Raw genomic sequence first — 57,040 nt, forward strand, 5'->3', positions numbered from 1 at the left:
CTGGATCGCCGCCTGCTGCGCGGGGCTGGGGGCCTGCTGCGTCATCTGCTGCGTGGGCTGCTGGGCCATGGCGGCGGAAAGGGGGGCCAGCGCAAGGGCGCATGTGGTGGCCAAAAGCGCCTTGCGCACGAAGGAAGGTATCATGGCTGGTTGCTCCATTCGCCCTGTCTCATCAGGGGTTCGCGGGTGCCGTCATGGTTGATGGCGTCCACATCGATCTTGCTGGACCCGATCATCCAGTCAATATGGATAAAGCTGGTATTGGCCCCCTGCTGCGCCAGGTGGGCTTCGGTCAGGTTGTCGGTATCCAGCATGCACTTGGCATAGGACTGGCCAAGGGCGATGTGGCTGGCCGCATTTTCATCAAACAGCGTGTTGCGGAACAGGATGCCGCTTTCGGAAATGGGGGATGACGCGGGCACCAGCGCCACTTCGCCCAGCCTGCGCGCGCCGTCATCGGTATCCAGTATGCGTTCAAGCACATCCTGCCCGGTGCGGGCATGGGCTTCGACAATGCGGCCGTCCTCGAACCGTACGGCGATATCGTCAATCAGCGTGCCCTGGTGGAACAGCGGCTTGGTCGCGCGCACCGTCCCGCTGACCCTGCGGGCGTGGGGGGTGGTGAACACTTCCTCGGTCGGGATGTTGGGATTGCATATGATGCCGTTGCCCGCGGGTTCCGCGCCCCCGGCCCATGCATGGCCATCGGCCAGCCCCACGGTCAGGTCCGTGTCCGGCCCGCTGAAATGCAGGGCCGCGAAACGCCGGTCGTTCAGCCATGCCGCGCGCTTGTGCAGGTGGGCGTTATGGGCTTTCCATTCGGCCACCGGGTCATCCACCGTAACGCGGGACGCCTGGAAAATCGCATCCCACAACCGGCTGACCGCCGCATCCACCGACAGGTCGGGAAAGACCTGCTGCGCCCATGCGGGCGTGGCGAAGGCCACGATGTTCCAGTTGATGGCGAAACGGGTGATCAGTTCCATGGCCGGACGCCCCGCGCGCGACGCGGCACGGCCCACGCGGGAGACGCGCTCGGCGTTTTCATTGGCCAGCAGCACGGGGTTGGCCCCGGTGATCGCCATGCGTGCCGCCCCCTTGCGGTAGGCATTGGCCATGCCGTCGTGCAGCCAGTCGGCGGCGGTGTCCAGCGTATCATCGGCGGCGTGGTGGAAGCGGGCAAGGGTCGCCACGTCATCGGCATAGAACGGCGTCACCAGCGATGCCCCGGCCCTGTAGGCATGTTCGGTTATGCGGCGGACCAGCGGCACGGCATCCAGCGGTGCCGTGATCAGAAGCTGCTGCCCATGCGCGATATTGACGCCAACCCGGACGGCGACTTCAGCCAGGCGGTCCAGAAGATGTTCATGCTGGGGGGAAAGAACCATGCGTCATCATATCCTGTTAATGTTGGCCGGTGCGCCGCCTGCATGCGACAGGGCGCAGGCACGATAGACGACACACCCCATTCACGTAAGATGGTAACTGCCGCGGCAGGGGGAAGGCATGGGTTCAATGAAACAGGCGTTACCGGGTTCCCGCCCATTATGTGCGTTATCCGCCGCGCGCGCGGCGCCGCAGCGCGTCCTGTGCGATGGCCGCGCGCTGGTGGTGTGGATGGTGGAGGACGACCGCCCCGCCGTGCTGGATGACCGCTGCCCCCACGGCAATGCCCGGCTTTCCGCCGGTTACGTGCTGTATGGCCGCATTGTCTGCCCGCTGCATATGTGGACCTTTGGCCCCGATGGGCGCGCACAGGCCCCCGGTGGCCGGATGGAGGCGGCGGGACCGATGCCGCGATCATACGAATGCTGGGTCAGCGGGGATCAGGTCTGGGCGCGGATCGTGGCGTAGGGGTCGCCGCATCGCGGCTGATCCATTCCTGTATGACCGACAGGATATAGGCCTGCTGCTGCGTATCCAGTGGCTGGCCCGCGGGCATGGCGTGCCATTTGGCGACACAGCCCCGGCAGCAGGTGCCGGTGGCATGCTGGGCAATGAAGACCGGGTGCCCCCGCCACGGGGTCTGGCGGCCGTCCCTGTCCGGATGGGCGGGCGCGAGTCGGGTGGCGATGAAGTCCGCCGCGTGCGCCATGACTTCCGGCAGGCCCCGCGTCGCCAGGTAATCGCGTTCCTTCGCCCCAAGGTGGAAACGCGCGCGAAAGCGCGAATAGGCCAGCCGGTCCCACAGTTCCCGTGGCGCGGCGGGCAGGGATTGCAGGTCTGGCGTGGCCGGGCGGGGACTTTGCGGCGGGGCGGGGGACGGTGGCGCGGCGGCCGCGAACAGGTCGGGCTGTCGTGCCTGCGTGCTGTCCCGGCCTGCCCGCCTGCGTGTCATGGCCGTGGCCTTCAGGCCGGCTGGACCAGGATATGGCGCTTGCGGCCCGATGACAGCTTGAGCGAGCCGTCGATCAGGTCACTGTCGGACACGACCTGCGCTTCATCCCTGACCACCACGTCATTCACCCGCGCCCCACCGCCACGGATCAGGCGACGGGCCTCGCCGTTGCTGGCGGCAAAACCGGCTTCCACAAACAGGCGGAAAGCGGGTACGCCCTCGCTCAGCAGGGCTGCGGGCAGGTGGATGGTGGGCAGGGCGCTTGCGGTCACGGCCCCTTCCTCAAACGTGCGGCGCGCGGCCTCGGCCGCTTCCTGCGCTGCGGCGCGGCCGTGGCACAGGGCCGTGGCCTCGGTGGCGAGGACTTTTTTCGCTTCGTTGATTTCAGCACCGCCAAGGGCGGCCAGACGGTCGCATTCCGCGATCGGCAGGTCCGTGAACAGCTTGAGGAAGCGACCGACATCCGCATCCTCCACATTGCGCCAGAACTGCCAGTAGTCGAATACCGGCAGGCGTGCAGCCGACAGCCAGACCGCGCCCTGCGCCGTCTTGCCCATCTTTGCGCCGGAACTTGTGGTCAGCAGCGGCGTTGTCAGGCCGAATACCTGCGCGCCATTCATCCGGCGCACCAGGTCGATGCCCGATACGATGTTGCCCCACTGGTCCGATCCCCCCATCTGAAGGGTCACGCCATGACGGCTGTTGAGTTCACGGAAATCGTAGGACTGGAGGATGGAGTAATTGAACTCCAGGAACGTCAGGCCCTGCTCACGCTCCAGCCGCGAGCGGACCGAGTCGAAGGACAGCATGCGGTTGACGGAAAAATGGATGCCCACATCACGCAGCAGGTCGATATAGGACAGCCGGTCCAGCCAGTCGGCATTGTTGGCCAGCAACGGGTCGTTTGGTCCCGTGCCCAGCGGCAGGAACTGCCGCAGGCAGGCTTCCACCCCGCGCATGTTGGTGGCGATGGTGTCCACCGTCATGAGCTTGCGCGCTTCCTCGCGGAAGGACGGATCACCGATCTTCGCCGTGCCGCCGCCCACCAGCGCCACCGGGCGGTGGCCATGGCGGTGCATCAGGCGCAGCATCATGATCTGGATCAGGCTGCCCACGTGCAGGCTGTCCGCCGTGGGGTCGAACCCGATATAGCCCCCCACCGGACCGGCCAGCATGGCCGCATCAAGCGCGTCCATGTCGGTGCACTGGAAAATGAAGCCGCGTGCTTCGGCTTCCCGGAGGAATTCACTCTTGGGCATGATCTGTTCCGCGCTGTGATAGGCATCGCTGGCCGGGCCGCCCCGGCGCGGACCAGCCTCTAGCATGTTCACGGCCCATCATGGAACAGCCCGGCCCGGGCGGGGGGGGGTATGGGCGTCAGTCGGCGGCCAGCGCCAGCGCCTTGCGGTTCATGACCGTGCTGACGTGGTCTTCCAGCGCCTCGGCCACCTGGTCGGCATGGTTGGCGAAGACGTGGTCGGCGCCCTTGAATATGCGGTAGTCCACGGTCACGCCCTTCTGGGTGTTCAGCTTGTCCACCAGCTTGCGCACGGCGGGTTCGGGCACGAGTTCGTCGTTTTCCCCCGCGATCATAAGGCCGCCGCACGGGCACGGCGCAAGGAAGCCGAAATCATAGTGGTTGGCGGGCGGCGCGACACTGATCCAGCCGGTGATTTCCGGGCGGCGCATGAGCAGCTGCATGCCCACGAACGCACCGAACGAATACCCCGCGATCCACAGGCCGCTGGCGTTCGGGTTGACCATCTGCATCCAGTCAAGGGCTGCGGCAGCATCCGAAATTTCGCCAATGCCCCCGTCATAGCGCCCCTGCGAGCGGCCAACCCCGCGCGAATTGTAGCGCATGACCGAGAAACCCATTTTCTCGAACGCGCGGTACATCGCATAGGTGATGCGGTTGTTCATGGTCCCGCCATGCAGCGGATGGGGATGAAGCACCAGCGCAAGCGGCGCGTTGGGCGCGCTTGAATGATGGTATCGACCTTCCAGGCGGCCATCAGGGCCGGCAAACATGACCTCAGGCATAGGTATCCCGCATTTGCATTTCCCCGCGCATTCCAGGCATTGCAGCGGGAAAGGTTGCTGTTACAGCCTGCCCGACCGGCGATGCCCCGTCAGGTCGGCAGGCAGAGAAAAATGCTGTCCTTCGGTGTCATCCATGCCGGAAGCAGGAATACGCCGTGTATTCAACCGGTGGTGGCGGCACGAAAGACAGAATTGATCCGGTCTGGTCAGCCAGGCCGAAAGTATACCAACCCGCCAGATAATGGGCCTGTTGCCTACCGGACATAAAGTGCGTCTTTGGCAGGCGTGCCCTGCGCGGGGGGCAGATATGGTAATGCGTCGTAATCCATCCGGCGGGGGAAAGGTTTTTTCCGTCTCGGGCCGGATGTGTCGTGTCGGTTCGCTCTCCTTGCCATGGCCCGGATGACGGGCGGGCGACATTGAGGCAGCGGTATGGAAAAGGTGCGGACACCCACCATAACACGTTGCAATAAATATTATGTTGCGCTGCCTTATAGCGGTGTGGATTCACAAAATGCCAGATAAATCGTAATCCACCTCGCAAAACGACGTGGCGTAACCATATGGCTGGACAGCATGAACACCCGACGCGACAGTTTTACCTACCTTGACGCCAACGCGTCCGAACCGCTCCGGGCCGAGGCGCTGGCGGCCATGGTTTCGGCGGCTGGCGTGGTGGGCAATCCGTCATCCGTCCACCGCGCGGGACGCGCCGCGCGCGCCGTGCTGGAAACCGCGCGGGAGGATCTGGCCACCCTGTTTGGCGTGTCGGCTGAAAACTGTGTCCTGACATCGGGCGGGACGGAGGCGAACGTGCTGGCCATTACCGGGCAGGCACGGGGCCGGCGCGTGCTGGCGGGGGCTACCGAACACGATGCCGTGCGTGGTGCGGCACAGGGGCAGGTGGTGCCTGTCCGCCCCGATGGCGTGCTGGACCATGGGGCGCTGGAACGCATGCTGGCGGCCGGTGGGGGCACGCCCGCGCTGGTCTGTGTCATGCTGGCCAATAACGAAACCGGCGTCATCAACCCTGTGCGGGACATCGTGGCGCTGTGCCATGCCCATGGCGCGCTGGTGCATGTGGACGCGGTGCAGGCGGCGGGCCGCATTCCCTTCACCATAGGGGAACTGGGCGCGGACAGCGTTGCGATCTCGGGCCATAAATTCGGCGGCCCGAAGGGGGCGGGCGCATTGCTGCTGGCGGGCGCGCGCTTCCATGCCATCACCCCGCTTCTGGCCGGGGGCGGGCAGGAACAGGGACGGCGCGGCGGAACCCCGGCGCTGCCAGCCATCGCGGGCATGGCCGCGGCCGCCACGGTGGCGGTGGCAGGCATGGCGCAGCAGGCCGACAGGCTTGGCGCATGGCGTGACCGGATCGAGGCGGCGGCGGTGGCCGCCGGCGCGCGGGTGTGCGGTGGCACGGCCCCGCGTCTGGCGAATACGACCAGCCTCGTGCTGCCCGGGCGGCGGGCGCAGACGCAATTGATCGCGCTGGACATGGCGGGATACTGCGTCTCGGCCGGGTCGGCATGTTCATCGGGCAAGGTCACGCGCTCGCACGTGCTGGACGCCATGGGGTTCGGGGATGACGCGGGCTGCGCCATCCGCGTGTCCCTGCCATGGTCGGTGACGCAGGCGCAGGTGGATGGCTTCATTGCGGCCTATACCGCCATGGCCGGGCGGTTGCCCGCATTGCAGGCGGGGGCGGCATGAACGCGCTTTCCGACCTGATCTACCTTGACTATCAGGCCACCACGCCGTGCGATCCGCGCGTGGTGGCGGAGATGATGCCATGGTTTACCGAAAGCTTCGCCAATCCCCACAGCCTTGACCACGCGGCGGGGCGTGCAGCCCATGACGCGGTGGAGCAGGCCCGTGCCGAAGTGGCCGCGATACTGGGGGCGGAGGCGCGCGAAATCGTGCTGACATCCGGCGCGACGGAGGCCAACAACATCGCCATCAAGGGCGCGGTGCGCCACCTGCTGGGGCGCGGGGACGCGCGCAGGCGTGTCATCACGATTGCGACCGAGCATAAATGCGTGCTGGAATCGGTGCGTGACCTTGCGCGCGAAGGCTGCGAGCCGGTGATCCTGCCGGTCCGGCCCGATGGCACGCTGGACCCTGCCGTTCTGGCCGAGGCACTGTCCGTGCCGACCCTGCTGGTCAGCATCATGGCCGCCAATAACGAAACCGGGGTGGTGCAGGACATCGCGGCCCTTGCGCCGATTGTCCGTAAAGCGGGCGCGCTGCTGCACAGCGACCTGGCGCAGGCGGTGGGCAAGGTGGATGTGGACGTGCGGGCGTGGGATCTCGACCTTGCATCCGTGTCCGGGCACAAGCTGTACGGGCCGAAGGGGGTGGGGGCGCTGTTCGTGCGCCGCAGGCCGCGCGTGCGGCTGACCCCGCTGTTTTCCGGCGGCGGGCAGGAACGCGGCCTGCGCTCGGGCACGCTGCCCGCGCCACTGGTGATCGGATTCGGGGCGGCATGCCGCATCGCGCGCGCCGAAGGGCGGGCCGAGCGCGCGCGGGTCGCGGCGCTGCGGGACCGGCTGCTGGCGGCGTTAAGGGCGGGATGCGATGGCGTGCATGTCCATGGCGCCATGGCGGAAGGGGGGCGGCTGGCGGGCAACCTCAACCTGCGCTTTGACGGCGTGCGCGCGCTGGACCTGATGGCGGCCGCGCCACGGCTGTGCCTGTCCACCGGATCGGCCTGTTCCTCGGCCGAGGTGACGCCATCCTACGTGCTGACGGCCATGGGGCTGGACGGGGATCAGGCCGCCGGAGGCTTGCGTCTGGCCGTCGGACGCTATACCTCAGCCGCCGATGTGGATCGCGCGGCGGCGATCCTGTGCCAGGCTGTGGCACGCTGCCGCGCGGAGGGCAGTTCTTCGCCATGATAACGGGCGAATGGTAACAGGCAGGATGACAAAGATGGCGCATATAACATTCATCGAGCGTGACGGCACCCGCCGCGAGGTCGCGGCCCCGCTGGGTCTGTCGGTTCTGGAAATCGCCCACAAGAACGGGATCGACCTTGAGGGCGCATGCGAAGGCTCGCTGGCCTGCGCCACCTGCCATGTGGTGGTGGACCCCGAATGGGCGCCCAAGCTGACGCCACCGACCGAGGATGAGGAAGACATGCTCGACCTGGCCTTCGGTCTGGAAAAGACATCGCGCCTGGGCTGCCAGATCGTGATGACCGAGGCGCTTGACGGCCTTGTGGTGCGCCTGCCGCGCACGTCCTGACCGGCGGCCTGTCACACACCGCGCGTCATGGGACGCGCAACATGATGTTTGACGTGCGATGCCCGGGGGCGGATAGTCCTGCGGGCATTGCCTGTCATAGGGAAGTGGAACCAAGCCATGCGCATTCTTGTGGCCATGTCCGGCGGGGTGGACAGTTCCGTCGTCGCCGCCCGCCTGGTGGACGAGGGGCACGAGGTGATCGGCGCGACCCTCCAGCTTTATGATTCACGCGAAAGCACGAAAAAGGGCGCATGCTGCGCGGGGCGTGACATTCATGACGCCCGTCGCGTGGCCGACCGGCTGGGCATCCCCCATTACGTCATTGATGCCGAACGCCGCTTCCATGACAGCGTGATCGGCACGTTCGCCGATGCCTATGCGGCGGGCGAGACGCCGGTGCCGTGCGTTGCGTGCAACCAGGGCGTGAAGTTTACCGACCTTCTGGGCATGGCGCGTGACCTTGGGGTGGACGCCATGGCCACCGGCCATTACGTCCGCCGCGTGGACGGGCCGGATGGGGTGGAAATGCACCGCCCCGTTGACGCCGGGCGTGACCAGTCATGGTTCCTGTTCGCCACGACCCGCGACCAGCTTGATTTCCTGCGCTTCCCGCTGGGCGACATGCCCGACAAGGCCGCCGTCCGGGCGGAAGCCGAACGCTTTGGCCTGGCGGTGGCAGCCAAGCCTGACAGCCAGGACCTCTGTTTCGTGACCGATGGCTCGTACGCGGGTCTGGTGGAAAAGCTGCGCCCCGATGTGACGGGGGCCGGCGAAATCGTGGACCAGTCCGGCCATGTGGTGGGCCGGCATGAAGGTGTCACCCGCTACACCGTGGGGCAGAGCAAGCGGCTGGGCAACGCCGCCATGCGCGATGGCGCGCGCCAGATGGTGGTGGGAATCGAACCCGCCAGTCGGCGCGTGGTGATCGGCCCGCGCGCCCACGCCGTGGCCCGCACGCTGATGCTGCGCGACATGAACTGGCTTATCCCCCCGCCGGGGCCTGATGGCCTGCGTTGCGCGGTGCAGATCCGCGCGCGTGAGGCCGCCCGGCCCGCCACGGTATGGCAGGCGGATGGCAATGGCGCGCGGGTGGAACTGGATGACGGTGCCGTGCCCGCGCCAGGGCAGGCCTGCGTGATGTATGATGGCACACGGGTGCTGGGCGGTGGTTTCATCCGCCGGGCGGAAGCTGTACAGGCCGGAAGCGAAGGGAAGGCGGCGTCATGAGTGATGGGATTCTGGTCATTGGCACGCGGCGGTATTCGTCATGGTCGCTGCGCGGGTGGCTGGCGGTGCGCCTGGCCGGGCTGGATGTGCGCGAACAGATGATCCCGCTGGCCGATAACGGGGAAACCCCGGCCATCCGCACCATTTCGCCCAATGGCAAGGTGCCCTATCTGGAACATGACGGCGTTGCGGTGTGGGAAAGCATCGCGATCTGTGAATACTGCGCCGAACAGGCCCCCGGCCTGTGGCCCGGCGATGTGCGCCAGCGTGCCTATGCCCGCAGCATCTCGGCCGAAATGCATGCAGGCTTCCGCGCCGTGCGGCAGGCCATGCCGATGAATATCGGGCGCGACAACCGCCCGCTGGCGGCAGGCACCACGCCGGATATTGATGCGGACATCGCCCGGATCGACGCCATCTGGACCGAGGCCCGGCTGGATTTTGGCAAGGACGGTCCCTTCCTGTTCGGCGCGACGTTCGGCATGGCGGACGCCATGTTCGCGCCCATCGTCTCGCGCTTCCTGTCCTATGGCATCAGCCCGTCGCCGGAATCGCGGGCCTACATGACCGCCGTGCGCGCCCATCCGCTGGTGGATGATTGGTACCAGAAGGCCCTGCAGGAACCAAAGGAATGGCAGCAGGCCCGTTTTGAGGACATAGCCTGAGGGAAGTCGCCCGTGAGCATGCCATGGCGCGTGGCGGTGGTGCTGCCCGCGCGTGAGGGATTTTCCCCCCGCGCCGTGGGGGCGATCGGGTTGCAGGTGGCCGCTCTCGCGGGGCGGCAGGATGTGATCGTAGGGCCGCCGCTGGACGGGCCATCCCTGCTGCCGGACCATGAATACCGTGCCGTGCAGCCCGGCCTGTGGCCACCGGGGCGGCGCAGCCTGCGTTATGCCGCAGCCATCGCGCGCGCGGTGGCCGGGACGGGCGCCGCCGTGGTGGAAGTCCATAACCGCCCCGATACCGCCGATTATGTTGCCCGTCACCGTCCCGGCCAGCGCGTGCTGCTGGTGCTGCATAACGACCCGCAGGGCATGCGCGGGGCGGAAACGCCTGGCCAGCGCCGTGACCTGCTGCGGTTGATGGACGTGGCCTGCGTCTCGGGCTGGGTGCGGCAACGCTTCCTTGATGGCCTGCCGGATTCCTGCGCGCGGCAGGTCGGGCTGTCTCCCAACGGCGTGGCGTTGCCAGCAATGGCGCCGCCCATGGCGCAGCGTGCGCGCCGGGTGCTGTTTGCCGGGCGCGTGGTGGCGGACAAGGGGGCGGACCTGTTTGTCGCGGCCTGCGCGCGGCTTGCGCCGACCCGTCCCGACTGGGATTTCCGCATGATTGGCGCCGATCGCTTCCGCACCGATGCACCAGTGACACCGTTCGTATCCGACCTGCGGCCCAAGGCCACGGCGGCGGGCGTGGACATGGCCGGATACAGGCCGCATGCGGAGGTGCTGGCGGCCATGGCGCAGGCCGCCATCGTGGTCGTGCCCAGCCGCTGGCCCGAACCCTTCGGCATGACGGCGCTGGAAGCCATGGCCGCCGGTGCGGCGCTGATCGCGTCACCTGTGGGCGGGCTGCCCGAAGTGGTGGGCAATGGCGGCCTGCTGTGCGCGCCCGACCCCGCGACGGGGCTGGCCCACGCCATGGCCGGTTTGATGGATGACCTGCCCGCGCGTGAGGACCTTGCCGCGCGTGGCCGGGCGCAGGCCGCGCGTTTTGGCATCGAACACGCCCGCGCCTGCCGGGCGGCGATGCGCGATGCAGCCCTGCGCCGGGGCGGGGCCTGACCCTCTTTTCCGTTTTTCTGCGCTGCCGGGTATGGGACACGCCGCCCCATGGCCCTATATCTGGGCACACAAGGCTTACGCCACGCATGATGCAGGCAATTTGACAAGGACCGGAGGCCACATGTCCGATACCGTTCAGGCGTCGCCCGACGCCGCCGCCCAGAACACCCTTGTGCCGGTTACGGTGCTGACGGGATTCCTGGGCGCGGGCAAGACGACGCTGCTCAACCATATCCTGACGGCGCAGCACGGCCGCAAATACGCCGTGGTGGTGAACGAGTTCGGTGAACTCGGCGTGGACAACGACCTCGTGGTGGATGCCGATGAGGAAGTGTTCGAGATGAACAACGGCTGCATCTGCTGCACCGTGCGCGGCGACCTGATCCGCATCCTTGGCAACCTCATGAAGCGCCGGGCGAAGTTTGACGGCATCATTGTCGAGACCACGGGCCTGGCCGATCCCGCCCCCGTCGCCCAGACCTTCTTTGTGGATGAAGACGTACGCGGCAAGACCCGGCTGGACGCCGTGGTCACGGTGGTTGACGCCTACAACGTCATCCAGACGCTGGATGAAAGCCCGGAGGCGGTGAACCAGATCGCGTTTGCCGATGTCATCATCCTCAACAAGACCGACCTTGTGGATGAAGTGGCGCTGGCCACCATCGAATCGCGCATCCGCGCCATCAACGCCGTCGCCCGCCTCCACCGCGCGCAGCGCGGCGACGTGCCGCTGTCCGATGTGCTGGACCAGGGCGGGTTCGACCTGCAGCGCGCGCTGGAACACGCGCCGCATTTCCTTGAGGACACCAGCCACTCCCACGAGGCGGACGTGACCTCCCTGTCCTATGAGGTGGAGGAACCGCTGGACGCCGCCAAGTTCCAGGCCTGGATCGGCGCGGTGCTGCAGGAACAGGGGGCCGACATCCTGCGCGCCAAGGGCATCCTGAACTATGCCGGCGAGGACCAGCGCTTCGCCTTCCAGGCCGTGCACATGATGGCTGATGGCGGTTTCATCGGCCCGTGGAAGGCAGGCGAGCCGCGTGTCTCGCGCCTGGTCTTCATTGGCCGTAACCTCAACCGTCCGCAGCTTCGCCGCGGTTTTGAAAGCTGCCGTGCGAAATGAGCGATACCGTGAACGATACCATGCCCGCCACCGGACTGCTGGAACGGCGCGGGGCCATGCGCCAGATGGAAGGCCAGATCACCGGCTGCGCCATCTCGCGCGACAGCCAGCAGGTCGCCTTCGCCACGGGTGAGGGCGACATCATGGTGGCGGACCGGGCCGACTGGGGCCAGTCTGATGCATGGAACGCCATGACCGTGCATGACGGCGCGATCCTTGCCCTTGCGCCCGATGCCGCGCCCACCGGCTTCCTGACCGGCGGCGACGATAACGCCCTGCGTCGTGTGGCGGCCGATGGCGGCGTCAGCGACCTTGCAAAAGGCCGCCGCTGGATCGAGCACATCACGACATGGAGCAACGGCAAGGGCGGCGTGATCGCCTTTGCATCGGGCAAGCAGGTCGAGCTGCGCGACGCCGACGGGCACACGACCCTGAAGGTGCTGGAGCATCCCTCCACCGTCAGCGGCATCGTGTTCGACGCCAAGGGCAAGCGCATCGCGGCATCGCACTATAATGGCGCGTCGATGTGGTTCGTGCAGGCCAGGGTGGATACCGTGCGCCCGCTGGAATGGAAGGGCAGCCACATCGGCATCGCCATCCACCCGGCGGGCGAGGCGCTGGTGACTTCCATGCAGGAATCGGAACTGCATGGCTGGCGGCTGTCGGACGGGCATAACATGCGCATGAGCGGCTATCCGTCCAAGGTGCAGTCCATGGCCTTTACCCGCAACGGCAAGTGGCTGGTGACCAGCGGGGCGGATACGATCGTGATGTGGCCGTTCTTTGGCGGTGGGCCGATGGGCAAGCCCCCGGCGGAGGCCGGTGGCCTGCCGGGTGTCATGTGCACGCGCGTCGCCTGCCATCCCGTCCATGATATCGTGGCGGCCGGGTTTGCCGATGGGTCGGTGCTGATGGCCGATACATCGGCACAGCGTATCCTGCCGGTCTGCGTGGGCGGGTCGGGTGCGGTGACGGCGCTGGAATTCAGCCCCGATGGCTGCTGCCTTGCCTTCGGTTCGGAAGATGGCCGCGCCTGCGTGGTTGACCTGAGCGCTAAATAAAGCGGGTTAAGTCATAAAAGTTTTTGGGTGCCGCCTTTTTTCAAAAAGGCGGCGTCTCTTTGAAGCTTTTGAAAAAAGCTTCACAAAAAACTTTTTTATGAATCGCAGTCAGATAACAGGGCACTGCATGCGCGTACTCCACATCATGGCGGCCCGGGGCAATGGTGGGGCCGAACTGTATTCCACTGATGTCATGCTCAGCCTGCATGCGGCGGGGCTTACGCAATGCGTGGTCATGCATCCTGCGGCCCCCCGGGGGAAAGAACTGCAAAAGGCAGGGGTGGCGGTGGAGACAGGACCGCTGCGCCTGCCGCTGCGTCCCCTGGTCCGCCATGCGCTGCGGGGCCTGGTTGAACGCATGCAGCCCGACCTGATCCATTGCTGGCTGCGCCGGGCGGCGGAACTGGTGCCCGCGCATACGGGTGTCCCGGTTATTGGCTGGTTTGGCAATTACAAGGACCTGCGTCCGTTTGCGCATTGTGACTGGTTTGTGGGCTGCACGCCCGACATGGCGCAGTCCATGCGCGAACGCGGCGCGCCAGCGAACCGGGTGGCCTACGTGCCCACCTTTCCCTCCGTCACGCCGCAGCCGCCCGTTTCCCGCCGGTCGCTGGATACGCCCGCCGGCGCGCCGGTGCTGCTGGTGCTGTCGCGGCTGCATCCGGCCAAGGGGCTGGAAACGCTGCTGGATGCGCTGGCCCTGCTGCCGCGCTGCCATGTGTGGCTGGCGGGGGAAGGGGACCTGAAGGCAGCCCTTGCGGCCCAGGCGGCCCGTCTGGGCATTGCGGACCGGGTGCATTTCCTTGGCTGGCGGTCCGATCGCGGGGCGCTGCTGGCGGCGGCGGACATATGCGTGCTGCCGTCGCGTTATGAACCCTTTGGCACCGTCATCCTGGATGCGTGGTCGGCGGATGTGCCGCTGGTGGCGTGTGCCGCGGCCGGTCCGCGCGCGCATGTGCGCGATGGCGATAATGGCATGCTGGTACCGATTGATGACGCGCCTGCGCTGTCTGCCGCCATACAGCGCGTGCTGGATGACCCGGTGCTGGCCGCGCAGATCGTGGCGGGCGGCAGGCGGGATTATCAGGCGCGTTTTACCCGCCAGGCCGTAACCGCGCAGTGGCTTGCGCTGTATGAACGCGTGCTGTCAGCGCGCCACAGGTAGCGGCGGCGCGGGCGGCGGGCGGGGCGTTGCCACCGGCGGCTTGGGGGCGGTGGCCATGCCATCGAGGAAGGCTTCGGCCAGTGCGGCATAGAGCGGTTGCGAACAGATCATGCGCGAGACGCCATAGGCAAGGAACGACGTGGCCAGCAGCGCCAGCGTCACCTGCTGGTTGTCGCACATTTCCATCACGATGACCGATGCCGTAAGCGGCGACTGCACCACGGCGGAAAAATAGGCCACCGTGCCCAGCAGCACCACCGCCCCCGGCGTGGTGTGCGGCAGGAACTGCGCGACCCAGCCCCCGAATCCCGCCCCGATGGCGAGTGAGGGCGCAAACAGCCCCCCCGGAATGCCCGAACAGTAGGAAATGATGGTGGCGATGAACTTCAGGATGAAGAAGGACGCGGGGTAATGCGTCTTGCCTTCGATGATTTCATGCGCCTGTTCATAGCCGGTGCCGTAGGTGATCCCGTCCGACGCGATGCCGATCACCGCCAGCAGCAGCCCGCAGGCGGCGGCGAACGCCACCGGCCTGCCACGGGCAAAGCGCCCCAGCCCACCGGGCAGGCCGCGCGTGGCCCGGATGAGGATGGCGGAGAACACGCCTCCACCGATCCCGCCAAGGATGCCGCAGGTCGGCACCGCGATCCAGCTTATGCCGATCGGCACCACCACGTCCGTATGCCCGAAATAGCTGTAGTTTCCCACCAGGGCGATGGCCGTCACACCCGACAGGATCACGCCTGTCAGCATGGTGCCGCTGGTGCGCTGCTCGAAGGAGTGGCTGAGTTCCTCGATCGCGAACACGATGCCGGCCAGCGGCGTATTGAACGCCGCCGACACGCCTGATGCGCCACCGGCCAGGATCAGCCCGCGCCGCATGCTGACGGTGGACAGGTTCAGCCACCGCCCGCAGGCATGCATGATGGCGGCGCCAATCTGCACGCTGGGTCCCTCGCGCCCGATGGAGCCGCCCGCCACCAGCCCCAGCGTGGTCAGCATGATCTTCCCCGCCGCCACCCGCAGCGAGAGCAGCCGGTCGATGATGGCGAAGTTTTCAAGGTGCAGGGTGGCGATGGTCTGCGGGATGCCGCTGCCCTGCGCGCCCCGGAACCACGTGCGTGTCAGCCACGAGGACAGCGCCAGCCCCCCCGGCGTCAGCGCCAGCATGATCCACGGGCTGATACCGATGACATGGTTGCGCAGCGTGGCCGCTGCGTCCGCCGCCATGGCGAATCCCACCGCGACCACGCCAACCACTACCGCCGCCGCCCAGCACGCCAGCTTGCGCCGCCACTGCTCGGTGGTGATGCGGGCGGAACGGCGCAGGTGGCGCATATGCTTCCTGCGGATTTCAGTCAGGTCGGTTCGCATGACCGGTCATGTACTTTCAGCAACGGCACTGACGGTTAAAACCGGGCGGGGACAGTCCGGTTGCGGGACAAGGGCAGCATTTATCGCAACCCGGACGGCCATTGCCGGCACGTCCGGCCTGTGGTTTCCCGGCCCGTGGCCGCCCGGTCAGGCGCAGCGGGCCGGGGCGGGATCAGGGCAGCACCAGCACGCCGGTATGCTTGGCCTTGCGTTCGGGTTCGACGTGGATGTTGATCAGCGCATCACCCACGCCCGCGCGCAGGCCGTCCTCGATATGGTCGCAGATATGATGGGCATCCTCTACGCTCATGCTGCCCGGCACCACAAGGTGGAATTCGATGAATGTCATGGCGCCCACGATACGCGCGCGGATGTCATGGGCCTCGATCGCGCCGGTGGCGGTATGGGAAATGATCGAGCGGATTTCCGCCAGCGTCCCGGAATCGGGGGCTTCGTCCATAAGCCCCGCGATGGAGGTACGCATCATGTCCCACCCCGTGCGCAGCACGTTGACCGCGATCAGCGCGGCCAGCAGCGGGTCCAGCCACAGCCATCCCGTCAGCGGGATCAGGATAAAGCCGCCAATCAGCACGGCGGATGCCCAGACATCGGACAGCACATGGTGCCCGCTGGCCACAAGGGCGGGGGAATTGTGCGCCCGCCCCATGCGCATGAGGTACAGCCCCCACCCCAGGTTGAGCAGCCCTGCCCCGCCATTGAGGGAGATGCCCGTGAGCGAATCCTCGGGCGGGTGCATGTGCGTGAAGCCCACCCATGCCTCATGCGCGATGGTGAAGGCGGTGATGACCACCAGCACCCCTTCCGCCACGGCGGACAGGTATTCGGCCTTGTAATGCCCATAGGTGTGGTTGTGGTCGGGCGGCAGGCTGGCCACCCGCAGCGCCCATAGCCCCGCCACGGCGGAGACCACGTTGATGATCGTCTCGATCGCATCGGAATACAGCGCGATGCTGCCCGTCACCCGCCATGCGGCGTATTTCATGCCCAGCGCGACGATGCTGACGGCGACGCTGCACCAGGCCGCGCGCATCTTGGTGTTGGTATTGGAAAACATGTCGGGCAGGGGTCTCTTGAAACCTAGATGGTATGGGCGTCGGCAAGGACGCAGTGACCCGCGTCGCTCAGTGTTTCGATCTGGAACGTGGGATGGACGATGCCAAAGCGTTCATGCAGTTCACGCGCCGCGCGGTTGAGCAGCCCGTCAGGGGCATGCCCGTTTTCACTGGCGTCGCGCACAAGGTGGACCGTCAGCGCGGTTTCGGTGGTGCTGATCGGCCAGATATGCAGGTCATGCAGGTCGCACACGCCGGGCAGGGTGCGCAGGAAGGCATCCACCTGTTCGGCGTTGATGCCGCGCGGCACGCGGTCCAGCGCCATGTCCAGCGAATCCCGCAAAAGCGACCAGGTCGCCACGATAATGGACAGCGACACGACAAGGCAGATGACGGGATCGATTCGCAGCCATCCCGTCATCAGGATCAGCCCGCCACCTGCCACTACCGCCAGCGACATGAGCGCATCCGACACCATGTGCACGAACGCACCACGCAGGTTCAGGTCCGTCCTGCCGCCGCTTGCGAACAGCATGGCCGTCACCCCGTTGACCGCGATGCCGATGCCCGCGACCACCATGACCGCGACACCGGCGACCGGGTGCGGGTGGATCAGGCGCAGCACGGCTTCCCACATGATGCCGCCGGTCACGACCAGCAGGGCCACCGCATTGCCCAGCGCCGCAAGGATGGATGACCGGCGCAGCCCGTATGTGAAATCGCGGCTGGGGACGCGGCGCGAAAGGATTTCCGCCAGCCATGCGGCCCCCAAGGCGAGCACGTCCGACAGGTTGTGCCCCGCATCCGCCAGCAGCGACAGCGCATGGCTGCGCACGCCCCATGCCGCCTCCCCGGCGACATAGGCAAGGTTGAGCGCGATCCCGATGGCGAATGCCCGGCCATAGGATGCGGGCGTATGGACATGATGGTGGCCGAACAGCCCGCCATGGCCCTGCCCGCAGTCATGGTCCGCGTGGCCATCGCTGCCATGGTCGTGGCCCGCATGACTGTCGGGACCGTGGGCGTCATGGCCATGATCGTGGTTATGGTCATGGCTGTCATGGTCGCCATGGTTATGCTGGCACTCACCCATGGGGCAGCATCCGTTCAGCAGTGGGATTGAAAGCGTGCCGCCTTCCTAGCAGAAGGTTGCGGCACGTCACCAGCACTTAGCGCATTTTGTGCGCGGGGCCGCCGTGATATGGCATCGCCACGGCCCCACTGCCATGGAAACGCGACCCGATGATCCGACTGACCGAACTGCGCCTGCCCATCGACCATGACGACGCCGCCCTGGCGCAGGCCGTGGCCGACCGGCTGGGCGTGCCCGTCGCGGATATTACGGACATGCGCATAGTCCGCCGGGGCCATGACGCGCGCCGCAGGCGCCGTATCGTGCTGGTCTATACGGTGGACTGCGCCGTGCGGGACGAAGCCCGCGTCCTTGCCGCGCATGGCGGCGCGCGCGACATCATGCCCGCCCCCGATACGGCCTATCATTTCGTGGTGGATGATGGCCCGGCCATGGCGCGGGCGGCGGGGTTCGTGCGCCCGGTGGTGATCGGTGCGGGGCCATGCGGGCTGATGGCGGCCCTGGTGCTGGCGCAGATGGGATTGCGCCCTGTGGTGCTGGAACGCGGCAAGGTGGTGCGTGAGCGCACCGTCGATACCTTCGCCCTGTGGCGCAAATCCATCCTGAACCCCGAAAGCAACGTGCAGTTTGGCGAAGGGGGGGCCGGAACGTTCTCGGACGGCAAGCTGTACAGCCAGGTCAGCGACCCCCGGCATTACGGGCGCAAGGTGCTGGCGGAATTCGTGCGCGCGGGCGCGCCGGAGGAAATCCTGTACCTTTCCCGGCCCCATATCGGCACCTTCCGCCTTGTCTCGATGGTGGAGCATATCCGCGCCGAGATCGAGGCGCTGGGCGGTGAATACCGCTTTGGCGCGCATGTGACCGATTTCGTGACCCGTGATGATGGCGCGGGCGGGCGGCGCATGGCCGCCCTGCGGCTGGCGGATGGGGATGAAATCGTGGCGGATCACGTCGTGCTGGCCATAGGCCACAGCGCGCGCGACACCTTTGGGTCCCTGCACGCGGCAGGCGTGGAGATGGTGGCCAAGCCGTTTTCGATCGGCGTGCGGATCGAACACCCGCAATCCGTCATCAACACCGCCCGCTATGGCCAGCCCGAAACCGTGCCGCTGCTGGGGGCGGCGGATTACAGGCTGGTGCACCATGCGGCCAACGGGCGCGGGGTCTATTCGTTCTGCATGTGTCCCGGTGGCACGGTGGTGGCCGCCACGTCGGAGGTCGGGCAGGTGGTGACCAATGGCATGAGCCAGTATTCCCGTGCCGAACGCAACGCCAATGCGGGCATCGTGGTGGGGGTTACGCCGGAACGCGATTATCCCGGCGGCCCGCTGGCCGGTATCGCCTTTCAGCGTGAGTGGGAACGCAAGGCGTTCGAAGCCGGCGGGGGGGCCTATTTCGCCCCGGCGCAGACGGTGGGGGATTTCCTTGAGGGCAGGCCGTCGACCACATTGGGCGATGTCGTGCCGTCCTACAGGCCCGGTGTCACCCCTACCGACCTTGCGCGCTGCCTGCCGGAATTCGCGGTGGCCGCCATGCGGGAGGCATTGCCCGCGTTCGAGCGCAAGATACCGGGCTTTTCCATGCGTGATGCGGTCATGACCGGGGTGGAAACGCGCACGTCCTCCCCCCTGCGCATCCCGCGCGGGGTGGACGGGCAGGGCGTGAACATGCGCGGCCTGTTCCCCGCGGGCGAGGGGGCGGGTTATGCCGGTGGCATCCTGTCGGCCGGGATTGATGGTATCCGCATTGCCGAGGCCGTGGCCCTGTCGCTGGCCGGTCGCCCGGTTGACGGGATCATGCAGCGCGACATGACGCAGGCGACCGACGCGCAGTGAATCAAAACGGATAAAAGTTTTTGGGTGCCGCCTTTTTTCAAAAAGGCGGCGTTCTTTGAAGCTTTTTGAAAAAAGCTTCACCAAAAACTTTTATTATTATCAGCGATTTATAAAAACGAGACCGGGTCGATATCCACGTCGATCCGCGCCCCGCGCTCAGGCTTCACGCGCGATAGCCATTCGCGCATGATCGGTTGCACCGCGATGTTGCGCCGTGCGCGCAGCAGCAGGCGGAAACGGTGCCGCCCGCGCAGGATGGCCAGTGGCGCCGGTGCCGGCCCCAGCACCTGCACGCCATCCATCCGGGGCGCGTTCTGGCCCAGCGCGCGCGCCGTCAGGTCCGCCGCATCGGGTGCTTCCGCGCTGACGATCAGGGCGGCAAGCCGGCCATAAGGGGGCCAGAAGCCGGGGCGACGCTGCTCGGCTTCCTGTTCCATGAAGCTTGCGAAATCGCCCGATACCAGCGCCTGCATGACCGGGTGGTCGGGCACGTAGCTTTGCAGCAGCACGCGGCCCGGGGCCTCGGCACGGCCCGCGCGGCCCGCCACCTGGTGCAACAGTTGCACCGTGCGCTCGGACGCGCGCAGGTCGCCACCGCCCAGGCCCAGGTCGGCATCCACGATTCCCACCAGCGTCAGGTGCGGGAAATGCCAGCCCTTGGCCACGATCTGCGTGCCGATCACAAGGTCGATCTCGCGCCGGGCTATGCGCTCGACGGCGGCGGCGGTGGCGGCGGGGCCATTGAGCGTATCGCTGGCCATGACCAGTATCCGCGCATCGGGGAAGGTGGCGCGCGCTTCTTCGGTTATCCGTTCCACGCCGGGGCCTATGGGGGTCAGGCTGTCGGCATCGGCGCATTTGGGGCAGGTCTGGGGAATGGGTTCGTCATACCCGCAATGGTGGCAGGTCAGGATATGGCGCGCGCGGTGTTCCACCAGCCACGCGGTGCAGTTGGGGCACTGCATGCGGTGGCCACAGGTGCGGCACAGCGTCAGCGGCGCGTAGCCCCGGCGGTTGAGGAACAGCATCGCCTGTTCCCCGCGCCCGATCGCATCATTGATCGCGCCGGTCAGGGTGGGCGACAGGAACAGCCCGCGTTCGGGCGGGTCCGCGCGCATGTCCAGCGTTTCCACATCCGGCATGCTGGCGTTGCCGTGGCGTGCGCCCAGCTTCAGGTGCCGGTACCGGCCCGCGCCGACATTGGCCAGGCTTTCAAGGCTGGGCGTGGCGGAAACCAGCACCACGGGCGCGCGGCTCATGCGCGCGCGGACCACCGCCATGTCGCGGGCGTGGTAGGTCACGCCGTCTTCCTGCTTGAAGGCGGTTTCGTGTTCCTCATCGACAATGATCAGGCCAAGCTGGTCGAACGGCAGGAACAACGCCGACCGCGCGCCAACCACGACCCGCGCCGTGCCATCGGCCACCGCCCGCCACGTCACCCGGCGCAGGCGTGATCCCAGGTCGGAATGCCACAGGGCGGGTTCCGCGCCAAAGCGGCGGGCAAACCGCCCGGTCCACTGGGCCGACAGCGCGATTTCGGGCAGCAGCACCAGCGCCTGCCGCCCCGCTTCGACACAGGCGGCTATGGCTTCCATGTAAATCTCGGTCTTGCCGGACCCGGTCACCCCTTCCAGCAGGGTGATGGAAAACCCGTTCTCCGCCACGCGGGCGCGCAGTTCGGTGGCGACTGTCGCCTGGTCGCCTTCCAGCACCGGGGGGCAATGCGCGGGATCGGGACTGGCAAAGGGCGGCGGCGGGGCGATTTCAACCGCCTGCAATGCGCCGGCCTGCGCCAGCCCGCGGATCACGGCGGCCCCCACGCCCGCGCGGCGGGCCAGTTCCGTCGTGGTCAGGGGGGCGCCACTGGCTGCGATATCCAGCACCCTGTGCCGCGCGGGCGTCAGGCGCAGGCCCGTGGGTGGCGTGGGAACCGGCTCCCAGCCGGAGGCGGGACGCGGCAGCGGGGCCAGCGCGTTGGCCCGCAACGCCATGGCCAGCACCATGCCCGGCGGCGAGAGGGTATAGGCGGCCACCCAGTCCACGAACTGCCGCAACTGCGCGGGCAACGGCGGCAGGTCAAGGCGGCTCGCTACGGGTTTGAGGCGTGCCGTCGGGACGTCCTTCTGGGGTGGGGGGGTGAATTCGGGGGGCAGGCGGGATGTCGCGTCCCAGACCACGCCCGTTTCGGTGCGGCGGCCCAGTGGCACGCTGACGATGTCACCGGGCCGCACATCGGCCAGGCGGGGCGGCAGCAGGTAGTCCAGCGGCCCGGCAAAGGGCAGGGTCAGCATGACCCGCACCCGACCATCAGCAGGGGTAGGCAGCAGGTCCGGTTGTGAAGCATTGCGATGCGGCATGTGTTTTTCTACCGTCAGGCATCGCCCGTGTCTTGTCCATCATTTGCACAGGGCGCACACACCATCATTATGAAAAGCCTGCTTGTGACATATCCTGAAAAACGCAGGAAAGTTTTTGGTGAAGCTTTTTTCAAAAAGCTTCGAAGAACGCCGCCTTTTTGAAAAAAGGCAGCACCCAAAAACTTTTATTATTTTTTATCAACGCGTTATTGCGAGAAAATCTTTATGAAAGGGCGCGGGATATGATGGCAACCGAAGCACGTGACGCCTTCCTGCAATGGATGGAAACCGAACGTCGCGCCGCGCCCCTGACGCTTGCGGCCTATCGGGGGGACCTGGACCGGTTCCTTGCCTTCCTGACCACGCATCTGGGTGCGGAGCCGGACATGGGAGTGCTGGCGGGCCTGTCGCTGGCCGACCTGCGGGCATGGCTGGCCCATGAACATGCCGCCGCCCTGAGCGGCCGCCGCCCCACGACACAGGATCGCGCCGCGCGTACGCGCGCGCGCCGGGTTTCGGCGTTGCGGTCCTTCTACCGTTACCTTGCGCGCCACCACGGTGTCGATAATCCGGCGCCGGGCCTGCTGGCCACGCCGCGCACGCGCCGCCCGCTGCCCCGCCCGCTGCCACAGGCCCAGGCGCTGGAGGTGCCCGAAGGGGTATCGGACATCGCCCATACCCCCATGGCGCGGGTGCGCGACGGGGCGTTGTTCATGCTGCTGTATGGATGTGGCCTGCGTATTTCCGAAGCCCTGACGCTGGATGTGCGTGATCTGGAGCAGGCCCGCGCCCTGGGCGATGGCGTGAAAGGCGATGGCGTGCTGCGCATACGCGGCAAGGGCGGCAAGGAGCGCATGGTGCCCGTGCTGCCACAGGTCATGCAGGCGCTTGCGCGCTGGCTGGGCGCGCACCCGCTGCCGCAGCCCGATGCGCCGCTGTTCGTGGGCGTGCGCGGTGGCCGCCTGCAGGCCGGCATCGCCCAGCGCGCCATGCGCACATGGCGGCACATGGCGGGCCTGCCCGACCATGCCACCCCGCATGCGTTGCGGCATTCCTTCGCCACCCACCTTATGGAAGGCGGCGCCGACCTGCGGGTGATACAGGACCTGCTGGGCCATGCCAGCCTGTCCACCACGCAGCGTTATACGCTGGCGGACGAAGCCCGGCTTATGGATGTCTGGACACGTGCGCATCCCCATGCCACCGATACCCCGCCCGATACTGCACGATGAACAGGATTGCCCATGTCCCAGCGGTTCCCCTATCCCCCGATCGCCCCCTACGATCACGGCTGGCTTGATACGGGGGAGGGACACCGCATTTACTGGGAGCTGTGCGGCAATCCCGAGGGCATCCCGGTGGTTTTCCTGCATGGTGGCCCCGGTGGCGGCTGTTCGGCCTTCCAGCGCCAGATGTTCGACCCCGACCGCTACCGCATCCTGCTGTTCGACCAGCGTGGCTGCGGGCGATCGACGCCGCATGCGTCGCTGGCCAACAACACGACATGGCATCTCGTGGCCGATATCGAACGGCTGCGCGTCATGACCGGCGCGGAAAAATGGATGGTGTTCGGCGGGTCATGGGGGTCCACGCTGGCGCTGGCCTATGCGCAGGCGCATTCTGGGCATGTCAGCGCGCTGGTGCTGCGCGGCATCTTCACCCTGCGCCGGGCGGAACTGCTGTGGTATTATCAGGATGGCGCATCATGGCTGTTTCCCGATCTGTGGGAACAGTTTGTCGCCCCCATTCCGCCCGATGAGCGCGGCGACCTGATGGCGGCCTATCACCGCCAGTTGACCGGCCCGGACGCGGAGGTGCAGATGAAGGCCGCCATAGCGTGGAGCGTGTGGGAAGGGCGCACCATTACCCTGCGTCCCGCGTCCGACACCATCATACAGCATGCCGACCCGCGTTACGCGCTGGCGTTTTCGCGTATCGAAAACCACTATTTCATCAATGCCGGATGGCTGGATGAGGGCCAGTTGATCCGTGACGTGGGACGTATCCGCCATATCCCCGCCGTCATCGTGCAGGGGCGCTATGATGTCACCACGCCCATGCGCACCGCGTGGGACCTGCACCGCGCATGGCCCGAGGCGGATTTCCGGATCATTGATACGGCTGCCCACGCCATGACCGAACCGGGCATCCTGTCCGCCCTGCTGGATGCGACCGACACCATGGCCGGGCGACTGGCATAGTGGCGGGAAGGCGTAACCGGCCTGCGGCATGGGGGCTTGCGGCGTGGGGCATTGCCGCCATGGGCGGGGCCGGGCTGCCGGTGGCGGCCATGGCGGCACAGGATACGGTGCCGCGCCTGTGCAACCATGAACGCGTCGCCCAGGTGCCGCTGCGTGATGATGGCGGCTACCTGTCCATTGTCGTCAGCATCGCGGGCCATGACCTCAGCGCGCTGGTGGATACGGGATCGGATGGCGGCCTGCTGACCCCGGACATGGTGGGCTACCTGCGGCTGCGGCTTGATCCCGACCATGAAACCGTCATCCATGGCACGGGCGGGATGGCGCAGGCGACGCCGAACGCCCTGGTGCCGGACCTGCGGGTGGGCAATGTCGATTTCGGCGCGCGTTCGGTGCCGGTGGGCGAACTGCCGGGCCAGCCGATGATCCACCCACCCGTGGCGGGGCTGCTGGGGGGCGATATCCTGTCGCGCTTCGACCTGGACATGGATGTGCCCGGCGGCATGCTGACATTGTGGAACATCCAGCATGGGTCCATGGCCTGCGCGCCGCCACCGGCATGGGACGGGCCGTATGAAACCGTGCCGCTGCGCAGGCAGGACAACCGTTTCCTGCTGGAAGTGAAACTGGATGGCAGGCCGGTCACGGCCCTGCTGGACAGTGGCGCGCGTTCGCGCATCGTCTCGCCAGAGGTCGCGCGCCGCGCCGGTGTCAGCCAGTCACAGCTTGACCGCGACCCCGGCGGCGTGACCGCCAGCGTGGACGGACACAAGGATATCTACCACTGGCACCGCTTCGACAGCCTGCAGGTCGGTCATGAGCTGGAGCGCAATGTCACGCTGACCGTGGCCCCCTTGCGCGAACATCTGGAAATGCTGCTGGGGTCGGACTGGTTCGCCACCCACCGGGTGTGGATATCCTATGCCACCAACCAGATCTTCATCCGGCCCGCGCCACGGCAGGCCCCCGGTAAGGGATGAATTGAAAAACGGAAGTTCCTGGTGAAGCTTTTTCCAAAAAGCTTCGGGGAACGCCGCCTGTCTGAAAGAAGGTGGTCCCGGAACTTTTATTTTTTGCACGACAGGTTGTTTTCAGGCGGTCTTGAAAAATCAGGCCCGGCATGACCTGCCGGGCCTGGGATAACCGCCGGGATGATCGGGGTGGATCAGCCCTTCAGCTTGGCGTTGCATACGCTGTAATAGCCGCCGCCCTTCTGGATCCAGCGCAGGCCGCCATTGGCGTTGGTGGCCTTGTTGGCGTTGTACTGGTCAAGGCAGGTGTGCATGCGGGCCTTGCCGGCGGCTTCCTTGCTGTATTTTGGGGAAACGGCGTCAGGCAGCGTGGCGCTGGTGGACACGGGGGCCGCAGCCGGGGCGGCAGCCTTGGGGGCGGGGGCAGCCGGTGCCGCGACGGGGCTGGCCGCGGGGGCCGCGGCTTCGGTGGCCTTGGTCTCCGGGGTGGCGGCATCACCGCACTGGGCGGTCTTGAAGTCCTTGTAGCTCTGCCCGTTCAGCGTGCCCGCGGTGCGGGCTGTGGCGAACTTCTGGTGGCATGCCTTGGAGGTTTCGCGGGCGTGCGCTGCACCGGCCGACAGGGTGAGGGCGAGCACGGACGCGGCTGCGATCTTGAAACGGAAGGATGTGGCCATGGAGTGGATCGGTCCTGAAATGACGGTTGTAAAAAAGGTGGGGCTACAGTGCGCTGTCGCCTGTTTCCCGTGTCCGGATGCGGATGACGCTGTCAAGGGGGGAGATGAAGATCTTGCCATCACCGATCTTGCCGGTATGGGCGGCTTCCAGAATCGTTTCCACCGCCTGTTCCACCAGGTCGTCGCTCACGGCGACCTCGATCTTGATCTTGGGTAGGAAGCTTACGTGATATTCCGCCCCGCGATAGATTTCGGTCTGGCCCTTCTGCCGGCCAAAGCCCTTGACTTCCGATACGGTCAGCCCCTGTATCCCCAACGGGGTCAGGGCCTCACGCACATCGTCGAGCTTGAAAGGCTTGATGATGGCTGTGACAAGCTTCATCTCACCATGTCTCCATTTCTGCTGTCCGGCCGGGCTGACCGTGTGTGAAAGGTAAGGTAACGTCCCGTCTATACCCTGATCGGGTGATGCATGTCATCCGCCTTGGCGCTTCCGATGTGTTAAGCGCGCTTGTGCCCGCCCCGTGGAGGGGCGTAAATCCGGCAGGCCTGCCGTCCCTGCCATAAGGCCCAGAACAGGAAACGAAATGACCGCGAACATGCCATCCCATACAGCACCCGGACCGCTTGAGGTCGATGTCTGCATCGTGGGGGCGGGGCCGGTGGGCGCGACACTGGCCTGCCGCCTGGCCGCCGATGGCATGCGGGTCGCGATCATTGACCGCGCGGCCCTGCCGCCGATGGAGCACCCGGCTTTCGATGGGCGCGCCTATGCCATTGCCGCAGGGTCGCGCCGCCTGCTGGAGGAAGCGGGCGTATGGCAGCGCCTGCCCATGGAATCGTGCGATATCCGCGAAATCCGCGTGACTGATGGCCGGCCGGGGCAGCCGCCCTCGCGCCTGTTCCTTGAATTCGGGCGCGGCGACGCCGACCAGCCTTTCGGCGCGATGATCGAGGCGCGCGCCCTGCGCGTGGCGCTGAACGCAAGCCTGCATGCAACGCCCGGCGTGCATGTTTTCGCCCCTGACGAAGGGGTGGTGACGCGCAGCCCCGATGGCGCGGTGATCCGCACCACCAGCGGGCGCGTGATCCACGCACGCCTGGTGGTCGCGGCGGAAGGGCGGCGCAGCCCGCTGCGGGACCAGGCCCGCATCACGGTTACGCGCCTGCCCTACAACCAGTGCGGCATTGTCTGCGCCGTGGCCCATGAGTTCCCGCATGAAGGCCGCGCGCTGGAACATTTCCTGCCCGCAGGCCCGTTTGCGCAGTTGCCCATGGCGGGAACGGCCGAGCATCCCAACCTGTCCGCCCTCGTCTGGACCGAAAGCGAGAAGGTCGCCCACCGTCTGGCCGACCTGCCGCATGACGCCTTCGCCCACGAAATCCGCCGCCGCATGGGCGATGACTGGCTGGGCGCCATCAACCCGGTGGGGCGGCGGTGGGTCTATCCGCTTTCGGCGCAGTACGCGCAGCGTTATATTGATACGCGCCTCGCCCTGGTGGGGGACGCCGCGCATGGCATCCACCCCATCGCGGGGCAGGGGCTGAACCTCGGCTTCCGTGACGTGATCGCCATGGCCGACATCCTTGGTCGCGTGCATGCCGGTGGCGGGGACGTGGGGGCGGCGGACGTGCTGCGCCGGTACCAGGCGCGGTGCCGTCCCGCCAACATGCTCATGCTGGTGGCGACCGATGCGCTGGAACGCCTGTTCGGCAATGACAACCCGGTCCTGCGGCTGGCGCGCGACGTGGGGCTTGCGGCCGTCAACCGCATCACCCCGCTGCGCCGCAGCTTTGCCCGGCACGCCATGGGCCTGTAAAACGGGGATCGCGACGACTAACAGGCCCCAGGGGCCGGAACGGATGGCTTATGTCTGAAAAGCAGCCTGCGGGCACTTCCATGGATACACGCACGCGTCCCGTCATGCCGCCAACGCTGGGGTATGTGGACCCCATCGCGCTGTGGCAGGAAATCGTGAATGGCGCGTGCGGGTGCAATGACCCGCTGGTCAAGGGGCTGCTGGCCACCGGCATCCGCAACCATGCGTCCTTCCGCTGCGCGCTGGCCGCCCTGATCGGGCGCAAGCTGGGGGATCGTTCGGTGGCGGATGACGCGCTGGCCGAACTGGTGAGCGAGGTATTCGACGCCGATCCCGATATCGTCAGCGCGGCGGCGGCCGACCTTGTGGCCATCCGTGAACGCGACCCGGCCACGGCCAATTACGTGACCCCCTTCCTGTTCTTCAAGGGCTATCACGCGGTGCAGAGCTACCGCGTGGCGCACTGGCTGTGGCACAACAACCGCTGTTACCTTGCCCTGCACCTGCAAAGCCGGTGTTCGGAACTGTTTGCCGTCGATATCCATCCTGCTGCGCGGCTGGGGCGGCGTATCCTGCTGGACCATGGCACGGGCATTGTCATAGGCGAGACCTCGGTGCTGGAGGATGACGTGTCCCTGTTGCAGGGCGTGACCCTTGGGGGCACCGGCAAGAATGTGGGCGACCGCCACCCCAAGGTGCGCCGTGGCGTGCTGATCGGGGCGGGGGCCAAGATCCTGGGCAATATCGAGATCGGCGAGGGGGCGAAGGTCGGCGCAGGCTCCATCGTGCTGGAATCCGTGCCCGCCTATACCACCGTGGTGGGCAATCCCGCCCGTATCGTGGGCACGCGGCATTCCAGCCTGCCGGCCTTCACCATGGACCAGATGCTGCCGCCGATCGATTATATCATCTGATGACCGAATTCGTGTTCAGGCCGCATGTCGCGGTGATCGGCGGTGGGCCTGCGGGCCTTGCCGCGGCCGAAATCCTGTCCGGCCACGGGTGCGGCGTCAGCGTGGTGGAACAGATGCCCACCATGGGGCGCAAGCTGCTCATGGCCGGGCGGGGTGGCCTCAACCTGACCCATTCCGAACCGGCGGATGCCTTTGCCGCCCGTTACGGTCATGCAGGCCCGATGATGGAACGCGCCCTGCGCGCCTTTACGCCGCAGGACATGGTGCAGTGGGCCGAAGGGCTGGGCCAGCCCTGCTTTACCGGCAGCAGCGGCCGTGTCTTTCCCCGCGCCATGAAGGCGTCGCCGCTGCTGCGGGCATGGCTGGCGCGGCTTGCCGCGGGCGGCGTGCGACTGCTGACGCGCCACCGCTGGGAAGGCTGGGACACGGAGGGCAGGCTGCGGGTGACAGGTCCCGGCGGCCCGGCATCGTGGCGGGTCAACGCCACGGTGCTGGCGCTGGGTGGCGCAAGCTGGGCGCGGCTGGGATCGGATGGCGCATGGCGGACGCACCTGCTGGGCCACGATGTTGAGGTAACCCCCTTCGCCCCCGCCAATTGTGGTTTCGTGACCGGGTGGGGCGCGGCGTTCACCACCCGTTTCGCGGGCACGCCGCTGCGGGGCATAGCACTTGCGCTGGATGGCGCTGACACTGTGCGGGGCGAGGCCGTGGTGACCGGCACGGGAATCGAAGGCGGCGCGGTCTATGCCCTGTCGGCCGCGATTCGCGACCGGATTGCGCGTGACGGCCATGCGCTGGTCCATATCGACCTGCGGCCCGCGCTGGATGTGGCGGAAATCGCGACCCGCATCGCCCGTGTGCGCGCGCGTGAAAGCCTGTCCAACACCTTGCGCAAGGCGCTGCGGCTGCCGCCCGTGGCCATTGCGCTGCTGCGCGAAGGGGGCGGGGGACCGCCGCCGCGTGACCCCATGGCCCTTGCCCGCCTGGTCAAGGCCGTGCCGGTGGTGCTGCGCGCGCCCGCAGTACTGGACCGCGCCATTTCGGTGGCGGGGGGAATCGCGTGGCCCGCGCTGGACGAACATTTCATGCTGCGTGCGCTGCCCGGCGTTTTCGCCGCCGGTGAAATGCTGGACTGGGAGGCGCCTACCGGCGGGTACCTGCTGCAGGGCTGTGTCGCGACCGGCCGCATGGCGGGGCAGGGCGCATGGGAATGGTTGCGTGACTCGCAGCGCGGGCGGTATCCGTCAGCGCCATGAGTGTTGCGATCACGATTGGTGAACGGCGCGGGGCCATGGCGACGGATGCCCCCGTGACGATGGACCTGGCGGAACTGCTGTCCACCCGCCTGCTGGTGCAGGGCAATTCCGGGTCGGGCAAGTCGCACCTGCTGCGCCGCCTGCTGGAGCAGTCCGCGCGCATGGTGCAGCAGGCGATCATCGACCCCGAAGGCGATTTTGTAAGCCTTGCCGAACGCTACGGCCACCTGGTCATTGACGCCGCCGAACATACCGAGGCAGCCCTGCAGGCGGCGGGGGAGCGGATGCGCATGCATCGGGCCTCCGTCGTGCTGAACCTTGAGGGCGTGGACGCGGAGGTGCAGATGCGCCGCGCCGCCGCCTTCCTCGGCGGCATGTTCGAGGTGCCGCGTGATTACTGGTACCCCGTGCTGGTGGTGGTGGATGAAGCCCAGCTTTTTGCCCCGGCAGCGGCGGGCGAGGTGTCGGATGAGGCGCGCCGGGCCTCGCTTGGCGCCATGACCAACCTCATGTGCCGTGGGCGCAAGCGGGGGCTGGCGGGGGTGATCGCCACCCAGCGCCTGGCCAAGCTGGCGAAGAATGTCGCGGCCGAGGCCTCGAACTTCCTCATGGGCCGCACCTTCCTTGACATCGACATGATGCGGGCCGCCGACCTGCTGGGCATGGAACGGCGGCAGGCCGAAAGTTTCCGTGACCTGGAACGTGGATATTTCGTGGCCCTTGGTCCTGCCGTGTCGCGCAGGCCGCTGGCGGTCAGGATTGGCCCGGTGGAAACCGAAAGCCGTTCGGCCGGTCCCACGCTCATGCCGTTCGAGCCGGTACCCGCGGGGGATGAGATCCGTGAACTGATCCTGACCCCCGTACCTGAACGTGAGGTTCCGGCCCGTCAGCCACGCAGTTTCAGCCCGCCGCCCGATATCCTGTCCCAGCTTGCCGCCCACGCTGAAACCGCGACGGTGGAGGCAGCGGAAGAGGAACCGGACGCGGCCCCCGTGGATGCGGCGGCCCAGCGGCTGCGCTTTATCGAGATCCTGAGCGATATCCTGCGTGACGAGGATGCGGGCTTTCGCCCCGTACATGTGCTGTATCAGGATTTTCTCGTCCGCTGCCGGATCGAGGGCATGGGGCGCGACGCGCTGGACATGCCGCGCTTCCGCCGCCTGCTGGCGGTGGCCAAGGCCGGAGTGGATGCGCAGACGGCGGAAAGCGGGCAGTGGCGGCAGGCCGAACAGATGGCGGGTGTGCTGCCTGATGATGTGCAGGGTATTTTCCTGCTGATCGCGCGTGCGGCCCTGCATGGTGAACCCTGCCCGTCCGACAGCCTGATTGCCCGCACATACGGCACCCATTCGCTGGGGCGCGCCCGGCGGCAGTTGGCCTATCTGGAGGAGCAGAACATGATCGTCCTGCGCAATGACGGGCTGGGCCGCCGTAGCGCCGCCATTATCGGCCCCGGCTGGGAAACCGCCCCCGCCATGCCGGATGGACATGGCGAGAAATAATAAAAGTCTTTGGTGAAGCTTTTTGCAAAAACTTCGAAAGAACGCCGCCTTTTTGAGAAAAAGGCGGCACCCAAAAACTTTTATTGTTTTTTATCAATGCACTGTTATGGGGAAACCTTATCAGCCCAGGCCTTATGCGTATCCTGCGTGTCTAAAACGATGCGTGTGAAAGAGGTATCGGGGGCAATGCACCGATGGCTTTCCCTGTCGCCGTGATCGCCCACGTTTCCGGCAGTCATGCGGGACAATAAAAAACCCTGCCTTCTTGCGAAGGCAGGGTTTTCCGTTTCTGGCGGGCCGAGGCTGCTCAGCGCTTCCACCATCCCGTCCGACGGTGCGTGGTCGGGGCGGCGTCCACGTCGATCGGGGCCGGGGCGGTATCCGCCGTGGTCGCCGTGGCTTCGGTACCCTCGTCGGCCTTCTTGCGGCGGCGACGGGTCGCCATCGTGGCCGTGGCCGTCTTGCGGGTCGTGGCCCGCTTTTTCGGGGCGGGCTTTTCAGCCTTTTCCGGTGCGGCTTCCGCCGTTTCGGCTACGGTTTCCACCGGGGCCGTTTCCGTCGCGGGTTCAGCCGTTTTGCGGCGCGTGGTGCGGCGACGCTTGGGGGCTTCTTCCGTGGCCGTGGTCGGGGCTTCGGCTTCGGTCGGGGCGGGTGTTTCCGCCGCCGGTTCCCCGGCCTTGTCCGCAGTCTTCGCCGCCGTGCGGGTGGTGCGGCGGCGCGTGGTGGCCGTCGTGCCCGTGCTGCGGCTGGCCGCACGCTTGCGCGTGGGCTTGGCGGGGGCGGCTTCCTCGGTTGCCTTTTCCTCCGCCGGTTTCGCCTCGGCTTCTGGCGCCGGGGTTTCCGCCTCTACGGCCTTATCAGCGGCCTTGCGGCGGGTGCTGGTGCGGCGCGTGGTGGTCGTCGTGCCGGCGCGGCGGCGGCGCGGCTTGGGGGCTTCTTCCGCTGCCGCTTCCGCAGCTGCGGGGGTGGCTTCGGGTTCGGCTTCCACTTCCACGGCAGGCGGGGTGGCTTCGGCGGCCGGTGCAGGGGGCGCCTCGGCTTCCTGTGCGGCCGGTGCCACCTCGTTTTCCACCGGGGTGGCGCGACGGCGCGTGCGGCGGCGCGTGCGGCGTGGCCTGGCGCTTTCTTCCTCGGCCACCGGGGCGGGTTCTTCCACTTCGACCACGACCGGATCGGCTTCCACAACCACTTCGCTGGGTGCGGTCGTCTGCTCGATCACGTCAAAGATGTCGATGATCGCATCGCCATACGGATCAGCCGGGGTGGGGCCACGATAGGCTGGCGCGGGTGCGGGGGCGGGCACCGGGGCTGCGGCCGGGGCGGGTGCTTCCTGTGCCGTATCCTCGGCGGCCTCCGCCGGGGTGGCCTGCGCGGCAGTACCGTTGCCACGGCGGCGACGGCGGCGACGGCGGCGGCGATGGTCGGTACCCGATGCGATATCCTCGTCCTCTTCCGTGTTGGCCACGGCTTCGACCGGGGTTTCCGCTGCGGGCGGTTCGGCCTGGATCTGGATTTCACGCACATGGCCGGTTTCAGCCGGGGCATGTTCGATGACGGGTGCGTCAAAGCGCGCCGTCTGCTGGCGCACGCGCTCGATCTTGCATTCCTGCGGCTGCAGGGTGGCGTCGGGCGCGAAGGCGACCTGCATCTTGTGCCGGGTTTCGATTTCCGACAGCCAGTTGCGCTTGTGGTTGAGGATGTAGAAGGCGATTTCCGGCGCGACGCCCACGGAAATTTCCGCGGCCTTGCGCTGCATGCCCTCTTCCTCGATCGCGCGCAGCACATGCAGCGCCGAGCTTTCGATCCCGCGCACGATGCCGGTGCCCTGGCAGTGCGGGCAGGGCATGAAGGCGGATTCGGCAATGGAGGGACGCAGGCGCTGGCGCGACATTTCCAGCAGGCCGAAATGCGAGATCTGGCCCACCTGGATGCGCGCGCGGTCGGTGCGCAGTGCGTCCTTGAGCTTGCGCTCGACCATGCCGTTGTGCTTGCGGCTTTCCATGTCGATGAAGTCGATGACGATCAGCCCGGCCAGGTCGCGCAGGCGCAGCTGGCGGGCGACTTCCTCGGCCGCTTCGAGGTTGGTGCGCAGCGCCGTTTCCTCGATATTGCGCTCACGCGTGGCGCGGCCCGAGTTCACGTCGATCGCGACCAGCGCCTCGGTCTGGTTGATGACCAGGTAGCCCCCCGACTTGAGCTGCACGGACGGCGAGAGCATGGAATCCAGCAGCCCCTCCACCTTGTAGTGCGAGAACAGGGTCTGCTCGTGGTCCTGCCACAGCCGCACCTTCTGCGCGTTCTGGGGCATGAGCATGCGCATGAACTCGCGCGCGGACTTCCAGCCCGGCTCGCCATCGATCAGGATCTCGCCCACTTCGCGCGTGTAGATGTCGCGGATGGCGCGCTTGATCAGGCTGGCTTCCTCATAGATCAGGGCGGGCGCGACCGATTCCAGCGTGTGCTGGCGGATGTCGTCCCACAGGCGCAGCAGGTATTCGCAGTCGCGCATGATTTCGGCGCGCGGGCGCTGGGCGCCGGCGGTGCGCACGATCATGGCCATGCCGCGCGGTATCTGCAGTTCGGTAATGATGTCACGCAGGCGGCGGCGGTCGGCGACCGACGTGATCTTGCGCGAAACACCGCCGCCACGCAGCGAGTTGGGCATCAGCACGCAGTAACGCCCCGCCAGCGACACGTATGTGGTCAGCGCGGCACCCTTGTTGCCGCGTTCTTCCTTGACCACCTGCACCAGCAGGATCTGGCGGCGGCGGATGACTTCCTGGATCTTGTAGTTGCGCAGGAAGCGCGCGATGCGGCGCTGGGCCTGTGCCTCGTCGCCGGTGTCGTTTTCACCGCCCACGGTTTCGGGTTCGTCGCCTTCCTCGCCGGCCGGGGCGTCGGTCTCGTCCTCGGCGCGGGGGGCGTCTTCTTCCTCGTCGTCACGCGCGCGGCGTTCTTCTTCCGCGCGGCGTTCCTCTTCCTGCAGCGCCAGCAGCTTTTCGCGGTCGGCTACGGGGATCTGGTAATAGTCGGGATGGATTTCACTGAAGGCGAGGAACCCGTGGCGGTTGCCGCCGTAATCCACGAACGCAGCCTGCAGGCTGGGTTCCACGCGGATAACCTTGGCCAGATAGATGTTGCCCTTGAGCTGCTTCTTGGATGCAGCTTCAACATCGTAATCTTCCAGGTGGTTACCATCCATCACGACCACGCGGGTTTCTTCCGCGTGGGTCGTGTCGATCAGCATGCGTTTGCTCATAAATAGGCGCACTCCGGTATGTCACGTTCCGGCATCCGGGCTGCGCGCGCGATCCGTGGCGGCAGGGGGAGGCGTGGGGAACGGACAGAAACATAAAAAAACAGGCGACCGGACCCGGACGGAACACCACCGCGCGGCGCGCGGGCGGACAGGCCATGCCAGCCCTGCGGATGCGGCGTATCCGTGCCGCCCGCGGTGGGGCATGGTGTCATCGCTTGTGCGGCAGGAACCCGCGTGGTGTTCAATCCATCCTCGGTCATGGCTGGGGAGGGCGCGGCCCGGCCTGATTGCCGGGGCGGGACCTTCCGTATCGACTGGTATGCCATCCGGTTTCCTGTCGATGGGGAACACCGGCGCGGCAGCGTCAGGTCGTGCGTGGCATGTGCCCCCACGCCGTGGCGTGGCCGGCATGGATGGCCGGTAAGCGTATGCCGCGCATGCATGATGCATGCCGGATGGAGAAAGTCATGCCTGCTGGCATCGGGCCGTTTCGGACATGCCCGCGGGGCAGCCGGACGTGGCGTGGTCCATCACGGCTGGGCAGCATGGCGCAATGAATCCATTCCTGCAAGGGGCCTTGCGTTTATCCCGCTGACTGCCGGCCCGTACGGTGATAAGGAAAGCGGACTGACCCGTAACTGTTTTGACCGGAACAAGATGCATGCCCAAAGGCCGGCCGGATGGAAATGATGCCCCGCAGCCAGCGCCACGGCGCGATGGTGCCGGCGTGCCCGACCTTGCGCGGCGCCTGCTGGTGGGCGGGCTGGCCGGGCTTGCGCCCGCGACGGCGCTGGCGCGGGTTGCGGCGCATGCCCCGGTTCACGCCGGGGCCACACATCATGCCGCCCGCGCGGCGCATGCGCCGCTGCATGCCCCCGCCATTACCGGCCGGGCCGCCCCGCCAAGGCCGCTGGTCATGCTGGACCCCGGCCATGGCGGCAAGGACCCCGGCGCGATCGGCATTTCCGGCACGTATGAAAAGCACGTGGCGGAAGCCGCCGCCAGCGAGCTGCAGCGCCAGCTTGAAGCCAGCGGGCGCTACCGCGTCGCGATGACCCGCGCCGATGACCGCTTCATCCCGCTGGAAGGCCGGGTGGACATCGCCCATGCCCACAAGGCGTCGCTGTTCATATCCATGCATGCCGATGCCCTGACCAACCGCGCCGTGCGCGGGGCCAGTGTCTATACCCTGTCATCGAAGGCGTCGGACCGGCAGACCGCCATGCTGGCGCGGACGGAAAACAGCGCCGACCGCTATGGCGGCCCGCAGGTGCATGCGGATTCGCCCGAGGTACAGGAAATCCTCGCCAGCCTCGTGACCGAGGAAACGCGCCACGGCGCGGCCCACATGGCCAGCAGCATCGTCACCGCCTTCCGCCCGCGTATCGGGCTGCTGCAGCACCCGTCGCGCCATGCCTCGTTCGTGGTGCTGAAATCGGCCGATATTCCCTCCGTGCTGGTGGAGATGGGGTTCATGTCCAACCATATGGACGAAGCGGCCTTGCGGCAGGCAGCCCACCGCATGGTGGTGGCGGGGGCGATGGTGCAGGCGATCGACCGCTATTTCGCAACCGACAGCATGGTGACCCATGCCACGGGCTGACACCGCGCGCGGCGGGGCATGGCGGCCGGGCCGCCCGCCCTTGTGATGGGGCGGGGCGTGCTTTTGCGGTTGCAATCAGGGTTCGGGTCTGTATTGTGCGCGCCATGGTAACGATCGCGCATGGTGCAGGGGCTGGAACGGGCGCATACGCGCACCTGTCCGCGCGCGCATGTGCGTGTGCCGGGCTGCTTCGTCTTCGACTTATCCGCCCCTGAGCGATCAGGGCCGGCCGCGTGCCGGCGCGCCCAGGGGATTGATCAGGCCGGTCCACGCCGGTCTGCGAACACGAAAGACAGGGGCACGTGACAGGCGTGCCGCCTCCCGTCACACAACAGGACCAAGTCCGAGGTTATTACCATGAGCATCGACCATCCTTCCTTTGGCCGCATCGACCCCAACCGCGTCATCATTTTCGACACCACCCTGCGCGATGGGGAACAGTCGCCCGGTTTTTCCATGAACCTCGCGGAAAAGCTGCGCATGGCCGAAGCGCTGGAGGAGCTGGGCGTGGACGTGATGGAGGCGGGCTTTCCCGTCGCGTCGAAGGGCGATTTCGACAGTGTCCACCAGATCGCCCAGAAGGTGAAGGAGACCGTCGTGTGCGCGCTGGCGCGCAGCGGGGGCAAGAACGACATCGCCAGCGCGGGCGAGGCGATCAAACCAGCGAAGCGCGGGCGTATCCACAACTTCATCTCCACCTCGCCGCTGCACATGAAGTACAAGCTGCGCATGGAGCCGGAAACGGTTCTGGAAGTGATCGAGGCCGGCAACCGTGCTGCCCGCCAGTTTACCGATGACGTGGAATGGTCGGCGGAAGACGGCTCGCGCACCGATCCCGACTTCCTGTGCCGCTGTGTGGAAACCGCCATCCGCGCCGGTGCCACCACCATCAATATCCCCGACACCGTCGGCTATTCCACGCCGGAGGACATGGCCCGCATCTTTGCCGACCTGCGCGCGCGCGTGCCCGGTGCGGATGGCGTCATCTTCTCCACCCACAACCACAACGACCTGGGGCTGGGTGTCGCCAACACGATCGCGGCGCTGAAGGCGGGGGCGCGGCAGGTGGAATGCACCATCAACGGCATTGGCGAACGCGCGGGCAACGCGGCGCTGGAGGAAATCATCATGGTGCTGCGCACGCGCCATGACGTGCTGCCCTACACCACCGGCATCCATACCGAACGCCTGCTGCGCACCTCGCGCATGCTGGCCACCATCACCGGCTTTGACGTGCAGCCCAACAAGGCCATCGTGGGCCGCAACGCATTCGCGCATGAAAGCGGCATCCATCAGGACGGCATCCTGAAGAACGCCGCGACCTACGAGATCATGACGCCCGAAAGCGTGGGCTGGACCCGTTCCTCGCTGGTGCTGGGCAAGCATTCGGGCCGCGCCGCCTTCCGTGACAAGCTGAAGGCCATGGGCTACGACAACCTGGAAGACGCGCAGTTCAACGAGGCGTTCTCGCGCTTCAAGGACCTGGCCGACCGCAAGAAGGTCATCTACGACGAGGACCTGGTGGCGCTGGTGGATGACGAGGTGCGCGACCACGCCCGCATCCGCTTCGTCTCGCTGGACGTGACCGCCGGTTCCCGTCGCCCCGCCACCGCCGATCTGGTGCTGGATGTCGATGGGAAGCGCGAGGAAGGCCGTGCCGAAGGGCAGGGGCCGGTAGACGCCGCGTTCAACGCCATCCGCGCCATTGTCGCCCATGACGCCACGTTGCAGCTGTATTCGGTTGGCGCCGTGACCGAAGGCAGCGATGCGCAGGCCCGTACCTCGGTTCGGCTGGAAGAGGGCGGCAAGCTGGTTGATGGCCAGGGTGCCGATGCCGATACGCTGGTTTCCGCCGTGCGGGCCTATGTCCATGCGCTGAACAAGCTGCTGGTCAAGCGCGACCGTGCCGAACCCGTGGCGCTGGACGCCTGACCCCCGGCGGTGCGCGCAGGCCCGCCGGCACTCACTGAATGAAAAAACCCCGCCACGGAACGGTCCGTGGCGGGGTTTTTTCCTTTGTCCGGGAATGGCGGGCGGGTCAGTACCCGCCATAGCCTTCCGGATAGGCGCCTTCCTGCGGGTAGGCCCCCTGCTGCGGGTAGCCTTCCTGGCCATATCCGCCGGACTGGCCATAATACCCGCCCTGCTGCTCGCCGTAATACCCGCCCTGCTGGGGATAACCTTGCTGGGGGTAGCCCTGCTGGGGATAGCTGGGCTGGGCATAGCCATATCCGCCCTGCTGCGCGGGGTAGGCGGCGCGCTGGGGGGCGGCCTGCGGGCAGGACCGGGGCGAATAGCCCGGTGGCAGCACGCGCCCGTCGGGGCAGATGGTGGAAGGCGCTTCGGCGCGCGGGCGGCGTGGCGGCGTCGTTGCCGCCCCGATCGCCGCCCCGCCGGCGGCGCCGGCCAGCGCGCCAATGGCCGCCCCCTGCCCGCCACCGGCCAGGCCACCGATCAGCGCCCCGCCACCAGCCCCCAGCAGGCCACCGCCAATGGCGCGCTGGCCGGGGTCACGGGTGTCCTCGCACGCGCCAAGGCCAAGGCACAGCCCCGCGGCAAGCAGGACTGCCGGGCGTAAGGTCATGCGGGGAAATGTCGTTTTCATGTATGTCTTTTCCGGTATCGCGGACATGGGTGGCACGATGACACCCCAGCCGCCTGTCGCTACAAAATGGTATGGCATGGATGGTTTGGCCATGACGAAAGCGGGGCATTTTGTAACAATCGTCAAAAGTGTGAAGATTTTAACAAATTAAAATTGTCTGGCCCCTTGCCCCTCCCTGTCTGCGCCGGTAATCCCTCAACCTGATCCAGACGGTTTTCGACAGTACGCAAGGCATGCCATTAGGGCATGCACTGCCGGTCGGGATGTGGGACAGTCCTGTCTGGTGTTGATGTCGGGAGTTCTGGATGTTTGCTCGTGTACTGGGTCTGCTTTCCGCTGACATGGCGATCGACCTCGGCACGGCGAATACGCTGGTTTACGTCAAGGGGCGTGGTATCGTCCTGAATGAACCGTCGGTCGTCGCGCTGGCAGAGGTACGGGGCAAGAAGCAGGTTCTTGCGGTCGGTGAGGAAGCCAAGCAGATGGTTGGCCGTACCCCCGGCAACATCACGGCCATCCGCCCGCTGCGTGATGGCGTGATCGCGGATTTTGAAGTTGCGGAAGAAATGATCAAGCATTTCATCCGCAAGGTGCATAACCGCCGCATGTTCGCCAGCCCGCTGATCATCGTGTGCGTGCCATCCGGCTCGACCGCGGTGGAACGCCGCGCCATTCAGGAAAGCGCCGAAAGCGCCGGCGCGCGCAAGGTCTTCCTGATCGAGGAACCCATGGCCGCCGCCATCGGCGCGGGCCTGCCGGTGACCGAGCCTTCGGGCAGCATGATCGTCGATATCGGCGGCGGCACGACGGAAGTGGCCGTGATCTCGCTGGGTGGCATCGTGTACGCCCGCTCCGTGCGGGTGGGTGGCGACAAGATGGATGAGGCGATCATTTCCTACATCCGCCGCAACCATAACCTGCTGATCGGTGAAAGCTCGGCCGAGCAGATCAAGATCCACCTCGGCTCCGCCATGCCGCCTGATGACCCCGATGACCCGGGGCCGTGGCGTGAGGTCAAGGGACGCGACCTGATCAACGGCGTCCCGCGCGAAGTGGTGGTGTCGCAGGCGCAGATTGCCGACAGTCTGGCCGAGCCGGTCAGCCAGATCCTTGATGCGGTGACCACCGCGCTGGAAAACACGCCCCCGGAACTGGCGGCCGATATCGTGGACAAGGGCATTGTCCTGACCGGCGGCGGGGCGCTGCTCTACCGTCTGGATGAAGTGCTGCGGCGCGAGACCGGCCTGCCGGTTACGGTGGGTGAGGACGCGCTGTCCTGTGTTGCGATGGGCACCGGCCGCGCGCTTGAGGAAATGAAGCGCCTGCGCAATGTACTGACAAGTATGTACTGACGAACGGGACAGGTGCGCTGCCTGCTGCGTAGGGAGGGCAGCGTGCGGATGGGGGAGACGCAGGACGATGCAGGTCCGGCGACCAGGCAGTATTGGACGGCCCGGCAGGCGTGACGTAACCGTTGCGCGTGGAAGGGCGGGCTGATGCCTGTTTCCATCCAGTTCCGCCAGGCGCTGGGCAAGCTGGTCTTGCCCGCGCTGATCCTTGTGGCCTGTGGCGTGATCCTGCTGGGCAAGGCGGATCGCCCGCTGATTGAAAAACTGCGCATGCAGACCGCCGACCTGCTGGCCCCGGCCTACGGGCTGGTGGCGTGGCCGCAGGCGAAGCTGCGCTGGCTGTCGGGCAACCTGCAGGACATCCGCAACCTTGAAGCCGAGAATATCCGCCTGCGCGCCGAGAACGTGTCGCTGCGGCACTGGTACGACGTGGCGGCGGCGCTGGCGGATGAAAACGCCGCGCTGAAGTCAAACCTGCACTGGATTCCCGATAACGCGCCCGCCTTTGTCACCGGGCGCGTGGTGCGTGACACCAGCGGCCTGTACGCCCGCGCCGTGCTGCTGGCGGTCAATCCCGACACGGCGGTCCACAAAGGGGGAATCGCGCTGGACGGGTCGGGGCTGGTGGGCCGGGTGACCGAGGTGGGCAAGCGTTCGGTCCGCGTGCTGCTGATTACCGATTCGTCCAGCCGCCTGCCGGTCACGCTGGAATCCAGCCATGCGGCGGCGATCATGGCGGGGGACAATACCCCCCTGCCGCGCGTCATCTTCTATCCCCAGGATAACGTCCCGATCGAGGGGGAGCGTGTCGTGACCAATGGGGAAATCGAAAGCCTGCCGGCGGGCCTGCCCGTGGGGCATGTGCATTACCTGCGGCCAGGGCAGCCGGTGGTGGTGCCGGCGGCAGCCCTGGACCACATCGATATCCTGCGCATATTCGATTACGAGGACAGCGTGTCCCCGCCTGATGCCCCGGGCCGCGTGCCGTTGCCCAATGTCGGGCGCACCATGTCCCTGCCGTCACAGTTCCAGTCCCATCCCGACCAGGGGCTGCATGGATGAAAACCTTCACGCCGCCCCCCATCCGCCCCGGCATCCACCCCCGTTCGGGGCTGGGTTACCGCATTGACCATGGCATGCGCAGCAGCGTGCCGTGCCTGTTCGTGTTTTTCGTGGCGCTGGTACTTTCCGCGCCGCTCAACCTGCCGGGGCAGGTGGAACTGATGCCCGCCGTCATCATGGCCACCGTTTTCCTGTGGTCGGTTTTCGTGCCGGTGCTCATGCCCTCCATCGCCGTGTTCATGCTGGGCATATGGGTGGATATCCTCAGCTTCGGGCCGGCGGGGGTCATGCTGCTCATGATGCTGATCGTGCACGGGATCGCGCTGTCGGGACGGTACACGCTGGCACGGGTTAATTTTTTTGTACTCTGGTTTGTGTTTGGCGTGGTGATGGTGGGCGTTACGGCGCTACAATGGGTACTGTGTTCCGCACTGGCCCTGCATATTGTGGAGTTTCTACCCTTTGTTTTCGAGACGGTCCTGGCCTTCGGCAGTTTTCCTGTCCTGTATACGGGGTTTGTCTGGACCTATCGTTTTGTCGTCAACAACGCGGACCCTTCCTGAAGCGGATGCGATCGTGCCTCCGTGCCGGATAAATGAATGAAGTTTCGTAAGAAGAAATCCGGCAACCGGCTCATGTCCCGTCCCGAGGAAGGCAAGAATCCTTCCCGTGGCGTATTCACCCGTCGTGCGCTTGTGCTTATGGCGGCACAGGGCGCGGTACTGGGCGCATTGGGTGAACGCCTGTACGGGCTTCAGGTTCTCAACGGCAGCCATTATGCGAAGCTTGCGGAAAACAACCGCCTGAGCAAACGCTTCTTCGCGCCGCCGCGCGGGCGGATCACGGACCGTTTCGGCATTTCGGTCGCGTCCAACCGCATCAACTGGCGCGCGCTGCTGCTGGCGGAAGAAACCACCGACATTGCCGGGACGCTGGAACGCTTTGGCCAGCTTGTGCCGCTGGAAGCGCGTGACCTGACGCGCATTGAGCATGAACTGCGGCACAAGCGGCGGTTCATCCCGGTCATGCTGCGCGATTTCCTGTCATGGGATGACATGGCGCGGCTGGAACTGAACATGCCCTCGCTGCCCGGCGTGCTGATCGATGTGGGCACCACGCGGGTCTATCCCTTTGGCCCGCTGCTGGCGCATGTGGTGGGTTATGTCGCGCCCCCTGCGGAAAAGGACGTGGTGCATAATGCCGAACTGGCGCTGCCGGGCATGCGCGTCGGCCGTTCGGGGATCGAGCAGACACAGGACGGCAGCCTGCGCGGGCAGGTTGGCTCGGTCGAGATGGAGGTCAACGCCGTGGGCCGCGTCATGGCCGAACTGGACCGTGACGAAGGCCTGGCGGGTGACGAGATCGCGCTGACCATCGACAGCGGCCTGCAGCAGCAGGTGCTCGGCCATATTGCCGACCAGTCGGCCAGTGCGGTGGTGATGGACTGCCGCAACGGCGAGGTGCTGGCCATGGTCAGCAATCCCTCCTTCGACCCATCCCTGTTCGATAGTGGCGTAAGCCAGGCCCAGTGGATCGAATGGACCAACAACAGCCAGACCCCGCTGATCAACAAGGCGGTGTCGGGGCTGTACCCGCCCGGCTCCACCTTCAAGCCCGCCGTGGCCATGGCGGCGCTGCGCGCGGGCACGCTGTCGCCATCCGACCGGATTTCCTGCCCCGGTTACATCGATGTGGGCGGTACGCGCTTCCACTGCTGGTCGCGCTACGGGCATGGCTCGATCAACCTGCGGCAGGGCCTCAAGTATTCCTGCGACGTCTTTTTTTACGAAGTCGCGCGCCGCACCGGCATGGACGCGATCGCGGCCACGTCCGAACTGTTCGGGCTGGGCGCGCACCTGCCGGAAATCGAACTGCCCCATGTGCGCCAGGGCCTGATCCCCACGCCCACGTGGCGGCGCAAGCATGGGCACCACTGGAATGGCGGTGACACCATTGTCAGCGGCATCGGGCAGGGATTCGTGCAGGTCACGCCCCTGCAACTGGCGACCTATGCCTCACGCATCGCCACGGGGCGTGACGTGCAGCCGCACCTGATCCGTTCCGTGGCAGGCCGCATGGCGGCGCTGACCGACCTTGGCCATGCATCGGGCATGGACATGCCCGACCAGTTTTTCGAGGACATCCGCGCAGGCATGTTCGCCGTGGTGAATGAGGAAGGGGGCACCGCCCCCAAGGCCCGGCTGGATATTCCGGGCGTGCAGATGGCGGGCAAGACCGGGTCGGCGCAGGTGCGCCGCGTCTCGCGCGCGATGCGTGAAAGCGGGCACTTCAATTCCGCCAACCTGCCGTGGGAATACCGCCCGCACGCTCTGTTCATCTGCTATGCCCCGTATGACGCGCCGCGCTACGCCACGGCGGTGGTGATCGAGCATGGCAATGCGGGCGCGGATGTCGCCGCCCCCCTTGCGCGTGATATCATGACCGATACCCTGCGCCGCGACCCGGTCAACCATCGCGAGCCGCCGGGGCAGGAAGTGGCGCAGGCCGAGGTGGACTGACCCGCCCGCCGGTGATCCCGCCCGGGGCCATGCCATCGCCGTGCCTGTTGTGGAGAATGGAATGAAATTCCAGAAGCGCCTGCTGCGCGCCGAACCCAACTTCCAGATCCTGACCAAGCTGTGGCAGGTCAACTGGCTGTATGTGCTGCTGATCTGCGCGCTGGCGGTCGTGGGCTATGGGGCGCTGTATTCCGCGGGCGGTGGCACGTCGCGCCCGTTCGCGGGGCCGCAGTCCATCCGCTTCTGCTTTGGCGTGGTCATGATGCTGGGCATTTCACTGATGAGTCCGGGCATACTGGTGCGCATGGCATGGCCGCTTTACATCTTCTCGCTCATCCTGCTCGTCGCCGTGCTGCGCATGGGGCATGTGGGCAAGGGGGCGGAGCGATGGCTCATGCTGGGGGGGCTGCAGGTGCAGCCATCGGAACTGGCCAAGATCGCCCTTGTCCTCATGCTGGCGGCATGGTTCCACAAGATCAGCTACCGCCGCATGGGCAATCCGCTGTTCCTGCTGCCGCCCGCCATCATGGTGCTTGTGCCGGTCGCCCTTGTGCTCAAGGAACCCAACCTTGGCACCGCCGTCATCATCGGCACGGTGGGGGCCAGCATGTTCTTTGCCGCAGGCATGCGGCTGTGGCAGATCGCGCTGCTGATCCTGCCCGTGCCGTTCCTGGCCAAGGTCGCCTACAGCCACCTGCATGACTACCAGAAGGCGCGGGTCACGACCTTCCTGCACCCCGAAAGCGACCCGCTGGGGGCGGGCTACAACATCATCCAGTCCAAGATCGCGTTGGGGTCGGGTGGCATGTGGGGGCAGGGCTACCTGCATGGCACGCAGGGACAGCTGAACTTCCTGCCTGAAAAGCAGACCGACTTCATCTTCACCATGATTGCCGAGGAATGGGGTTATGTCGGTGGCGTTACCGTCATTGGCATGCTGCTGCTGCTGGTCTTTGGCGGCATGCTGATCGCCATACGCAGCCGCAACCAGTTCGGGCGGCTGCTGGGGCTGGGCATTTCGGTCAACTTCTTCCTGTACTGCGCGGTCAACCTGTCCATGGTGATGGGGGCGATCCCGGTGGGGGGCGTGCCGCTACCGCTGATTTCCTATGGCGGGTCGGCCATGCTGATGGTCATGTTCGGTTTCGGGCTGCTGATGTCGGCATGGGTGCATCGCAACGATACCTTTGGTGAAACGGTGGAAAACAGGGACTGATGGCGGGTATTGTCCCGCCCACGGCCGCCGTCCGCCGCGCCTATCGGCTGAGCCGCTATCACGTGCCCGGCCTGCCGGTCATCCGCATCGGCCAGCCGCCGCGCTGGCCCGGCAGGGCGCCGGAAGGCGATATCGTGCTGCTGAGCGCGTGTAATCCCGGTGGCCGGCTGCATGCGGATGGCTGGAACCGGCGGATGATGCGCGCACTGGCCTGCCATCTGCATGGCGTACCGCATGTATTGGGTGAGGGACGGCTGGGCCGATGGGCCGAACCGCTTTACGCGGTGCGCGTGCCGCTGGCGCGTGGCCTGCGGCTTGCGCGCCTGTTCGGGCAGAATGCGGTGGTCGTGCTGCACGGCACGCAGCCCGCGCGGCTGGTGTATCTGGCGTAAGGAAAGAAGTTTTTGGTCAAGCTTTTTGCAAAAGCTTGAAAAGAATGCCGCCTTTTTGAAAAAAGGCGGCACCTGAAAACGTTTGTTACTTTATTTTTATCAGTTGGTATCAGCCTTCGATCTGGCTGAAATCGGCGATCAGCACCGTCATGCGGCACAGTTCCGACAGCAGGCGCAGGCGGTTGGCGCGCACGGCGGGATCGGTGTCGTTCACCGTGACCTTGTCAAAGAACTGGTCAAGGGCCGGGCGCAGGGCGGCGACATCCCGCATCGCGTCCGCGTAGCGTTCCTGCGCGATGGCCTGTTCGACCGCCGGGATGGTCTTCTGCAACTGTTCGGCCAGCGCCTTTTCCTCGGGCTGGGTGTACAGCGCCGGGTTGGGCGTGCCCTCATGCGGGCCGTCCTTGCGATCCTCGATGCGCAGGATATTGGCCGCGCGCTTGGTCGCCGCCAGCATGTTGCGCCCGTCCCCGGTCTCCAGCATGTCGGCAATGGCCTTCGCGCGCGCCAGCAGGCGCACGATGTCGGTATCCGTATTGCCAACCGATACGGCGGCCAGGATATCATGCCGCGCGCCTTCGCCACGCAACTGCACGCGCAGGCGGTCGGCCACGAATTCCGGCAGCACGTCAAGGTCGGGGGCAAGGCGCAGGGATTCGGGCAGGCCCTGTGCCGCTTTCCAGAACACCCTGGCCAGATCCAGCCGCAGCCCGTTTTCACGGATGATGCGGATGACCCCCAGTGCCGCGCGACGCAGGGCGTACGGATCGCCCGACCCGCCCGGCTTTTCACCCACGGCGAAGAAGGCGACCAGCATGTCGATCTTGTCCGCCAGCGCCACGGCAATGGATACCGGAGCGGTGGGCACCTCATCTTGCGGGCCACGCGGCATGTAATGCGCGCCAATGGCGTCCGCCACGGAGGCTGGCTCCCCATCATGACGGGCATAATAGGCGCCCATGACGCCCTGTAGTTCAGGGAACTCACCTACCATGCCGGTTGTCAGGTCAGCCTTACATAATAGGGCAGCCCGTTGTGCAAGTGCCTGAAAGTTCGCCACTGTTTCCGGTTGGAGATTGGCAATATCCTCTGGCGTTCTATCGAACCATGTCATGCCCGCAGGCATGCCTGCCAGGATGCCTGCAAGTCGTACGATACGTTTGACCCGTTCTCCTTGGCTACCAAGGGCGGCGTGGAAAACGATCCGGTCAAGTTCCGGCACACGGCTTTCCAGCGTACGGGTGCGGTCAAGGTCCCAGAAATGGCGGGCATCGGCAAAGCGCGCGCGCAGCACGCGTTCATTGCCCGCAATCGTCAGCGCGCCGCCATCACGCGGCAGCAGGTTGGCGACGAAGGCAAAGCGGGGGGCGGCCGAGCCATCGGCGTTGCGCAGCGCGAAGTAGCGCTGGTTCACGCGCATGGATACCTGCATCACCTCGGGCGGCAGGGTCATGAATTCGTCGTCGATCTGGCCAAGGAAGGGCACCGGCCATTCGGTCAGGCCCGCGACCTCGTCAATCAGGCCGGGATCGGCCACGACGCTCAGCCCTTCCTCGGCGGCAAGGCTGGCCACGCCTTCGGCAATGATGGTGCGCCGCGCGGCGGCATCGGGTTCGACCTCGCGTGCGCGCAGGCCATCCAGCCAGTCCTTCGTGCCGCCGACCGCGAACGCGCCGGGGGCGGTGAAGCGGTGGCCTTCGGTCAGGTTGCCAGCCTTCAGGCCGTGGCCGTTATCCTCTCCTTCCGCCAGCGTGAAGTCCACGACCGCGCCATCAAGGATGCACACGATCCGGCGCAGCGGGCGCACCCACGTAAAGGCGCTGCCCACGCCCCAGCGCATGGATTTGGGCCATGGGAAGCGGCGCAGCAGGCCGGGCAGGACGCGGGCCACCTGCTGGCCGGCCGGGATGGGCGCGATTTCGCGGTGCAGCACCCAGAAGCCGTTTTCCGCCACCAGCGCGTCCCGGTCCACCCCATGCTTGCGCATGAAGCCGGCCAGCGCCTTGTCCGGCGCGCTTTCACGCGGGCCGCGTTCGTTCACCGTGCCGCCGGGCACCGTTGCATCGACCGTCAGCGACAGCGCGATGCGGCGCGGCCCGGCAAACGCCGCGGCGTCGCGCGGGTTGAGGGGGCCGAGCGCCTCGCACACCAGGCGTTCGAGGTCGGCCGCCGCGCGCGCCTGCATGCGGGCGGGGATTTCCTCGGAAAAGAGTTCGATAAGGAGTTCGGGCATGATCTCTTATTCCTCGCCCGCCAGCCACGTTTCGCAGCAACGTTTGGCCAGCGCGCGTACGCGGCCGATATAGGATGCACGCTCGCTGACGCTGATCACGCCGCGTGCGTCGAGCAGGTTGAACAGGTGGCTGGCCTTCAGGCACTGGTCATAGGCGGGCTGGGCCAGCCCCGCTTCGGCAAGGGCGGTGGATTCGCGCTCGGCGTCGATGAAGTGGCGGTGCAGCATCTCCACATCCGCGACTTCAAAGTTGTGGCGGGAATAGTCCTGCTCCGCGCGCAGGAACACATCGCCGTATTTCAGGCCCTGCCCGTTGAAATCGAGGTCATAGACATTCTCGATTCCCTGCACGTACATCGCCAGCCGCTCCAGCCCGTAGGTCAGTTCGGTCGAGGGCATGACGGTGGGAATGCCGCCCACCTGCTGGAAATAGGTGAACTGCGTCACCTCCATCCCGTCGCACCAGACTTCCCACCCCAGGCCCCAGGCACCGATGGTGGGGTTTTCCCAGTCATCTTCCACAAAGCGGATGTCGTGTTCCAGCGGGTCGATGCCGATGGCGCGGTAGCTGTCCAGCAGCAGTTTCTGGCTGTCTTCCGGCGTGGGCTTGAGCAGGACCTGATACTGGTAATAGTGCTGCAGCCGATTCGGGTTTTCGCCATAGCGGCCATCGGACGGGCGGCGGCAGGGCTGGACATAGGCCGCCTTCCACGGTTTCGGGCCGAGTGCGCGCAGCGTGGTATGCGGCGACAGCGTGCCCGCGCCCACTTCGGTGTCGTAGGGCTGGAGGATGGCGCAGCCCTGATCGGACCAGAACTGGTGCAGTTTCAGGATCAGTCCCTGAAACGACAGCGGGCGCGGGGTGGTGGGTGATCGGGGCACGGGGGCCGGGTCCATGAACAAGATGCTCCGGTAAACGGGGAGAGGTCTGCACCATCTGGCGCAAAATCGCCGGGCAGCATACCGTTATGCGGCCCCGACCGGAAGATCGGGCGTGCCATACGCCCAAAGCGGCCCCTACATGGCGGGTTTGGGCCTTGTTTATTGCGCCCGCACGGCCCACATCGGCAGGGATACGGTATCCCAGCCCAAGGCAGGACAGACAGGATGAATGACCAGGAACGCCAACTGATCACACAGTTTTTTGCCCGCGTCGGGGGCAGTGCCCCCGGCAGCGTGCCGCAGACGGCAAACGCCCTTCCGCCCATCGACCCGCAGGCTGACCAGTATATCGGGGAGATGTTCCAGAAATATCCTGAAGCCCGCTACCGCATCACCCAGACCGCCGTGGTGCAGGAAGCCGCCCTGGCGGAGGCGCAGAACCAGATCCGCCAGCTCCAGTGGCAGTTGCAGCAGGCGCAGCAGCAGATCCAGCAGTTGCAGCAGCAGGCCCAGTCCCGGCCGGCATCGGGCGGCGGCGGGTTCCTCAGCGGCATGTTCGGTGGTGGGCAGCGCGCACAGCAGGCTGCCCCCCCGCCGGGCTGGGGTGGGGCCGCGCCGTCCGCCCCGCCGCCGCAGCCGGTCTATCCGCCGGGCATGCAGCCGGGCATGTTCCCCGCGCGTGGTTCGGGATTCCTTGGTTCGGCCCTGACCACGGCGGCAGGCGTTGCCGGCGGCATGATGGTGGGCAATGCGCTGACGGACCTGTTCAGCGGGCACCATGACGCGGGCGGATTCGCCAGTGGCGTGCCGCAGCCGGGTGGCGAGACGATCATCAACAACAACTACGGTGACAGCACGGCCGGCACTGGCGGCGCCGATCCGTTCGCCGGCGGCGGCACCAGCGCCGATTCCGGATTTGACGCCGGTGGCGGCGATGGTGGCGGTGGATTCGACGGCGGCGGTTTCGACGCGGGCGACGATAACAGCTTCTGAGCTGCCATCTGGTGACGACAGGGAAAGGGCATCCGTTACGGGTGCCCTTTCTGGTTCAGGCAGTGCTGCGAGCCGTTGCGCGTCCCTCCCTGCCTTCAGGTCCGATCCGGCATGCCCGCGGGCATCGTATCCGGGCCTGCATCGGGCCGGGTGTGATGGCGTCAAGGCCGACGCGCCGGGCGACATGATCGTGATGCAGTCATGTGTGTGCCGTACGGGGGCATGGCCTGTATGCAGGAACGGCATACCGGAAGCGCGTCGTGCCGGGCAGGCGGATGGCCCGGGGGCATGAACGCATATGGCCGACACGGCGCGGCCTGTAACAGCGGGGAGGATGATGTGATGATGCAGCAGGAATTCTCCCTCGACCCGCCCGCGACGGCCACGCCCCGGCATGAAAGGCTGGGCGAGGGGGCATCCGTCCTGCGCGGTCATGCCGCAGGGCTGGCAGGTGACATGATTGCGCAGATAAGGCGGATTGCCGCCCTGTCCCCTTTTCGGCGCATGACGACAGCAGGCGGGGGCATGACGTCGGTTGCCATGACCTGCTGCGGGGCGGCCGGATGGTGCAGCGATGCCCGGGGTCACCGTTATGAACGCCGTGATCCCATGACAGGCCGGCCATGGCCCCCCTTGCCACCGGCATGGCGGGCATGGGCCATCGGGACCGCGCGGCTGGCGGGTTATGATGGTTTCGCGCCGGATACCTGCCTGATAAACGGCTATCGGCCCGGCACCCGCATGGGATTGCATCAGGATGGCGATGAACGGACGGATGCGCCGGTTGTATCCCTCTCCTTCGGGCTGCCCGCCCTGTTCCAGTGGGGCGGGTTGCGGCGGACCGACCCGGTCAGGCGCATTCCCCTGCTGCATGGCGACGTGGTGGTGTGGGGTGGCCCGTCACGGCTGGTGTTCCACGGTATCGCCGCGTTGCGCGCGGGCCAGCACCCGGTGACGGGGCCGTGCCGTTACAACCTGACCTTCCGGCAGGTGTGGTAGGGGACGGCCCCAGGCGTATCAGACCTTGAGCGCCGCCGCCTGCTTCGCGCGTGCCGTAATGGCCGCGACATCGGGCGTGCCCGCGGGCACCAGCCACGACCCACCCACGCACAGGACGGAAGGCAGGCCCAGCCAGTCCGCTGCCGTATCGGCCTTGATGCCGCCGGTGGGGCAGAAACGCGCCTGGCCGAACGGCGCGGACAGGGCCTTCAGCGCCGGGATGCCGCCTGCGGCGGTGGCGGGGAAGAACTTGAAATGCGTAAGCCCCAGGTCCAGCCCGCGCATGATGTCGCTGGCATTGGCCGTGCCGGGCAGCAGCGGGACGTCGCACGCATTCGCGGCATGGGCCACGTTGGCGGTCAGGCCGGGGCTGACGATGAAGCGCGCACCCGCGTCCACCGAACTTTTCAGGTCATCGCCATTCAGCACGGTGCCCGCGCCTACGACAGCGCCTTCCACCTTCGCCATTTCGGCAATGACCTCCAGCGCGCATTCGGTGCGCAGGGTGACTTCCAGCGCGCGCAGGCCACCGGCCACCAGGGCTTCGGCCACCGGGCGGGCATGGGCGGGATCGTGGATGACCAGTACCGGGATAACCGGGGCAAGGGTCATGATGTCTTCAATGCGGGCCATGTCGGCTTCCCTTTTTTTACAACGGTTCGCGGCGCGTGCGCCGGGGTTCAGCGCCGGGGTTCAGGCGTCTTCTTGTGCCGCCATGTGGTCCATGGAGGCAAGGATGGCCGATGCCCCCTGTTCGGGCATGTCCACGTTTGCGCGCATGAGCGCGAACAGTTCGCGCCCCGTGCCGAACTGCGGCGCGGGCGGGCGCGACGGCGTGCGGTTCGCCAGTTCCGTGGCCGATACCAGCACGTCAATCTGGCCCGTTTGCGCGCATACACGCACCCTGTCCCCATCGCGCAGCAGCGACAGCGGGCCGCCGACATAGGCTTCGGGGCCGATATGGATGGCGGCGGGCACCTTGCCGCTGGCGCCCGACATGCGGCCATCGGTCACCAGCGCCACCTTGTGCCCACGGTCCTGCAGCACCGCCAGCGTCGGCGTCAGCCTGTGCAGTTCGGGCATGCCGTTGGCGGCCGGCCCCTGAAAGCGCACGACGACAACCACGTCGCGGTCCAGCTTGCCATCACGGAAGGCCGTCAGCACGTCTTCCTGATGGTCGAACACGGCGGCCGGGGCCTCGATCGTCCAGCGTTCGGGGGCGACGGAACTGGTCTTGTAGATGCCGCGTCCCAGGTTGCCGTCCATCACCTTCATGCCGCCATCGGCACGGAACGGGTTGGCGGGCGCGCGCAGGATGGTGTCATCGGTGGACGGACCGGCTTCTTCCCACGCCAGCGCATCATCCTTCATGCACGGCATCCTGCGGTATTCGGCAAAGCCGCCACGGGCGACGGTCATGATGTCGGGATGCAGCAGCCCCGCATCCAGCAGCGAGCCGATCAGGCTGGGCATGCCGCCCACCGCGTGGAAGGCGTTCACATCCGCCGACCCGTTGGGATAGACGCGGGTCAGTTGCGGCACGACGGCGGAGAGCTGGTCGAGGTCGCTCCAGTCGATCACGATACCGGCCGCCCGCGCCATGGCGGGCAGGTGGATGGCCAGGTTGGTGGACCCGCCCGTGGCCAGCAGGCCGACGGCGGCATTGACGATGGCACGTTCATCCACGCACAGGCCCAGCGGGCGGTAGTCGTCGCCGCGTGTGCCGATTTCGCTCAGCCGGTGGATGGCCGCCCGCGTCAGTTCCTGCCGCAGCTTCGTATTGGGCGGCACGAAGGAGGAACCGGGCAGGTGCAGTCCCATCACCTCCATCAGCATCTGGTTGGTGTTGGCCGTGCCATAGAACGTGCAGGTGCCTGCGGCGTGGTAGGAATCGGATTCCGCATCCATCAGGCGTTCCTTGTCCACCTTGCCTTCGGCGTAAAGCTGGCGGATGCGCTGCTTTTCGCTGTTGGGCAGGCCCGATGGCATCGGCCCCGACGGGATCAGGATGGCGGGCAGGTGGCCAAAGCGCAGTGCGCCGATCAGCAGGCCGGGCACGATCTTGTCGCAGATGCCCAGCATCGCGACCCCTTCGTACATGCCATGGCTCAGCCCCACCGCCGTGGACATGGCGATCACATCACGGCTGAACAGGGAGATTTCCATCCCCGGCTGCCCCTGCGTCACGCCGTCGCACATGGCGGGGGTCGCGCCCGCCACCTGTGCGGTGCCGCCCACTTCGCGCGCGAACAGCTTGATCTGTTCGGGATAGCGGCCATAGGGCTGGTGGGCGGACAGCATGTCGTTATACGACGTGATGATCCCGATATTCATGCCGCGCGCCGATCGCAGGCCCGTCTTGTCATCGCCCGACGCGGCGATGGCGTGCGCAAGGTTGCCGCAGGCCAGGCGGGGGCGGCTGATACCATTTTTACGCTCACGCGCGATCAGGTCCAGATACGCGCGGCGGGTACGGGCCGAACGGGAAATGACCCGTTCGGTCACGGCGGTCAGGACGGGGTGCAGGGTCATGGGATCTCACAGACATTGATAGGCCTGCCCACAAGCGGGGCGGGCAGGTTCGCCATCCATTGCACCGGCAACGACAGCGGGTTTAAAAGCGGTCGGAATGTGCGAATATCCTGTGACCGCATGGCGAAAGGTCATTTATTTGAAAAAATATGGGAAGTTCAAGACATAAAATTATAAAAATAATCACAAATACATAACTTAATTATTAAATCGAACATCCATATGCCTGCGGGCGCGCAAAATCCCCCAGTGTCCCGCCTTTTATGGGCTGGATGCAGGCCATGGCCGTCCCCCGCGCCAAACGGGTGGATGGCACATAAAGTATTGTATTCCAGTAAATCGGGCCATGGGGCCATGGGTTCGCGTCACGGCGCGCGAATGTATCCCGTAACAGGCCCGAACGCCCGGAAATGGCGTACGGCCCGAAGGGACAGGCAGCATGGCATGGAAAAAGGGGAAGGCAGGGAATGGTGAGCCGGGTGGGATTCGAACCCACGACCATTCGATTAAAAGTCGAATGCTCTACCGACTGAGCTACCGGCTCACATCACCTGTATGAAGGGGCTGCCCATGGTCAAAAACCGAGGCGTCACACCTTGGGCAGGTCTCTAAACATCCCCGGCGGGGGTGTCAACCTGTGCGTGGCCGCATAAGGCGGGCAAAAACAGGCTGTGGCGCCGGTGGCGCGCCATGGGCATCAGGCCACCGGCCATACGGGCTGCTGGCCGGGCGGCCGCGCCGCGTGGGCGGTGCCGCCCGGTCGTGTCCGGGTCAATCAGGCTTCGGCGTCAGCCGGGCGCATCTTGATGATGCGGTCGGGGTCCTGGACCATGCCGCTCTGGCCCGCGCCACGCTTGACCTTGTCAATGTGGTCCATGCCTTCGATCACCTGACCCACGATGGTGTACTGGCCATCAAGGTGCGGGGAGGGTTCGAACATGATGAAGAACTGGCTGTTCGCGCTGTCGGGGTTCATGGTGCGGGCCATGCCGACCGTGCCGCGTTCGAACTTGGCCTTGTTGGTGAACTCGGCCTTCAGGTCCGGCAGCTTGCTGCCCGATGTGCCGGTGCCCGTCGGGTCGCCGCCCTGCGCCATGAAGCCGTGGATCACGCGGTGGAAGGGGGTGTTGTCATAAAACCCTTCCGCCGCCAGCGTGCGGATCCGTTCGGCGGCCAGCGGGGCCAAGTCGGGACGCAGGCGGATCACCACCCGTCCTGTCTTGAGATCCATGTTGATCAGGTCGGACTTGTTTTCTGTAGCAGACATCGTGATCCGTTTCGTAAAATGAAGGGTGGGGGAGAGGGACCGCGCGCGGCCCCGCTCCATCAGCCACGCAGGCGGCTGAGGATGTGCCTGCGGGTAAAGGGTGGGACAAAACCGGAAATGTCCCCATCCAGCCGGGCGATTTCCTTGACCAGCCGGGAGGAGATGTACTGGTGCCCCTCCCGCGCCATCAGGTACAGCGCGTCAATGTCCGGTGCCATGTGCTGGTTCATACCAAACATCTGGTTCTCATATTCGAAATCCGCAACCGCCCGCAGCCCGCGAATGATTGCATGCGCCCCATGCGTACGCGCCGCATGCACCACCAGCCCGGTAAACCCGACCACGGTGATGGGGATGGCGCGCCCGGCATTCAGCGGTTCGATATCGGTGCGCAGGCACAAAAGCCGTTCCTCCAGCGGGAGGAGGGGGTGCTTGTCCCGGTTTTCCGCAACCCCGATCACCAGCCGGTCCACCAGGGCCGCCGCACGTCCGATGATATCCATGTGCCCGCTGGTCACGGGATCGAACGTGCCGGGGTAGAACCCGGTGCGGATGGTCGTGGCCTCAGTCATCCTGCCCTGCGTCGCGGGGGGCTGCGTCATCGCCGGTGGCGGGATCGGTCACGTCACCCTCCTCGCCTTCCTCCCCGTCATCCATGACCGGGAAGACGCTGGTGACGGCTTCCGTGTCGTTCAGGCGGAACAGGGTGACACCACTGGCCTGGCGCGACATGATGCGCACCTGGTTGATGGGCAGGCGGATCAGGCGGCCGGCGTCGGTCACCAGCATGATGTCCGTGTCCGCCAGAACCGGCAGGGTCGCCACCACGGCGTTGCCCCGCTTGTTGGCGGAGAAGGTCATGTTGTTGATGCCCTGCCCGCCACGCCCGCTGACACGGTAGTCATAGGCCGAGGACCGGCGGCCATAGCCCGCGTTGCTGACGATCAGCAGCACTTCCTCCGCCGCTTCCAGTTCGGCAAAGCGTTCCGGCGTCAGGGGCAGGTCACCGGCCGCGACTTCGCCCTCATCGGCAGGCGTGGCGTCCGCCTCCTCCTCGCCTTCCATGGCGGCTTCGGCGCGGCGGCGGGCATTGGCCATGCGCAGGTAGGCGGCGCGTTCCTCCACCGTGGCCTCGACGTGGTTGAGCACGCACAGGCTGTTCACGCTGTCGCCTTCGGCCAGCCTGATGCCGCGCACGCCCGAACTGCCGCGCCCGGCGAACACGCGCAGCGTGTCGTCCGTGATCTGGAAGCGGATGCAGCGCGCGTTGCGGGTGCCAAGGAACACGTCCTGCCCCTCGCGGCAGGTGGCAACGCCGATCAGGCGGTCATCGCCCTCCAGCTTCATGGCGATCAGGCCGGACGAGCGGATGTTGCGGAAATCGCTCAGCCGGTTGCGCCGCACGCTGCCCGACGCGGTGGCGAAGACAAGGTGCAGGTTTTCCCACAGCTCCTCATCCTGCGGCAGGGGCAGGACGGCGGTGATCGTGTCGCTGCCCAGGTCGGGCAGCAGGTTGACCAGCGCGCGGCCCTTGGCGGTGGGGCTGGCTTCGGGCAGGCGCCACACCTTTTCGCGGTATGCCTTGCCGCCCGACGAGAAGAACAGCACCCACTGGTGCGTATGCGCGTTGAACGAACGCACGATGATGTCGTCGCCCCGCCGGCCCGCGGCCGTGCGGCCACGACCACCCCGGTTCTGCGCGCGGAACACATCCAGCGGGGTGCGCTTGATGAAGCCTTCGCGCGTGATGGTCACCACCATCTGCCCCGGCTCGATCAGGCTTTCATCAGTCTGGTCACCGGCGTAATCGGCAATGTCGGTCGCGCGCGGGGTGGCCAGTTCGGCGCGGATGGTGGCCAGTTCGTCGCGCATGACCTCCATGCGGCGCGGGCGGCTGGCGATGATCTCCAGCAACTCGTTGATCTTTACCGCCACTTCGGACAGTTCGCTCTGGATCTTGTCGCGCTCCAGCCCGGTCAGGCGCTGCAGGCGCAGTTCCAGTATGCCGCGGGCCTGTGCTTCGGTCAGGTGGACCCTGCCGTCCACAATGACATTGCCCTCGTCATGGATCAGTTCCAGCAGCGGCGCCACGTCGGCCGCGTCCCATGCGCGGGCCATCAGCGCCTCACGGGCGGAGGCCGTGTCGGGGGCCGCGCGGATCAGCGCGATCACCGCGTCGATATTGGCCACCGCGATGACAAGGCCGACCAGCAGGTGGCCACGGTCACGCGCCTTGTTCAGGTCAAAGCGCGCGCGGCGCAGGATCACGTCCTCGCGGAAGCGGATGAACGCTTCCAGCACGTCCTTCAGGCCCATCAGCCGCGGCTGCCCGCCATCAAGGGCCAGCATGTTCACGCCAAACGAGGTCTGGAGTTGCGTGAAGCGGTAGAGCTGGTTCAGCACCACCTCCGGCGTCGCCTCGCGCTTGATCTCGATGACGATGCGCATGCCCGAGCGGTCGCTTTCGTCACGGATGTCGGAAATGCCCTCGACCTGCTTGGTGCGCACCAGGTCGGCAATGCGTTCCTGCAACGTGGCCTTGTTCACCTGGTAGGGGATCTCGGTCACGATGATGGCGCGGCGGTCCTTGCGGATTTCCTCGATCTCGGCCTTGGCACGGATGATGACCGACCCGCGACCCGTCTCGAACGCGCTGCGGATGCCCGCACGGCCCAGGATGGTGCCGCCGGTGGGAAAGTCCGGCCCCGGCACGTATTCCAGCAGGTCATCCAGCGTCATGTCGGGACGCGCGATCAGCGCAAGGGTCGCGTCGATGATCTCGGTGGGGTTGTGCGGCGGGATGTTGGTCGCCATGCCCACCGCGATGCCGGATGCGCCATTGACCAGCAGGTTGGGGAAGGCGGCGGGCAGGATCGTGGGTTCCTGCTCGCTTTCGTCATAGTTGGGCTGGAAATCGACGGTGTCGCGGTCGATGTCATCCAGCAGGAAGGACGCGGCCTTGGCCAGGCGTGCTTCGGTATAACGCATGGCGGCGGGCGAATCCCCGTCCACCGACCCGAAATTGCCCTGCCCGTCGATCAGCTTCACCCGCATCGACCATGACTGCGCCAT

General features: G+C 66.4%; 50 protein-coding genes and 1 tRNA gene (2 of these 51 only partly in view). 30 read left to right on the forward strand and 21 right to left on the reverse strand.

Going from position 1 to position 57,040, the window contains the following annotated elements:
• Positions 1-144, reverse strand: the 5' portion of a protein-coding gene (locus CFR76_RS06750) for a hypothetical protein (protein ID WP_110556443.1). It extends 393 nt beyond the left edge of the window; only the first 144 of its 537 coding nucleotides appear in the window; it begins with the start codon at positions 142-144; its stop codon lies off the left edge, out of view.
• On the reverse strand, positions 141-1,388 hold the full coding sequence (locus tag CFR76_RS06755) for an aminopeptidase (protein ID WP_110556444.1): 1,248 nt from the start codon (positions 1,386-1,388) through the stop codon (positions 141-143). Before CFR76_RS06755 ends, CFR76_RS06750 begins: the two co-directional genes overlap by 4 nt.
• Positions 1,389-1,515: 127 nt before the next feature.
• Here CFR76_RS06755 and CFR76_RS06760 point away from each other — a divergent pair, with 127 nt between their 5' ends.
• Positions 1,516-1,854 (forward strand): Rieske (2Fe-2S) protein, encoded by a 339-nt coding sequence (locus CFR76_RS06760; protein WP_110556445.1) that lies wholly within the window; start codon positions 1,516-1,518, stop codon positions 1,852-1,854.
• Here CFR76_RS06760 and CFR76_RS06765 read toward each other — a convergent pair.
• From CFR76_RS06765 to CFR76_RS06775, 3 genes are all read right to left on the reverse strand, one after another.
• A complete protein-coding gene (locus tag CFR76_RS06765) occupies positions 1,817-2,338 on the reverse strand; it encodes a DUF4186 domain-containing protein (RefSeq protein WP_110556446.1) in 522 nt (173 codons plus the stop codon). The genes CFR76_RS06760 and CFR76_RS06765 overlap by 38 nt on opposite strands.
• Positions 2,339-2,349: 11 nt before the next feature.
• Positions 2,350-3,597, reverse strand: coding sequence for a tyrosine--tRNA ligase (tyrS, locus tag CFR76_RS06770; protein ID WP_110556512.1), 1,248 nt, complete (start codon positions 3,595-3,597; stop codon positions 2,350-2,352).
• A gap of 118 nt (positions 3,598-3,715) precedes the next feature.
• Positions 3,716-4,381 carry an alpha/beta hydrolase gene (locus CFR76_RS06775; RefSeq protein ID WP_010507247.1) on the reverse strand — a complete coding sequence of 222 codons (666 nt, stop codon included), beginning with the start codon at positions 4,379-4,381 and terminating at the stop codon, positions 3,716-3,718.
• 576 nt (positions 4,382-4,957) lie between these two features.
• Between CFR76_RS06775 and CFR76_RS06780 the strand changes: the two genes are divergently transcribed.
• The 9 genes from CFR76_RS06780 to CFR76_RS06820 all read left to right on the forward strand — a co-directional run bounded on the left by CFR76_RS06780 (position 4,958) and on the right by CFR76_RS06820 (position 13,984).
• Complete coding sequence (locus CFR76_RS06780) at positions 4,958-6,094, forward strand: cysteine desulfurase family protein (RefSeq protein WP_110556447.1); 1,137 nt, start codon at positions 4,958-4,960, stop codon at positions 6,092-6,094.
• Positions 6,091-7,278: a cysteine desulfurase family protein gene (locus CFR76_RS06785; RefSeq protein ID WP_110556448.1), complete on the forward strand. Its 1,188-nt coding sequence runs from the start codon at positions 6,091-6,093 to the stop codon at positions 7,276-7,278. Before CFR76_RS06780 ends, CFR76_RS06785 begins: the two co-directional genes overlap by 4 nt.
• A gap of 34 nt (positions 7,279-7,312) precedes the next feature.
• Positions 7,313-7,627, forward strand: a complete 315-nt coding sequence (locus CFR76_RS06790) for a ferredoxin family 2Fe-2S iron-sulfur cluster binding protein (protein ID WP_025437399.1) — start codon at positions 7,313-7,315, stop codon at positions 7,625-7,627.
• A gap of 117 nt (positions 7,628-7,744) precedes the next feature.
• Complete coding sequence (mnmA, locus tag CFR76_RS06795) at positions 7,745-8,854, forward strand: tRNA 2-thiouridine(34) synthase MnmA (protein WP_110556449.1); 1,110 nt, start codon at positions 7,745-7,747, stop codon at positions 8,852-8,854.
• Complete coding sequence (locus CFR76_RS06800) at positions 8,851-9,519, forward strand: glutathione S-transferase family protein (RefSeq protein WP_110556450.1); 669 nt, start codon at positions 8,851-8,853, stop codon at positions 9,517-9,519. The genes mnmA and CFR76_RS06800 overlap by 4 nt, the downstream gene beginning before the upstream one ends.
• A gap of 18 nt (positions 9,520-9,537) precedes the next feature.
• Positions 9,538-10,635 (forward strand): glycosyltransferase family 4 protein, encoded by a 1,098-nt coding sequence (locus CFR76_RS06805; protein ID WP_110556451.1) that lies wholly within the window; start codon positions 9,538-9,540, stop codon positions 10,633-10,635.
• A 121-nt stretch (positions 10,636-10,756) separates the two neighbouring features.
• A complete protein-coding gene (locus CFR76_RS06810; protein WP_110556513.1) occupies positions 10,757-11,758 on the forward strand; it encodes a CobW family GTP-binding protein in 1,002 nt (333 codons plus the stop codon).
• A complete protein-coding gene (locus tag CFR76_RS06815) occupies positions 11,755-12,819 on the forward strand; it encodes a WD40 repeat domain-containing protein (protein ID WP_110556452.1) in 1,065 nt (354 codons plus the stop codon). Before CFR76_RS06810 ends, CFR76_RS06815 begins: the two co-directional genes overlap by 4 nt.
• Before the next feature lie 127 nt (positions 12,820-12,946).
• Positions 12,947-13,984: a glycosyltransferase gene (locus CFR76_RS06820; protein WP_110556453.1), complete on the forward strand. Its 1,038-nt coding sequence runs from the start codon at positions 12,947-12,949 to the stop codon at positions 13,982-13,984.
• On the opposite strand, the gene CFR76_RS06825 is transcribed toward CFR76_RS06820, so the two are convergent.
• From CFR76_RS06825 to CFR76_RS06835, 3 genes are all read right to left on the reverse strand, one after another.
• Positions 13,967-15,322 (reverse strand): chloride channel protein, encoded by a 1,356-nt coding sequence (locus CFR76_RS06825; RefSeq protein ID WP_110556514.1) that lies wholly within the window; start codon positions 15,320-15,322, stop codon positions 13,967-13,969. The two genes, CFR76_RS06820 and CFR76_RS06825, sit on opposite strands and share 18 nt — an antisense overlap.
• Before the next feature lie 208 nt (positions 15,323-15,530).
• Positions 15,531-16,433 (reverse strand): cation diffusion facilitator family transporter, encoded by a 903-nt coding sequence (locus CFR76_RS06830; protein ID WP_110556454.1) that lies wholly within the window; start codon positions 16,431-16,433, stop codon positions 15,531-15,533.
• A 23-nt stretch (positions 16,434-16,456) separates the two neighbouring features.
• On the reverse strand, positions 16,457-17,524 hold the full coding sequence (locus CFR76_RS06835) for a cation diffusion facilitator family transporter (protein ID WP_110556455.1): 1,068 nt from the start codon (positions 17,522-17,524) through the stop codon (positions 16,457-16,459).
• Positions 17,525-17,673: 149 nt separating this feature from the next.
• Here CFR76_RS06835 and CFR76_RS06840 point away from each other — a divergent pair, with 149 nt between their 5' ends.
• Complete coding sequence (locus CFR76_RS06840; RefSeq protein ID WP_110556456.1) at positions 17,674-19,359, forward strand: NAD(P)/FAD-dependent oxidoreductase; 1,686 nt, start codon at positions 17,674-17,676, stop codon at positions 19,357-19,359.
• A gap of 107 nt (positions 19,360-19,466) precedes the next feature.
• Here CFR76_RS06840 and CFR76_RS06845 read toward each other — a convergent pair whose 3' ends face one another.
• Positions 19,467-21,716, reverse strand: a complete 2,250-nt coding sequence (locus tag CFR76_RS06845; RefSeq protein ID WP_110556457.1) for a primosomal protein N' — start codon at positions 21,714-21,716, stop codon at positions 19,467-19,469.
• A gap of 242 nt (positions 21,717-21,958) precedes the next feature.
• Between CFR76_RS06845 and CFR76_RS06850 the strand changes: the two genes are divergently transcribed.
• Genes CFR76_RS06850 through CFR76_RS06860 form a run of 3 tightly spaced genes read left to right on the forward strand, consistent with a single transcriptional unit; the run spans position 21,959 to position 24,897 of the window.
• Entirely contained in the window at positions 21,959-22,948 is a 990-nt protein-coding gene (locus CFR76_RS06850; protein WP_110556458.1) for a tyrosine recombinase XerC, read from the forward strand.
• Positions 22,949-22,960: 12 nt separating this feature from the next.
• Positions 22,961-23,917, forward strand: coding sequence for a prolyl aminopeptidase (gene pip / locus CFR76_RS06855; protein ID WP_110556459.1), 957 nt, complete (start codon positions 22,961-22,963; stop codon positions 23,915-23,917).
• Between the two features lie 59 nt (positions 23,918-23,976).
• Positions 23,977-24,897 carry an aspartyl protease family protein gene (locus CFR76_RS06860; protein ID WP_110556515.1) on the forward strand — a complete coding sequence of 307 codons (921 nt, stop codon included), beginning with the start codon at positions 23,977-23,979 and terminating at the stop codon, positions 24,895-24,897.
• A gap of 185 nt (positions 24,898-25,082) precedes the next feature.
• Here CFR76_RS06860 and CFR76_RS06865 read toward each other — a convergent pair whose 3' ends face one another.
• Positions 25,083-25,565 (reverse strand): hypothetical protein, encoded by a 483-nt coding sequence (locus CFR76_RS06865; protein WP_110556460.1) that lies wholly within the window; start codon positions 25,563-25,565, stop codon positions 25,083-25,085.
• Positions 25,566-25,608: 43 nt separating this feature from the next.
• A complete protein-coding gene (locus tag CFR76_RS06870) occupies positions 25,609-25,947 on the reverse strand; it encodes a P-II family nitrogen regulator (protein ID WP_110556461.1) in 339 nt (112 codons plus the stop codon).
• Positions 25,948-26,152: 205 nt separating this feature from the next.
• Here CFR76_RS06870 and CFR76_RS06875 point away from each other — a divergent pair, with 205 nt between their 5' ends.
• The 4 genes from CFR76_RS06875 to CFR76_RS06890 all read left to right on the forward strand — a co-directional run bounded on the left by CFR76_RS06875 (position 26,153) and on the right by CFR76_RS06890 (position 31,057).
• The gene (locus tag CFR76_RS06875; RefSeq protein WP_110556462.1) at positions 26,153-27,385 is read left to right on the forward strand and encodes a UbiH/UbiF/VisC/COQ6 family ubiquinone biosynthesis hydroxylase; all 1,233 of its coding nucleotides are present in this window, start codon (positions 26,153-26,155) and stop codon (positions 27,383-27,385) included.
• A 104-nt stretch (positions 27,386-27,489) separates the two neighbouring features.
• Complete coding sequence (cysE, locus tag CFR76_RS06880) at positions 27,490-28,299, forward strand: serine O-acetyltransferase (RefSeq protein WP_408884359.1); 810 nt, start codon at positions 27,490-27,492, stop codon at positions 28,297-28,299.
• Positions 28,299-29,555 carry a TIGR03862 family flavoprotein gene (locus CFR76_RS06885; RefSeq protein WP_110556464.1) on the forward strand — a complete coding sequence of 419 codons (1,257 nt, stop codon included), beginning with the start codon at positions 28,299-28,301 and terminating at the stop codon, positions 29,553-29,555. Before cysE ends, CFR76_RS06885 begins: the two co-directional genes overlap by 1 nt.
• Positions 29,552-31,057 (forward strand): ATP-binding protein, encoded by a 1,506-nt coding sequence (locus CFR76_RS06890; protein WP_110556465.1) that lies wholly within the window; start codon positions 29,552-29,554, stop codon positions 31,055-31,057. Before CFR76_RS06885 ends, CFR76_RS06890 begins: the two co-directional genes overlap by 4 nt.
• A 307-nt stretch (positions 31,058-31,364) precedes the next feature.
• Here CFR76_RS06890 and CFR76_RS06895 read toward each other — a convergent pair whose 3' ends face one another.
• Entirely contained in the window at positions 31,365-34,316 is a 2,952-nt protein-coding gene (locus CFR76_RS06895; RefSeq protein WP_110556466.1) for an Rne/Rng family ribonuclease, read from the reverse strand.
• 202 nt (positions 34,317-34,518) lie between these two features.
• On the opposite strand from CFR76_RS06895, the gene CFR76_RS17970 reads away from it, so the two are divergent.
• From CFR76_RS17970 to CFR76_RS06915, 3 genes are all read left to right on the forward strand, one after another.
• On the forward strand, positions 34,519-34,740 hold the full coding sequence (locus CFR76_RS17970; protein ID WP_167402071.1) for a hypothetical protein: 222 nt from the start codon (positions 34,519-34,521) through the stop codon (positions 34,738-34,740).
• A gap of 237 nt (positions 34,741-34,977) precedes the next feature.
• The gene (locus CFR76_RS06910) at positions 34,978-35,919 is read left to right on the forward strand and encodes an N-acetylmuramoyl-L-alanine amidase family protein (RefSeq protein ID WP_110556467.1); all 942 of its coding nucleotides are present in this window, start codon (positions 34,978-34,980) and stop codon (positions 35,917-35,919) included.
• 357 nt (positions 35,920-36,276) lie between these two features.
• The gene (locus CFR76_RS06915) at positions 36,277-37,851 is read left to right on the forward strand and encodes a 2-isopropylmalate synthase (protein WP_110556468.1); all 1,575 of its coding nucleotides are present in this window, start codon (positions 36,277-36,279) and stop codon (positions 37,849-37,851) included.
• Between the two features lie 106 nt (positions 37,852-37,957).
• Here CFR76_RS06915 and CFR76_RS06920 read toward each other — a convergent pair whose 3' ends face one another.
• Positions 37,958-38,524 (reverse strand): hypothetical protein, encoded by a 567-nt coding sequence (locus tag CFR76_RS06920; protein ID WP_110556517.1) that lies wholly within the window; start codon positions 38,522-38,524, stop codon positions 37,958-37,960.
• Here CFR76_RS06920 and CFR76_RS17975 point away from each other — a divergent pair.
• From CFR76_RS17975 to CFR76_RS06950, 7 genes are all read left to right on the forward strand, one after another.
• A complete protein-coding gene (locus CFR76_RS17975; protein WP_167402072.1) occupies positions 38,523-38,675 on the forward strand; it encodes a hypothetical protein in 153 nt (50 codons plus the stop codon). The genes CFR76_RS06920 and CFR76_RS17975 overlap by 2 nt on opposite strands.
• 154 nt (positions 38,676-38,829) lie before the next feature.
• Entirely contained in the window at positions 38,830-39,876 is a 1,047-nt protein-coding gene (locus CFR76_RS06925; RefSeq protein WP_010515049.1) for a rod shape-determining protein, read from the forward strand.
• Positions 39,877-40,020: 144 nt separating this feature from the next.
• Entirely contained in the window at positions 40,021-40,935 is a 915-nt protein-coding gene (gene mreC / locus CFR76_RS06930) for a rod shape-determining protein MreC (RefSeq protein WP_110556469.1), read from the forward strand.
• Entirely contained in the window at positions 40,932-41,498 is a 567-nt protein-coding gene (locus CFR76_RS06935) for a rod shape-determining protein (RefSeq protein ID WP_110556470.1), read from the forward strand. Before mreC ends, CFR76_RS06935 begins: the two co-directional genes overlap by 4 nt.
• Positions 41,499-41,534: 36 nt before the next feature.
• Positions 41,535-43,454, forward strand: a complete 1,920-nt coding sequence (gene mrdA / locus CFR76_RS06940; protein ID WP_110556471.1) for a penicillin-binding protein 2 — start codon at positions 41,535-41,537, stop codon at positions 43,452-43,454.
• 61 nt (positions 43,455-43,515) lie between these two features.
• On the forward strand, positions 43,516-44,670 hold the full coding sequence (gene rodA / locus CFR76_RS06945) for a rod shape-determining protein RodA (protein ID WP_110556472.1): 1,155 nt from the start codon (positions 43,516-43,518) through the stop codon (positions 44,668-44,670).
• Complete coding sequence (locus tag CFR76_RS06950) at positions 44,670-45,062, forward strand: DUF3293 domain-containing protein (RefSeq protein ID WP_110556473.1); 393 nt, start codon at positions 44,670-44,672, stop codon at positions 45,060-45,062. Before rodA ends, CFR76_RS06950 begins: the two co-directional genes overlap by 1 nt.
• 109 nt (positions 45,063-45,171) lie before the next feature.
• Here the strand turns inward: CFR76_RS06950 and glyS are convergent, their stop codons facing one another.
• Both glyS and CFR76_RS06960 read right to left on the reverse strand, forming a co-directional pair.
• A complete protein-coding gene (glyS, locus tag CFR76_RS06955; protein WP_110556474.1) occupies positions 45,172-47,295 on the reverse strand; it encodes a glycine--tRNA ligase subunit beta in 2,124 nt (707 codons plus the stop codon).
• Between the two features lie 6 nt (positions 47,296-47,301).
• Positions 47,302-48,192, reverse strand: a complete 891-nt coding sequence (locus CFR76_RS06960; protein ID WP_110556475.1) for a glycine--tRNA ligase subunit alpha — start codon at positions 48,190-48,192, stop codon at positions 47,302-47,304.
• Between the two features lie 210 nt (positions 48,193-48,402).
• On the opposite strand from CFR76_RS06960, the gene CFR76_RS06965 reads away from it, so the two are divergent.
• Both CFR76_RS06965 and alkB read left to right on the forward strand, forming a co-directional pair.
• The gene (locus CFR76_RS06965) at positions 48,403-49,170 is read left to right on the forward strand and encodes a DUF2076 domain-containing protein (RefSeq protein ID WP_110556476.1); all 768 of its coding nucleotides are present in this window, start codon (positions 48,403-48,405) and stop codon (positions 49,168-49,170) included.
• A gap of 342 nt (positions 49,171-49,512) precedes the next feature.
• On the forward strand, positions 49,513-50,169 hold the full coding sequence (gene alkB / locus CFR76_RS06970; protein ID WP_110556518.1) for a DNA oxidative demethylase AlkB: 657 nt from the start codon (positions 49,513-49,515) through the stop codon (positions 50,167-50,169).
• 18 nt (positions 50,170-50,187) lie between these two features.
• Here the strand turns inward: alkB and eda are convergent, their stop codons facing one another.
• From eda to gyrA, 6 genes are all read right to left on the reverse strand, one after another.
• Positions 50,188-50,802, reverse strand: coding sequence for a bifunctional 4-hydroxy-2-oxoglutarate aldolase/2-dehydro-3-deoxy-phosphogluconate aldolase (eda, locus tag CFR76_RS06975; protein ID WP_110556477.1), 615 nt, complete (start codon positions 50,800-50,802; stop codon positions 50,188-50,190).
• A 60-nt stretch (positions 50,803-50,862) separates the two neighbouring features.
• Positions 50,863-52,701: a phosphogluconate dehydratase gene (gene edd / locus CFR76_RS06980; RefSeq protein WP_110556478.1), complete on the reverse strand. Its 1,839-nt coding sequence runs from the start codon at positions 52,699-52,701 to the stop codon at positions 50,863-50,865.
• Positions 52,702-53,169: 468 nt separating this feature from the next.
• Positions 53,170-53,245 (reverse strand) — tRNA-Lys (locus CFR76_RS06990).
• A 231-nt stretch (positions 53,246-53,476) separates the two neighbouring features.
• Positions 53,477-53,968, reverse strand: a complete 492-nt coding sequence (locus CFR76_RS06995) for a peptidylprolyl isomerase (protein WP_025437437.1) — start codon at positions 53,966-53,968, stop codon at positions 53,477-53,479.
• Positions 53,969-54,027: 59 nt separating this feature from the next.
• Complete coding sequence (gene coaD / locus CFR76_RS07000; RefSeq protein ID WP_110556480.1) at positions 54,028-54,540, reverse strand: pantetheine-phosphate adenylyltransferase; 513 nt, start codon at positions 54,538-54,540, stop codon at positions 54,028-54,030.
• Positions 54,533-57,040 carry the 3' portion of a DNA gyrase subunit A gene (gene gyrA / locus CFR76_RS07005; protein ID WP_110556481.1) on the reverse strand. It continues 291 nt past the right edge of the window, so the window shows 2,508 of its 2,799 coding nt (coding positions 292-2,799); the start codon falls outside the window, past its right edge — the gene reads right to left on this strand; the stop codon is at positions 54,533-54,535. The genes coaD and gyrA overlap by 8 nt, the downstream gene beginning before the upstream one ends.

This window comes from Komagataeibacter swingsii (genome assembly GCF_003207895.1).
In the GTDB taxonomy this organism is placed as follows: Bacteria; Pseudomonadota; Alphaproteobacteria; order Acetobacterales; family Acetobacteraceae; genus Komagataeibacter; species Komagataeibacter swingsii.

Coding starts and splice junctions, on each gene's coding strand:
- CFR76_RS06925 (WP_010515049.1), top strand. CDS start 38,830: ATGTTTGCTCGTGTACTGGGTCTGCTTTCCGCTGACATGGCGATCGAC.
- CFR76_RS06965 (WP_110556476.1), top strand. CDS start 48,403: ATGAATGACCAGGAACGCCAACTGATCACACAGTTTTTTGCCCGCGTC.
- CFR76_RS06800 (WP_110556450.1), top strand. CDS start 8,851: ATGAGTGATGGGATTCTGGTCATTGGCACGCGGCGGTATTCGTCATGG.
- mrdA (WP_110556471.1), top strand. CDS start 41,535: ATGAAGTTTCGTAAGAAGAAATCCGGCAACCGGCTCATGTCCCGTCCC.
- CFR76_RS06805 (WP_110556451.1), top strand. CDS start 9,538: ATGCCATGGCGCGTGGCGGTGGTGCTGCCCGCGCGTGAGGGATTTTCC.
- tyrS (WP_110556512.1), bottom strand. CDS start 3,597: ATGCCCAAGAGTGAATTCCTCCGGGAAGCCGAAGCACGCGGCTTCATT.
- CFR76_RS06765 (WP_110556446.1), bottom strand. CDS start 2,338: ATGACACGCAGGCGGGCAGGCCGGGACAGCACGCAGGCACGACAGCCC.
- eda (WP_110556477.1), bottom strand. CDS start 50,802: ATGGCCCGCATTGAAGACATCATGACCCTTGCCCCGGTTATCCCGGTA.
- coaD (WP_110556480.1), bottom strand. CDS start 54,540: ATGACTGAGGCCACGACCATCCGCACCGGGTTCTACCCCGGCACGTTC.
- mnmA (WP_110556449.1), top strand. CDS start 7,745: ATGCGCATTCTTGTGGCCATGTCCGGCGGGGTGGACAGTTCCGTCGTC.
- CFR76_RS06890 (WP_110556465.1), top strand. CDS start 29,552: ATGAGTGTTGCGATCACGATTGGTGAACGGCGCGGGGCCATGGCGACG.
- CFR76_RS06840 (WP_110556456.1), top strand. CDS start 17,674: ATGATCCGACTGACCGAACTGCGCCTGCCCATCGACCATGACGACGCC.
- CFR76_RS06895 (WP_110556466.1), bottom strand. CDS start 34,316: ATGAGCAAACGCATGCTGATCGACACGACCCACGCGGAAGAAACCCGC.
- CFR76_RS06815 (WP_110556452.1), top strand. CDS start 11,755: ATGAGCGATACCGTGAACGATACCATGCCCGCCACCGGACTGCTGGAA.
- CFR76_RS06920 (WP_110556517.1), bottom strand. CDS start 38,524: ATGAAAACGACATTTCCCCGCATGACCTTACGCCCGGCAGTCCTGCTT.
- CFR76_RS06845 (WP_110556457.1), bottom strand. CDS start 21,716: ATGCCGCATCGCAATGCTTCACAACCGGACCTGCTGCCTACCCCTGCT.
- edd (WP_110556478.1), bottom strand. CDS start 52,701: ATGACCCTGCACCCCGTCCTGACCGCCGTGACCGAACGGGTCATTTCC.
- CFR76_RS06915 (WP_110556468.1), top strand. CDS start 36,277: ATGAGCATCGACCATCCTTCCTTTGGCCGCATCGACCCCAACCGCGTC.
- CFR76_RS06835 (WP_110556455.1), bottom strand. CDS start 17,524: ATGGGTGAGTGCCAGCATAACCATGGCGACCATGACAGCCATGACCAT.
- CFR76_RS06910 (WP_110556467.1), top strand. CDS start 34,978: ATGCCCAAAGGCCGGCCGGATGGAAATGATGCCCCGCAGCCAGCGCCA.
- CFR76_RS06885 (WP_110556464.1), top strand. CDS start 28,299: ATGACCGAATTCGTGTTCAGGCCGCATGTCGCGGTGATCGGCGGTGGG.
- CFR76_RS06825 (WP_110556514.1), bottom strand. CDS start 15,322: ATGCGCCACCTGCGCCGTTCCGCCCGCATCACCACCGAGCAGTGGCGG.
- CFR76_RS06785 (WP_110556448.1), top strand. CDS start 6,091: ATGAACGCGCTTTCCGACCTGATCTACCTTGACTATCAGGCCACCACG.
- CFR76_RS06860 (WP_110556515.1), top strand. CDS start 23,977: ATGGGCGGGGCCGGGCTGCCGGTGGCGGCCATGGCGGCACAGGATACG.
- CFR76_RS06760 (WP_110556445.1), top strand. CDS start 1,516: ATGAAACAGGCGTTACCGGGTTCCCGCCCATTATGTGCGTTATCCGCC.
- CFR76_RS06830 (WP_110556454.1), bottom strand. CDS start 16,433: ATGTTTTCCAATACCAACACCAAGATGCGCGCGGCCTGGTGCAGCGTC.
- CFR76_RS06995 (WP_025437437.1), bottom strand. CDS start 53,968: ATGTCTGCTACAGAAAACAAGTCCGACCTGATCAACATGGATCTCAAG.
- mreC (WP_110556469.1), top strand. CDS start 40,021: ATGCCTGTTTCCATCCAGTTCCGCCAGGCGCTGGGCAAGCTGGTCTTG.
- CFR76_RS06820 (WP_110556453.1), top strand. CDS start 12,947: ATGCGCGTACTCCACATCATGGCGGCCCGGGGCAATGGTGGGGCCGAA.
- rodA (WP_110556472.1), top strand. CDS start 43,516: ATGAAATTCCAGAAGCGCCTGCTGCGCGCCGAACCCAACTTCCAGATC.
- CFR76_RS06850 (WP_110556458.1), top strand. CDS start 21,959: ATGATGGCAACCGAAGCACGTGACGCCTTCCTGCAATGGATGGAAACC.
- CFR76_RS06935 (WP_110556470.1), top strand. CDS start 40,932: ATGAAAACCTTCACGCCGCCCCCCATCCGCCCCGGCATCCACCCCCGT.
- CFR76_RS06780 (WP_110556447.1), top strand. CDS start 4,958: ATGAACACCCGACGCGACAGTTTTACCTACCTTGACGCCAACGCGTCC.
- cysE (WP_408884359.1), top strand. CDS start 27,490: ATGCCGCCAACGCTGGGGTATGTGGACCCCATCGCGCTGTGGCAGGAA.
- CFR76_RS17970 (WP_167402071.1), top strand. CDS start 34,519: ATGGTGTCATCGCTTGTGCGGCAGGAACCCGCGTGGTGTTCAATCCAT.
- CFR76_RS06790 (WP_025437399.1), top strand. CDS start 7,313: ATGGCGCATATAACATTCATCGAGCGTGACGGCACCCGCCGCGAGGTC.
- CFR76_RS06810 (WP_110556513.1), top strand. CDS start 10,757: ATGTCCGATACCGTTCAGGCGTCGCCCGACGCCGCCGCCCAGAACACC.
- CFR76_RS06960 (WP_110556475.1), bottom strand. CDS start 48,192: ATGGACCCGGCCCCCGTGCCCCGATCACCCACCACCCCGCGCCCGCTG.
- pip (WP_110556459.1), top strand. CDS start 22,961: ATGTCCCAGCGGTTCCCCTATCCCCCGATCGCCCCCTACGATCACGGC.
- alkB (WP_110556518.1), top strand. CDS start 49,513: ATGATGCAGCAGGAATTCTCCCTCGACCCGCCCGCGACGGCCACGCCC.
- CFR76_RS06950 (WP_110556473.1), top strand. CDS start 44,670: ATGGCGGGTATTGTCCCGCCCACGGCCGCCGTCCGCCGCGCCTATCGG.
- CFR76_RS06870 (WP_110556461.1), bottom strand. CDS start 25,947: ATGAAGCTTGTCACAGCCATCATCAAGCCTTTCAAGCTCGACGATGTG.
- CFR76_RS06875 (WP_110556462.1), top strand. CDS start 26,153: ATGACCGCGAACATGCCATCCCATACAGCACCCGGACCGCTTGAGGTC.
- CFR76_RS17975 (WP_167402072.1), top strand. CDS start 38,523: ATGTATGTCTTTTCCGGTATCGCGGACATGGGTGGCACGATGACACCC.
- CFR76_RS06865 (WP_110556460.1), bottom strand. CDS start 25,565: ATGGCCACATCCTTCCGTTTCAAGATCGCAGCCGCGTCCGTGCTCGCC.
- glyS (WP_110556474.1), bottom strand. CDS start 47,295: ATGCCCGAACTCCTTATCGAACTCTTTTCCGAGGAAATCCCCGCCCGC.
- CFR76_RS06775 (WP_010507247.1), bottom strand. CDS start 4,381: ATGCCTGAGGTCATGTTTGCCGGCCCTGATGGCCGCCTGGAAGGTCGA.
- CFR76_RS06755 (WP_110556444.1), bottom strand. CDS start 1,388: ATGGTTCTTTCCCCCCAGCATGAACATCTTCTGGACCGCCTGGCTGAA.